A 56,591-nucleotide genomic window follows, 5' to 3' on the forward strand; every position below is an offset into this window, starting at 1 on the left:
CGGCAAGGCCAAGGAGGTGCCGGCCGCCATCGCCAAGGGTGTTGAGGAGGCCAAGAAGCACTTCTTCAAGGTCCCCCGTATCCAGGGCACCATCCCGCACCCGATCCAGGGCGAGAAGGCCGCGGGCGTCGTCCTGCTCAAGCCGGCTTCCCCCGGTACCGGTGTTATCGCCGGTGGCCCGGTGCGTGCCGTGCTCGAGTGCGCCGGCGTTCACGACATCCTGTCGAAGTCGCTCGGCTCCGACAACGCGATCAACATCGTGCACGCGACCGTGGCGGCCCTGAAGGGCCTGCAGCGTCCCGAGGAGATCGCGGCCCGCCGCGGTCTGCCGCTCGAGGACGTCGCCCCCGCGGCTCTGCTTCGTGCGCGTGCGGGAGCGGGTGCGTAATGGCCCGCCTCAAGATCACGCAGACGAAGTCGTACATCGGCAGCAAGCAGAACCACCGCGACACCCTGCGCTCCCTTGGTCTCAAGGGCATCAACACGCAGGTCGTCAAGGAGGACCGCCCCGAGTTCCGCGGCATGGTGCACACCGTCCGCCACCTCGTGACGGTTGAGGAGGTCGACTGATCATGGCGGAGCAGAACCCGCTCAAGATCCACAACCTCCGTCCCGCCCCGGGCGCCAAGACCGCGAAGACCCGTGTCGGTCGTGGTGAGGCGTCGAAGGGTAAGACGGCCGGTCGTGGTACCAAGGGCACCAAGGCCCGCTACCAGGTTCCGGAGCGCTTCGAGGGTGGGCAGATGCCCCTCCACATGCGCCTCCCGAAGCTGAAGGGCTTCAAGAACCCGTTCCGCACCGAGTTCCAGGTCGTGAACCTGGACAAGCTGGCCGCGCTCTACCCGCAGGGTGGCGAGGTCACGGTGGCCGACCTGGTCGCCAAGGGCGCGGTGCGCAAGAACAGCCTCGTCAAGGTCCTTGGCCAGGGCGAGATCTCCGTGGCGCTGCAGGTTTCGGTTGACGCCGTCTCCGGCTCCGCCAAGGAGAAGATCACCGCCGCCGGCGGTACCGTCACCGAGCTCGTCTGAGACGAGCCGATGGCCTGAACGCCCAACCGGGGATGCCTCTCAAATGGGGCATCCCCGGTTGGTCGTTCCAAGGGGGGCACACTCGCCGGTAAGGTGGCGAGCGTTGTTGCTGTTATTTGCCCGGGGGGTGACTCCCGGAACAGGTCGCGAGGGACCCCAGGGCCCCGAGCGGCTTGACTTATACGTATTCGTCGAACCTCAAGACCGTCACCTCTGACGCTTTGCGCGGGGGTCGCAGGAGGCACCGTGCTCACCGCGTTCGCCCGGGCGTTCAAGACGCCCGACCTGCGCAAGAAGCTGCTCTTCACGCTCGGCATCATCGTGCTGTACCGGGTAGGCGCACACATCCCGGTACCCGGCGTCAGCTACGAGAACGTCCAGCAGTGTGTCGACCAGGCGTCGAAGAACAACGGCAGCCTGTTCGGCCTCGTCAACATGTTCAGCGGCGGGGCGCTGCTGCAGATCACGATCTTCGCGCTCGGCATCATGCCGTACATCACGGCGAGCATCATCCTTCAGCTGCTGACCGTGGTCATCCCGCGTCTGGAAGCCCTCAAGAAGGAGGGCCAGTCCGGCACGGCGAAGATCACCCAGTACACGCGGTACCTCACCGTCGCGCTGGCCGTCCTGCAGGGCACCGGTCTGGTGGCCACCGCCCGCAGCGGGGCGCTGTTCTCGGGGTGTCCGGTCGCCAGTGAGATCGTCCCCGATCAATCGATCTTCGTGACCGCCACCATGGTGATCACGATGACCGCCGGCACGGCCGTCGTCATGTGGCTCGGTGAGCTGATCACCGACCGCGGTATCGGCAACGGCATGTCGATCCTGATGTTCATCTCCATCGCGGCCGGTTTCCCGGGCGCGCTGTGGGCCATCAAGGAGAGCGGCAAGCTCGCCAAGGGCTGGATCGAGTTCGGGACGGTCATCCTGATCGGCTTCGTGATGGTCGCCCTCGTGGTCTTCGTCGAGCAGGCTCAGCGCCGTATCCCCGTCCAGTACGCGAAGCGCATGATCGGCCGCAGGTCCTACGGCGGTACGTCCACGTACATCCCGCTGAAGGTGAACCAGGCGGGTGTGATTCCCGTCATCTTCGCGTCGTCGCTGCTCTACATCCCGGCACTCATCGCCCAGTTCTCGAACTCGTCGTCCGGCTGGAAGACCTGGATCGAATCCCACTTCGTCACAGGTGACCACCCGTACTACATCACCGCCTACTTCCTCCTGATCGTTTTCTTCGCGTTCTTCTACGTGGCCATCTCGTTCAACCCCGAGGAAGTCGCGGACAACATGAAGAAGTATGGTGGCTTCATCCCGGGTATCCGGGCTGGTCGACCTACCGCCGAGTATCTGAGCTACGTGCTCAACCGGATCACCTGGCCGGGCTCGCTGTATCTGGGTCTGATCGCTCTTGTGCCGACGATGGCGTTGGCGGGCTTCGGCGGTGCCAACCAGAACTTCCCGTTCGGTGGCACCAGCATCCTCATCATCGTGGGTGTCGGTCTCGAGACCGTGAAGCAGATCGAGAGCCAGCTCCAGCAGCGCAACTACGAAGGGTTCCTCCGCTGATGCGAATCGTCCTCGTCGGACCGCCCGGTGCCGGCAAGGGAACGCAGGCCGCGTTCCTTGCCCGGAACCTGTCGATCCCGCACATCTCCACGGGCGACCTGTTCCGGGCCAACATCAGCCAGGGCACGGAGCTCGGCAGGCAGGCGAAGGCGTACATGGACGCCGGAAACCTGGTGCCCGACGAGGTCACCGTAGGTATGGCGAAGGACCGCATGGAGCAGCCGGACGCCGCGAACGGCTTCCTGCTGGACGGCTTCCCGCGAAACGTCGCGCAGGCCGAGGCCCTGGATGAGATGCTCGAGACCGAGGGCATGAAGCTCGACGCGGTGCTGGACCTGGAGGTCCCCGAGGACGAGGTCGTGAAGCGGATCGCGGGCCGCCGCGTCTGCCGCAACGAGAGCGCCCACGTCTTCCACGTGACGTACAGCCCGCCGAAGCACGAGGGCGTCTGCGACGCCTGCGGCGGCGACCTGTACCAGCGTGACGACGACTCCGAGGAGACGGTCCGCAGGCGGCTGGAGGTCTACCACACCCAGACCGAGCCGATCATCGACTACTACAAGGCCCAGGGCCTCGTGGTCACGATCTCCGCGCTCGGCAAGGTCAACGAGGTCACCGAGCGGGCGATGGAAGCCCTCCAGGGCGACCAGGCCGCGTAGGGCCCCGGCAGACCAGCAGTTTCCCGCGCTTCGGCCGCGGTGCCCCTCGGGGGTACCGCGGCCGTCGTGCTGCGTGACATCCGTACGGCACCGCGGCGCAGCGTGCCCGGCCCACCACGGCCGTATCGTGGTACGAGGCGCTCGCCGCGGATGCGGGGCGCCTCGCCGCGCCGGGCGGTCCCGCCCGTGCCGGCTCCCGAACCGTCGAACCCGGAAAGGCGTCAGCCCTCATGGTGCAGATCAAGACCCCCGAGCAGATCGCGAAGATGCGCGAGGCGGGACTGGTCGTCGCCGCCATCCACGCGGCGACGCGCGAGGCGGCGATCCCGGGCGCCACCACCAGGGATCTGGACGAGGTCGCCCGCAAGGTGATCGCCGACCACGGCGCCAAGTCGAACTTCCTCGGGTACGGCGGCTTCCCCGCCACGATCTGCACGTCCGTGAACGAGGTCGTCGTCCACGGCATCCCCGACGAGAAGACCGTCCTCAAGGACGGCGACATCATCTCCATCGACGCCGGCGCGGTAGTGGACGGCTGGCACGGCGACGCCGCGTACACGGCCTTCGTCGGCGACGGTCACGCCCCGGAGCTGCTGGAGCTTTCCCGGGTGACCGAGGAGTCCATGTGGGCCGGGATCGCCGCGATGAAGAACGGGAACCGGCTGGTCGACATCTCGCGCGCGATCGAGACGTTCATCCGCCGCCAGCCGAAGCCGGGCGGCGGCAAGTACGGGATCATCGAGGAGTACGGCGGCCACGGCATCGGCACCGAGATGCACATGGACCCCCACCTGCTGAACTACGTCTCCCGCAAGCGCGGCAAGGGCCCCAAGCTGGTCCCCGGCTTCTGCCTCGCCATCGAGCCGATGGTCTCGCTGGGCACCCCGCACACCGAGGTCCTGGAGGACGAGTGGACCGTGATCACCCTCGACGGCACCTGGTCCTCGCACTGGGAGCACTCGGTGGCGCTCACGGAGGAGGGCCCGCTGGTCCTCACCGCAGTCGATGGCGGCAAGGCGAAGCTGGCGGAGCTGGGTGTCACGGCGGCGCCGGATCCCCTGGCCTGAGTCGACTCTGACGGACGGAGTCCGGTGCAGCCGCTCGAAGCTTGTGAGGCGCCCCGGGCGCCGAGCCCGCGAGTGCGGCGTCGGGGATGGGTCGGCGGCAAGGCGAAGCCGGCGGAGCTGGGTGTCACGGCGGCGCCGGATCCCCTGGCCTGAGTCGACTCTGACGGACGGAGTCCGGCGCAGCCGCTCGAAGCTTGTGAGGCGCCCCGGATTCCCTGGTCGCCTGACCTTCGGGCGTCCGCCCCCCTGGCGTAACGATCATCCGTGGTGGGCAAACTTCTCGGATTCGTCTTTTCCAGGGGCCTGACGTAGACTGATGCGTCGGCTCTCGTGTACCCGTATGCCCGCTTGCGGTCAGATGGTGATCGGGAGCTGATCAAGGTAGCCGATTCGAAGGGCGAAGCGTGGCCAAGAAGCAAGGTGCCATCGAGATTGAGGGCACCGTGATCGAGTCTCTGCCGAACGCCATGTTCAAGGTGGAGCTCCAGAACGGTCACAAGGTCCTCGCGCACATCTCCGGCAAGATGCGGATGCACTACATCCGTATCCTCCCGGACGACCGGGTCGTCGTGGAGCTCTCTCCGTACGACCTGACGCGTGGCCGGATCGTCTACCGGTACAAGTAGATCTTGCCCTCGCCCCGCTCCCGTGGGGTGCTGGCACTGACCCGGAGAACCTCACATCCCATGAAGGTCAAGCCGAGCGTCAAGAAGATCTGCGACAAGTGCAAGGTGATCCGCCGTCACGGCCGGGTCATGGTCATCTGCGACAACCTGCGCCACAAGCAGCGCCAGGGCTGACGCACGACCTCCTGCACTTCGCAGTTACTTCGCGCGACGCGAGCAAAACATGTAGATACGCAGAGCCCGCCCAGCCCGCAAGGGTCGGCGGCACCTCCGGCGGGGGCCGGAGACCCGGACGTACCACCTCACACATCGGTGGGGTCGGCGGCCGGGGGTGGTTCTGCGGAAGACCCCCGAACACCACAGGAGCCATTGAATGGCACGCGTTTCCGGTGTTGACATCCCGCGCGACAAGCGTGTGGAGGTCGCACTCACCTACGTCTTCGGCATCGGCCGCACCCTGGCGAAGGAGACCCTCGCCGCGACCGGTGTGAACCCGAACACCCGCGTTCGTGACCTGGCCGAAGAGGACCTGGTCAAGATCCGCGAGTACGTGGACGCCAACCTCAAGACCGAGGGTGACCTCCGCCGTGAGGTCCAGGCCGACATCCGCCGCAAGGTGGAGATCGGCTGCTACCAGGGTCTGCGTCACCGCCGCGGTCTGCCGGTCCACGGCCAGCGCACCAGCACGAACGCTCGTACCCGCAAGGGCCCGCGTCGCGCCATCGCCGGTAAGAAGAAGCCGGGCAAGAAGTAGTCCTCAGCAGGACGCTCACCAGCGGTCTTCGCTGTAGGACCGACCACCTCCACGGGAGAAATACATGCCCCCCAAGGGACGCCAGGGCGCTGCCAAGAAGGTGCGCCGCAAGGAAAAGAAGAACGTCGCTCACGGCCACGCGCACATCAAGAGCACGTTCAACAACACGATCGTGTCCATCACGGACCCGACCGGCAACGTGATCTCCTGGGCCTCCGCCGGCCACGTCGGCTTCAAGGGCTCGCGCAAGTCCACCCCCTTCGCCGCGCAGATGGCCGCCGAGTCGGCCGCCCGCCGCGCGCAGGAGCACGGCATGCGCAAGGTCGACGTCTTCGTCAAGGGTCCCGGCTCCGGCCGTGAGACCGCGATCCGCTCCCTCCAGGCCACCGGCCTCGAGGTCGGCTCGATCCAGGACGTCACCCCCACCCCGCACAACGGCTGCCGCCCCCCGAAGCGCCGCCGCGTCTGACCCTGCAAGGGCTTCTTCGGGCGGTACGGCTCTCCGGGGCCGTGCCGCCCGTACCCTTGTCGGTATCCGAGGGCGTCAAATAGCGGGCGCCCACGACTGAAGGAACAAAAGACATGCTGATCGCTCAGCGTCCCTCGCTGACCGAAGAGGTCGTCGACGAGTACCGCTCCCGGTTCGTGATCGAGCCGCTGGAGCCGGGCTTCGGCTACACCCTCGGCAACTCGCTCCGCCGTACGCTCCTCTCCTCGATCCCGGGCGCCGCTGTCACGTCCATCCGGATCGACGGTGTCCTGCACGAGTTCACCACCGTGCCGGGCGTCAAGGAGGACGTCACCGACCTCATCCTGAACATCAAGCAGCTGGTCGTCTCCTCGGAGCACGACGAGCCGGTCGTGATGTACCTGCGCAAGCAGGGCCCGGGTCTGGTCACCGCCGCCGACATCGCGCCCCCGGCCGGTGTCGAGGTCCACAACCCCGACCTCGTCCTGGCCACGCTCAACGGCAAGGGCAAGCTGGAGATGGAGCTGACCGTCGAGCGCGGTCGCGGCTACGTCTCCGCCGTGCAGAACAAGCAGGTGGGCCAGGAGATCGGCCGTATCCCGGTCGACTCCATCTACTCGCCGGTGCTCAAGGTCACGTACAAGGTCGAGGCGACCCGAGTCGAGCAGCGCACCGACTTCGACAAGCTGATCGTCGACGTCGAGACCAAGCAGGCCATGCGTCCGCGCGACGCCATGGCGTCGGCCGGCAAGACCCTGGTCGAGCTGTTCGGTCTGGCCCGCGAGCTCAACATCGACGCCGAGGGCATCGACATGGGCCCGTCCCCGACGGACGCCGCCCTTGCTGCCGACCTGGCGCTGCCGATCGAGGAGCTGGAGCTCACGGTCCGCTCGTACAACTGCCTCAAGCGCGAGGGCATCCACTCCGTGGGTGAGCTCGTCGCCCGCTCCGAGGCCGACCTGCTCGACATCCGCAACTTCGGTGCGAAGTCGATCGACGAGGTCAAGGCGAAGCTGGCCGGCATGGGCCTGGCCCTCAAGGACAGCCCGCCCGGATTCGACCCGACCGCCGCCGCGGACGCCTTCGGCGCCGACGACGACGCGGACGCGGGCTTCGTCGAGACCGAGCAGTACTAAGAGAATTACGGGGGTGCGGGCTCCTTGCCCGCACTTCCCGTACCCCCCTCCCGCGACCGCGGCGAGGGAACTGACACCGGTACCTGACACGGCCGGTGCAGCACTCAAGGAGAAGAACCATGCCGAAGCCCGCCAAGGGTGCCCGTCTGGGCGGCAGCGCCGCGCACGAGAAGCTGCTTCTCGCGAACCTCGCGAAGTCGCTGTTCGAGCACGGCCGCATCACCACGACCGAGGCCAAGGCCCGCCGCCTGCGCCCGGTCGCGGAGCGTCTGATCACGAAGGCGAAGAAGGGCGACATCCACAACCGTCGCCTGGTGCTGCAGACGATCACGGACAAGGGCATCGTCCACACGCTCTTCACCGAGATCGCCCCGCGCTACGCCGAGCGTCCGGGTGGCTACACCCGGATCACGAAGATCGGCAACCGTCGTGGTGACAACGCCCCGATGGCCGTGATCGAGCTCGTCGAGGGCGAGATCGCGAAGAAGGCGACCGTCGCCGAGGCCGAGGCCGCCACCAAGCGTGCGGTCAAGGAGGCCGAGGAGGCCAAGGTCGAGGAGACCAAGGCCGAGGACGCCGCCGAGGCTCCGGCCGCTCCGGCTGAGTCCGCCGAGTCCGCCGAGGATTCGGCCAAGTAGGCACAGCGAAGGACGCCTGAGCGTTCTGAGGCCGTAGAACGGGCCCGTTCCCCTCGTGGGGGCGGGCCCGTTCCGCTTGAGAGGATGTGACACGTGAGCGACGACGTGAAGCCCGGCTGCGTACGGGTGCGACTGGATCTGTCCTACGACGGCAAGGACTTCTCCGGCTGGGCCCGTCAGACCCGCGGACAGCGGACCGTGCAGGGTGAGATCGAGGACGCGATCCGTACGGTGACCCGGTCGTCCGAGACGTACGAGCTGACCGTCGCCGGCCGCACGGACGCCGGTGTGCACGCGCGCGGGCAGGTCGCCCATGTGGATCTGCCCGTCGCGCTGTGGGAGGAGCACCGCGAGAAGCTGCTGAAGCGGCTCGCCGGGCGGCTGCCGAAGGACGTGCGGGTGTGGGCCCTCAGGGAGGCGCCGGCGGGGTTCAACGCCCGGTTCGCCGCCGTGTGGCGGCGCTACGTCTACCGGGTCGGCGATCAGCCCGGGGGCGTGGACCCGCTGTTGCGGGGCCATGTGCTCTGGCACGACTGGGAGTTGGACGTCGCCGCGATGGACGCCGCCGCCAAGTCCCTGGTGGGGGAGCATGACTTCGCGGCGTATGCGAAGAAGCGCGAGGGAGCGACGACGATCCGCGAGATCCTCGACTTCGGGGTGCGCCGGCAGGCCGAAGGCATCGTCGAGATCGAGGTCCGCGCCGACGCCTTCTGCCACAACCAGGTGCGCGCGATGGTCGGTGCGCTGCTGTTCGTGGGCGACGGGCACCGGGGTGTGGAGTGGCCGCGGAAGGTCCTCGACGCCCGTGTGCGTGACAGCGCCGTGCATGTGGTCCGGCCGCACGGGCTGACGCTCGAGGAGGTCGCCTACCCGGCGGACGAGCTGCTGGCGGAGCGGCAGCAGCAGGCCCGGCGGGTGCGGGGGCCGGTGCACTGACAGGGGGCCCGGTGCTCCTCGGCGCCCCGGCGACCCGGTGTCCCGGCGACCTGGCGCTCCGGCTTCGGCAACTCGGGGAGGCCGACGGCGACGGTGCCGGCGGTACTCCTCCAAGGCCAGGTCGTCCGTCAGCCGCCGGTGGCGGGCGCGGTGGCTGCTGCCGACGCCTGCATCTCGCCGCGGGCGACGATCTGGCGGAACGTGAACTCGGCGAGGTCGTCGCCCGGCTGGAACGCCTTGCTGTCGCCCTTGGTGACCGACTTCCCGTCGAGGTGGCCGGTGGTGGTGAAGTAGGCGTACCGGCCGTAGGAGTTGCCGACGAAGCGGCAGACCGGGCCGCCCTTGCAGAAGCCCGCGACGCCGGAGCCGGAGAGCGGGGCGACGCTCCTGACCGTCTGCTTGACGGCGGCCTGGGCCTGGGCCTCGGTGGGGAAGACCGCGACACCGATCGTGACGGCCACGCCGGCGCGGGTGTACGTGGCCCGGATCACCTGGTCGCAGCCGTGGGAGGTGAGGGCGGCGCCGAGTGCCCCCTGGGTGACCGAGGCGCAGCTGGTGGTGCGGGCGGTCGGGCCCTTGGCGTACACCCTGTCGCCCATGGTCAGCTTCTTGCCCGGGAAGAGGGTGTCGGCGCTGAGCGGTGCCTTGTCCTTCTTCTCACTGGAGATGAAGTCCTTGGGGTCGGGCGGGGGCGGCGGCGCTACCGACGAGAAGGACGGCTCGGGCCGGTTCGTCTCGTCCGGCAGGTCGGGGGCGGTCGGCAGCTCACTGGCGTTCTTGCCGGAGGAGTTCGCGTCGTTCGTGAAGACGACGGCGGTGGCCACGATCGCGGCGACCGCGGCGGTCGTGAGCGCTCCCGCGATGATCAGCAGCCACCGCTTGCGGCGCGTCCGCGAGGCCGAGGCGTCGGCGAGCGCGGCCCAGTCGGGCGTCTGCGACGATGATGAGTGCCGTGACTGCTGTCCGTACGGCTCCTGCGGCTCCTGCGGCCACTGCGGTCCCCCAAAACTCATGCCGCGCATCCTAGGCCCTATGAGAGGGCGGCGTGACGGGCGCGGGGGGCCGGGCGCCGGCAGGGGTGTGCTGGGGCGTTTTGACCCGTACGGCAAGGCCCGGGTAAGCTACTGGTTCGTTATGCGTACTGGCTTGCTCGATCTCACGTGAGAGCCGTTACGCCGGTCCACCGGGCCGATGACCAGCGACCAGCACTCGGTTTGCGTCACCGATGTGCGGTCATGGCTGTCGTGATCGTCCGTGGTGGCCTTGTCAGGACCCACTCACGAAAAAGCGAAGGCTACGACCGTGCGTACGTACAGCCCCAAGCCCGGCGATGTAACGCGCCAGTGGCACGTCATCGATGCTCAGGACGTCGTCCTGGGCCGACTGGCGAGCACTGCCGCCACTCTCCTGCGCGGCAAGCACAAGCCGATCTACGCGCCCCACGTGGACGCCGGTGACTTCGTCGTCATCATCAACGCCGACAAGGTGCACCTGTCCGGCAACAAGCGGACCCAGAAGATGGCGTACCGCCACTCCGGCTACCCGGGTGGTCTGCGCTCCGTCCGTTACGACGAGCTCCTCGACAAGAACCCCGAGAAGGCCGTCGAGAAGGCCGTCAAGGGCATGCTCCCCAAGAACACCCTCGGCCGTCAGATGCTCTCGAAGCTGAAGGTCTACGCGGGCGAGAACCACCCGCACGCTGCCCAGCAGCCGGTTCCGTTCGAGATCACCCAGGTCGCGCAGTAAGTCCGGCCACCCCCTAAGACGAAGAGAATCTGAGGAGCATCGTGGCCGAGACCACCACCGAGACCCCGCTCGAGGGCGAAGAGACCTACGCCGAGGTCACCACCTTCGAGTCCGAGACCCCCGTCGAGGGCGAGTACACGAGCGAGTCGCTCGCGTCCCGCTTCGGCGAGCCCCAGCCGGCCGCCGGCCTGGGTCGTCGCAAGAACGCTATCGCCCGCGTCCGGATCGTCCCGGGCACCGGCAAGTGGAAGATCAACGGTCGCACCCTTGAGGACTACTTCCCCAACAAGGTGCACCAGCAGGAAGTCAACGAGCCCTTCAAGGTGCTCGAGCTCGACGGCCGCTACGACGTCATCGCCCGCATCGCGGGTGGCGGTGTCTCCGGCCAGGCCGGCGCCCTGCGCCTCGGCGTGGCCCGCGCGCTGAACGAGGCGGACGTGGACAACAACCGCGGCCCGCTGAAGAAGGCCGGCTTCCTGAGCCGCGACGACCGTGCGGTCGAGCGCAAGAAGGCCGGTCTGAAGAAGGCCCGCAAGGCCCCGCAGTACAGCAAGCGCTAAATCGCCTGCTGTCCTGTCTTCAGGGCATGCGTTCGCCCCGGTGGCACTCCGTGCTGCCGGGGCGTTTCCCTATACCAGGGGATGGTGCCCGGGGCGATCCCCCGGGCGTACAACGGCACGAAGGCCCTCGGGGGCCCCTCGTTTTCGGAGCATTTTCGGAGGACACCAGTGGGACGACTCTTCGGCACGGACGGTGTGCGCGGTGTCGCCAACGCGGATCTGACGGCGGAGCTCGCGCTCGGTCTGTCGGTCGCCGCGGCGCACGTACTCGCCGAGGCGGGCACGTTTGAGGGCCATCGGCCGACGGCGGTGGTCGGGCGTGATCCCCGCGCATCCGGAGAGTTCCTGGAGTCCGCCGTCGTGGCGGGTCTCGCGAGCGCGGGCGTGGACGTCCTGCGCGTCGGTGTGCTGCCCACCCCCGCGGTGGCGTACCTCACCGGCGCGCTGGGCGCCGACCTCGGCGTGATGCTGTCCGCGAGCCACAACGCCATGCCCGACAACGGGATCAAGTTCTTCGCGCGCGGCGGCCACAAGCTCGCGGACGAGCTGGAGGACCGGATCGAGGCCGTCTACGAGGAGCACCGCACCGGCGCGCCCTGGGACCGTCCGACGGGTGCCGGCGTCGGCCGAGTGCACGACTACGACGAGGGCTTCGACAAGTACGTCGCCCATCTGATCGCGGTCCTGCCGAACCGGCTCGACGGGCTCAAGGTCGTCCTCGACGAGGCGCACGGCGCCGCGGCCCGGGTCTCGCCCGAGGCGTTCGCGCGAGCCGGGGCGGAGGTCGTCACGATCGGCGCCGAGCCGGACGGCCTCAACATCAACGACAACTGCGGCTCCACCCACCTGGACCTGCTCAAGGCCGCGGTCGTCGACCACCAGGCCGACTTCGGCATCGCCCACGACGGCGACGCCGACCGCTGCCTCGCCGTGGACGCGGCGGGCAACGAGGTCGACGGCGACCAGATCCTGGCCGTGCTGGCCCTGGCCATGCGCGAGGCGGGCACGCTGCGCGGGGACACGGTCGTGGCGACCGTCATGTCGAACCTCGGCTTCAAGCTGGCCATGGAGCGCGAGGGTGTGGCGCTCGTGCAGACCGCGGTCGGCGACCGGTACGTCCTGGAGTCGATGAAGGAGCACGGCTTCGCGCTGGGCGGCGAGCAGTCCGGCCATGTGATCGTGCTGGACCACGCGACGACGGGTGACGGGACGCTCACCGGTCTGATGCTGGCGGCACGGGTCGTGGCGACGGGACGCTCGCTGGCCGACCTCGCCTCCGTGATGGACCGGCTTCCGCAGGTCCTGATCAACGTCCCCGACGTGGACAGGGCGAGGGTGTCGACGTCGGCGGAGCTGGCGACGGCGGTCGCCGACGCGGAGCAGGAGCTCGGTGCCACGGGCCGGGTGCTGCTGCGCCCGTCCGGTACGGAGCCTCTCGTGCGCGTCATGGTCGAGGCCGCGGACATCGAGCAGGCCCGCTCGGTGGCCGGCCGCCTGGCCGACGCGGTGAAGTCGGCACTGGGCTAGGCGCTGGGCCAGGAAAACCAGGCACCGGGCCGGCAGACCGTCGGCCCTGGGCCGACAAGGGGCTGTTGCCGCCGCCGTCCGAGGGAAGGACGGGTGTCGCGGCGCAGGGCCCGGGCGCACGGCTCCTACGTTCGACCGGTATGACGGACGTATTTGGTGACCGCGCATCCGGGCCCACCCGTCGCTCGGCGCTCGCCGGGCTCGTCGGCGGGGCCGGTGCCGTGCTGGCCGCCGGCTGCACACCGTCGGGGGTGTCGCCGGCGAACGCGCCCACCCCCGCCGGTACGGCGTCGCCCTCCGCCCCGGCGGGCGGTCCCACACCCGGGGTGATGACCCTCTTCAAGGACCCCGGCTTCAACTTCAACGGCCTCCTCGCGCTCGGCGGGTCCGGTCAGGGCTCCGCCGAGGTGGGCGAGGTGCTCACCGCCGTGAACACGATCAACAAGGCCGGCCTCTCCTCGCAGTCGTACGTCGAGACCTTCAAGAAGCTCGGCGACGAGCTGATGGACGCGCCCGAGGGCCCCCGGCCCGACGACCAGACCACGCGCTTCCGTGCGCTGAGGGCCGCCCAGTACTACGGCCAGGCGCTGTTCTTCGTGCTCGGCTCCGACAACCCCGGCAGCGAGGAGCAGCTGTACAAGTCCGGGCGCGGCGCCTGGGACGCGTTCTGCAAGCTGTGCGATCCGGCACCGGTGACGGCGAACGTCGCATACGGCAGGACCCCGATGCCGGTGTGGTTCTTCCGGCCGGAGGAGACCGACCAGCGCCGCCGCACCGTGATCCTCACGAACGGCAGCGACGGACAGAACGTCGACATGTGGACCTACGGTGTCCTGGCGGCCCTGGACCGTGGCTGGAACGCCCTTGTGTACGACGGGCCGGGCCAGGGGCAGCTGCTCTTCGTCGACCAGGTGATCTTCACGCCGCGCTGGGAGAACGTGGTCACCCCGCTCGTCGACTGGCTCTCCACCCGCCCGGACGTGGACACGGGCAAGATCGCCCTGACCGGGCTCAGTATGGCGGGGGACCTCGCCCCCCGGGCCGCGGCCTTCGAGAGCCGGATCGCCGCTCTGGTGGCGATGCCGGGCTGTCTGTCGCCCTGGCTGGGCTTCCCGGCGGAGATCCGGGAGATCCTCACCCCGAGCAAGCAGGAGACCAACAACATCTGGAACAAGGAGGTGGTCCCCGAGCTGCCTCCGGCCGATGCCGCGACGATGAAGAAGCGCTTCGAGCCGTTCTCCGTGCAGGCGATGCTCGACGCCCGCGACGGCAAGATGTTCACCGACTTCTACACCCCCGCCCGGCGCGTCGAGGCGCTGGACATCACCGGCGTCGTGGACCGCATCAAGATGCCGACGCTGGTCCTGGACTACGAGGACGAGCAGTTCTACCCGGGCCAGCCGCGGCAGATGTTCGACAAGCTGACCTCGCCCAAGGACTACGTGAAGCTCACCGCGGCCACCGGCGCGCAGCTGCACTGCTCACCGATGGCGCCGCAGCAGCACTGCGAGGTCGTCTTCGACTGGCTGGACGAGACCCTGTCGGCGGGCTGAGCCGGCGGGCTGAGGTCAGTGGGCTGAGGTCAGTGGGCCGAGTCAGTGGGCCGAGTCAGTGGGCCGACCGGCGCTGCGCCGCGCGCCGCCGCTGGCTCTTCCACAGCCATTTCTGGACGAACAGCGTCAGCGTCCCGGCCAGGATGATGCCGAGCAGATTGAGCAGCAGCTGCTCGCTGGAGCCCCACGCCTGCTGGTACTCGCTGTAGCTGAACGCCACCGCCGCGTTCGCCGCGGCCGGCACCGTCGTCACGGAGATCGCCACGCCGACCAGCGCGCCCGACTTGGCCGAGGTCAGCGACAGGGTGCCGGCGATGCCGGCGAGCACGGCGACGACGAAGGAGAACGCGTCGGGGCGGTAGATGAAGTTGGTGTTGGGCCGCTCCGCCGCCAGCATCGAGCCCTCGAAGAGGCCGATCCCGTTCATGAAGTAGCTGAACGCCACCGTCACCACCATCGCCACCGCGAAGCCCGCGATCAGCGCCACCAGGGAGCGCCACGCCAGCCGCGGCAGCCGCTGCACCACGGCCGTGCTGAAGCCGGCGAGCGGGCCGAACTCGGGGCCGACGGCCATCGCGCCCACGATGAGGATGGCGTTGTCCAGCACCACACCGCATGCGGCGATCATCGTCGCCAGCGTCAGGAACGCCAGATACGTGACGGAGAGCGTCGACTCCTCGTGGGTCGCGTCCGTCAGGTGCTCCCACAGCACCGCGTCCGCGCCCTCGCCCGGGGCGTCCTCCGCCGCCTTGTCGGCGCGGTGGGACAGCGAGAGGTCGATGCTGTCGACGGCGATCGAGCCGTCCCGGTCGAGCCCGAGGTCCCGAAGACGGCCGATCAGCTCGTCGCCGGCCTCGCGGGCCACGTCGCAGAGCACCAGATCGCCCGACGGGTTGCGGGCGGCGCCCGTCATGACGGCGAGATGGGTGGCGCCGACCGTCTTCTCGACGGTCCTGACGACCTCGTCCGTGCGGTCGGGCGGGACGATCAGGCGCAGGTGCAGCACGCGGCGCTCCTCAGAGTTTGCGAAGGGACAGGCGCTGGACCTTGTGGTCGGGGCCCTTGCGCACGACCAGCGTGGCACGGCCCCTGGTGGGTGCGACGTTCTCCAGCAGATTGACCCCGTTGATCGTGCGCCACATGGTGCGCGCGTACTCCAGCGCCTCCTCCTCCGACACCTGGGTGTACTTGCGGAAGTACGAGGACGGGTCCTGGAAGGCGGTCGCGCGCAGCTTGCGGAAGCGGTTGAGGTACCAGCGCTCGATGTCCTCGGACCGCGCGTCGACGTACACGGAGAAGTCGAAGTAGTCGGCGAGCCCGACGCGGGTGCGGCCGTCCTTGCCGGGGAGGGCGGGCTGGAGGACGTTGAGGCCCTCGACGATCAGGATGTCGGGGCGGCGGACGGTGAGCCGCTCGCCGGGCACGATGTCGTAGATGAGGTGCGAGTAGACCGGCGCCGTGACCTCGTCCTTGCCGGCCTTGATGTCGGCGACGAAGCGGGTCAGCGCGCGGCGGTCGTAGGACTCGGGGAAGCCCTTCCGCGACATCAGGCCCCGGTCCTGGAGCTCCTTCATCGGGTGGAGGAAGCCGTCGGTGGTGACGAGCTCCACCCGGGGGTGCTCGGGCCAGCGGGCGAGCAGCGCCTGCAGGAGGCGGGCGACGGTGGACTTGCCGACGGCGACGGAGCCCGCGACGCCTATGACGAAGGGCGTGCCGCGCTGGGTGCCGTGGCCGTTGCCGGCCTCGCCGAGGAAGGTGTTGAGCGCGCCCCGGAGGTTGGCGGTGGCGCCGACGTACAGATTGAGCAGCCGGGAGAGCGGCAGATAGATGTCCCGCACCTCGTCGAGGTCGATGACGTCGCCGAGGCCCCGCAACTGCTCGACCTCGGCGGCGGTGAGGGGCAGCGGGGTCCTGTCGCGGAGCGCGCTCCACTCCTCACGGGTGAGGTCGACGTAGGGGGACGTCTCTGTCCTCTCGGTCCTGCGGCTTCGTGGCGGCGAAGTGATCACATGCTCATTGTCGGTGCTGCCGGCGTGTCGTGGGAGGTGGGGTCGGTCACGCACGCCCGGTGGCTCCGGTCCGGGCCGTCGCGCACGGTACGCCGTAGGCTGCGGCCATGTGCGGAATCGTGGGTTATGTGGGAGCGCAGTCCGCGCTCGATGTCGTCATCACCGGGCTCAAGCGGCTCGAATACCGGGGCTACGACTCGGCAGGTGTGGCCGTACTCGCCGACGGAGGGCTCGCCGCCGCCAAGAAGGCCGGCAAGCTGCTCAATCTGGAGAAGGAGCTCGTCGACCGGCCGCTGCCGAGCGGCTCGACGGGCATCGGGCACACCCGGTGGGCCACCCACGGAGCGCCCAACGACGCCAACGCGCATCCTCATCTGGACAACGCGGGGCGGGTCGCCGTCGTCCACAACGGCATCATCGAGAACTTCGCCGAGCTGCGGGCCGAGCTCGCCGAGCGCGGACACAGCCTCGACTCCGACACGGACACCGAAGTGGTCGCCCATCTGCTGGCCGAGGCCCACTCCTCGTGCGGCGAACTCGCGGAGGCGATGCGGCTGGTGTGCCGGCGCCTCGAAGGCGCGTTCACCCTGGTCGCGGTGCACGCGGACGAGCCGGACGTGGTCGTCGGCGCCCGCCGCAACTCGCCGCTCGTGGTGGGCGTCGGGGACGGGGAGGCGTTCCTGGCCTCGGACGTCGCCGCGTTCATCGCGTACACGCGGTCGGCGATCGAGCTCGGCCAGGACCAGGTCGTCGAACTGCGGCGTGAGAGCGTCACGGTGACCGACTTCGACGGCGCGCCGGCCGAGGTGCGGTCGTACCACGTGGACTGGGATGCCTCCGCCGCCGAGAAGGGCGGCTACGACTACTTCATGCTCAAGGAGATCGCCGAGCAGCCGAAGGCGGTCGGGGACACCCTCCTCGGGCGGATCGACGCGAGCGGATCACTGACCCTGGACGAGCTGCGGATCCCGCACGGGGTGCTCAGGGAGGCGCAGAAGGTCGTGATCGTGGCGTGCGGTACGGCGTTCCACGCCGGGCTCATCGCCAAGTACGCCATCGAGCACTGGACGCGTATCCCCTGCGAGGTGGAGCTGGCCAGCGAGTTCCGCTACCGGGACCCGATCCTGGACCAGCGCACGCTCGTGATCGCGATCTCCCAGTCCGGCGAGACCATGGACACGCTGATGGCGCTGCGGCACGCGCGCGAACAGGGCGCGAAGGTGCTGGCCATCTGCAACACCAACGGCTCGACGATCCCGCGCGAGTCCGACGCGGTGCTCTACACACACGCGGGGCCCGAGGTCGCCGTCGCGTCGACCAAGGCGTTCCTGACCCAGCTGGTCGCCTGCTACCTGGTCGCCCTCTACCTGGGCCAGGTCCGGGGCACCAAGTGGGGCGACGAGATCCGGGCCGTCATCCGCGACCTGTCGCAGATCGCGGGGGAAGTGGACCGGGTCCTGGAGACCATGGAGCCGGTCCGGGAACTGGCCCGCTCGCTGTCCCGCAAGAACACGGTGCTGTTCCTGGGCCGGCACGTCGGCTACCCGGTCGCCCTGGAGGGCGCGCTGAAGCTGAAGGAACTGGCGTACATGCACGCCGAGGGCTTCGCGGCGGGCGAGCTCAAGCACGGCCCGATCGCCCTCATCGAGAACGATCTGCCGGTGGTGATCGTCGTTCCGTCGCCGCGCAGCCGGTCCGTTCTGCACGACAAGATCGTGTCGAACATCCAGGAGATCCGCGCCCGGGGCGCCCGGACCATCGTGATCGCGGAGGAGGGCGACGAGGCGGTCGAGCCGTACGCGGACCACCTCATCCGCATCCCGGCGACGCCGGCGCTGCTGCAACCGCTGGTCGCGACGGTCCCGTTGCAGGTGTTCGCGTGCGAGCTGGCGACGGCGCGGGGCAACGAGGTGGACCAGCCGCGGAACCTGGCGAAGTCGGTCACCGTCGAATGATCATCGGGGTGGGGATCGACGTGGCCGAGATCGACCGGTTCGACGACGCGCTGCGCCGGACGCCGGGCCTCGCGAAGCGTCTCTTCGTCGAGAGCGAACTGCTCCTGCCGAGCGGCGAGCGGCGGGGCGTCGCCTCCCTCGCGGTCCGCTTCGCCGCGAAGGAGGCGGTCGCCAAGGCCCTCGGCGCGCCGTCCGGGCTCCACTGGACGGACTGCGAGGTCTACGTGGAGGACTCGGGCCGGCCGCGGCTGCGCGTGAGCGGGACGGTGGCGGCGGCGGCGGAGGCGCGGGGGGTGCGGTCGTGGCACGTGTCGCTGAGCCATGACGCGGGGGTGGCGTCCGCGGTGGTGATCGCGGAGGGCTGACGCGCCTCCACGGGCCTCCCACGGGCTCTGGCCCCGGGGCAGGACGCCGGGTGCGGGTGTCCCCGTGCCGGGGCCGGGCGCGGTGCGGCTGCCGCCGGGGCGATGGCGGTGGCAGCGCCATCCGGGCACGGCTTCTCGGGCAGGCGGTGGCCTGCCTGGTCGTGCGAGCCCGCGGCGCCGGGCCGTGTCCGACGTGTCCTGCCCGACGCATAGCGCCGGTGAGCGACGTTCAGCGCGTGCTGACTCGTAGCCCTTCGGGCACGGGAGGTGCTTCGACGCCGCGCTGTCGGACCTAGGGCGTGTTGCGAAAGTCCCGTCTGCGCGGCGGCGTCTGGCACGCACGCTCGCGGCGTTGTCGGTCGTCGGCGCAGCCCGCTGCGCTCTCCTTCCTCCGCCTTGCGATCGCACGCACCAGACGCCGCCGCGCCCCGCCCTACGGGCGGACGACGCTACTTTCGCAACACGCCCTAGCCCGGTGCTCGGCTGTGTCCGACGGTTCCGTCGGCGAGCGATGTCCGGCGCGTGCTGACTCGTAGGCCTTGGGGCACGGGAGGTGCTTGCGGTACGTCCGGAGGCGGACGGCGCCATGTGCCGGACACGGCCCGGCCGCCCCGGCCGCCCCGGCCGGATGTCCGGTGCGGGCCGTTTTCGGTCCGAGGGGCCGGACGGCGCCCGACGGGGTGCGCGGGCGGCGGCCTCCGGGGGAGACTGCTGGGCATGCGACTTGGGTACAGCGTCGAGACCGTACGGGCCGCCGAGGGCGAGTTGATGGCCCGGTTGCCGGAGGGCGCGCTCATGCAGCGGGCCGCCGCCGGGCTGGCCGCCGCGGCGGCGGGGCTGCTCGGGCGGGTGTACGGGGCCCGGGTCGTGCTGCTCGTCGGGAGCGGGGACAACGGGGGCGACGCGCTCTACGCCGGGGCCCGGCTCGCGCGCCGCGGTGCCGGGGTGAGCGCCGTGCTGCTCGTGCCCGGAAGCGCCCATGCCGCGGGCCTCGCGGCGCTGCTCAAGGCCGGGGGGCGCATCGCCGACGACCCGTACGAGGTGCTGGCCGCCGCGGACCTGGTCCTGGACGGCATCACGGGCATCGGCGGCCACGGCGGGCTGCGCCCCGACGCCGTACCGGTCGCCCGCGCGGCGCACGGCTCCGGCGCGGTGGTGCTCGCCGTCGACCTGCCGAGCGGCATCGAGGCGGACACGGGCGAGGTCGGCGGCGAGGCGGTGCGGGCGGACGCGACCGTGACCTTCGGCGCGTACAAGCCGGGGCTGCTGGTCGACCCGGGACGGGAGTACGCGGGGGCGGTGCGGCTCGTCGACATCGGCCTCGGACCGCACCTGCCGTCCGTGCCCGAGCTGGAGGCGCTGCAACACGCGGACGTGGCACAGCTGTTGCCGGTGCCGGCCGCGGAGAGCGACAAGTACCGGCGCGGGGTGGTGGGTGTGGTCGCGGGCTCCGCCCGCTACCCGGGCGCCGCCGTGCTCGCCGTGGCGGGGGCGCTGCGCGGCGGCGCGGGGGCCGTGCGGTACGTGGGACCGGGCTCCGACGCCGTCATCGCCCGCTTCCCGGAGGCCCTGGTGCACGGCTGGCCCCCCTCGAAGGCGGGCCGGGTCCAGGCGTGGGTGGTCGGGCCGGGGCTCGGCGACAGCCCGGGCGTGGACGAGGTGCTGGAATCGGACGTACCGGTGCTGGTCGACGCGGACGGGCTCCGCGGTCTCGACCCGGCCGCGGTCCGGGCCCGCAGCGCACCGACCCTGCTGACCCCGCACGCGGGGGAGGCGGCCGCGCTGCTCGGCGTGGCACGCGAGGAGGTGGAGGGGGCGCGGCTGGCCTCCGTACGGGCGCTGGCCGCCAAGTACGGCGCGACGGTACTGCTCAAGGGCTCGACGACGCTCGTCGCCGACCCGGATCCCCGCCGGGCGGTCCGGGTGAACCCGACGGGCACCTCCTGGCTCGCCACCGCCGGGAGCGGCGATGTGCTGTCGGGCCTGACCGGTTCGCTGCTCGCGGCGGGCCTGGCGCCGCTCGACGCCGGGTCGGTGGGCGCGTATCTGCACGGTCTGGCGGCCCGTCTGGTCTCGCGCGACGCCCCGGTGTCGGCCCATGACGTGGCGACGGCGCTCCCGCGGGCGTGGCGCGACACGACGACGCCTTGATGGTCGTACGAATCCACGAAGCGCCGCCCGTCACGCGGGTGACCAGGGCCACTCATGGTCGTTGCCGCACAAACTCTGTCACAGTGCTCTGAGAGACTGACAACGATGACTCAGAACGCACCTTTTCGAGCCCGCGCCGAGATCGACCTCGCCGCGCTGCGCGCCAACGTCCGCGCACTGCGCGCGCGGGCGCCCCGCGCCGCCGTCATGGCCGTGGTGAAGTCGGACGCGTACGGACACGGGATGGTGCCCTGTGCGAAGGCCGCGCTCGACGCGGGCGCCGCATGGCTCGGCACGGCGACGCCCGAGGAGGCGCTCGCGCTGCGGGCGGCCGGGATCCGCAGCCGGGTGCTGTGCTGGCTGTGGACGCCCGGCGGGCCCTGGCGCGAGGCGATCGAGGCAGACCTGGACGTGTCGGTGAGCGACATGTGGGCGCTGCGCGAGGCCACCGACGCGGCGCGCGACGCCGGTCGGCGGGCCCGTGTCCAGCTCAAGGCCGACACGGGCCTCGGGCGCGGCGGCTGCCAGCCCGCCGACTGGGCCGGCCTGGTCGCGGCCGCCCGCGCCGCCGAGGAGGCGGGCACGATCCGGGTCACCGGCCTGTGGTCGCACTTCGCCTGCGCCGACGAGCCGGGGCACCCCTCCATCGCCGCCCAGTTGGCGGTCTTCAGGGATCTGGTGGCGTACGCCGAGAAGGAGGGCATCGAGCCCGAGGTCCGGCACATCGCCAACTCCCCGGCGACGCTGACCCTTCCGGAGAGCCACTTCGACCTGGTGCGCACGGGCATCGCCGTGTACGGGATCTCGCCCAGCCCCGAGCTGGGCGGCTCCGCCGACTTCGGTCTGCGGCCGGTCATGACGCTCAAGGCGGCGGTGGCGCTCGTGAAGCACGTCCCCGCGGGCCACGGGGTGAGCTACGGCCACCACTATGTGACGGACCGTGAGACGACCCTGGGACTGGTCCCGGTCGGCTACGCGGACGGCATTCCGCGGCACGCCTCGGGCCGCGGCCCGGTGCTGGTCGGCGGGGCGTGGCGGCGGGTGGCCGGGCGGGTCGCCATGGACCAGTTCGTGGTCGACCTCGGCCCGCACGGCGCCGAGGAGGTCGGAGCGGGGGCCGAGGCCGTGCTGTTCGGCCCCGGCGACCGGGGCGAGCCGTCCGCCGAGGACTGGGCCGAGGCGGCGGACACGATCGCGTACGAGATCGTGACCCGGATCGGGACGCGGGTCCCGCGCGTCTATATCGACGACGAGCAGTGACAGGACCGGCGAGAGCAGTGGGAGCGGCAGGGTGAGCGAGAGCAGCGCGGGGGACGTGGCGGCGGCGGTGACCGACGCCGCCACGGGCAACTGGCGCCGGGCGGGCTTCGCCGGCGCCGCCATAGGGGTGATCGCCGCCGGTGCGGCGGCGGGTGTCGCGATAGAGCGGATGACCGTGGGCCGCGGGATGCGCCGCAAGGCCCGGCTCGCGCTGGACGCCTCCGGTCCGTACGGGTCGCTGCGCGGTGTCCCCGGCCGGGCCACGGCCGACGACGGCACGGCGCTGTACTACGAGATCGACGAGGTCGACCCCGAGGCGGGCGGCGCGGCGCCGCGCAGGCGCCGGCTCTTCGGCCGCAAGGCGCCCGCGCCGGTCACCGTCGTCTTCAGCCACGGCTACTGCCTGAGCCAGGACTCCTGGCACTTCCAGCGGGCCGCGCTGCGCGGCCTGATCCGTACGGTCCACTGGGACCAGCGCAGCCACGGCCGCTCGGGCCGCGGGGCGGCCCAGTCGGGTCCCGAGGGGGTGCCGGTCTCCATCGACCAGCTCGGCCGGGACCTCAAGGCGGTGATCGACGCGGCGGCGCCCGACGGCCCGCTGGTGCTGGTCGGCCATTCGATGGGCGGCATGACGCTGATGGCGCTGGCGGCCGCCTACCCGGAGCTGATCCGGGAGCGGGTGGTCGGCGTCGCCTTCGTCGGTACGTCGGCGGGCCGGCTCGGCGAGGTGAACTACGGCCTTCCGGTGGCGGGGGTGAACGTGGTGCGGCGGGTGCTTCCCGGTGTGCTGAAGGCGCTCGGTTCGCAGGCGGAGCTGGTCGAGCGGGGCCGCAGGGCCACCGCCGATCTGTTCGCGGGCCTGATCAAGCGCTACTCGTTCAGCTCGAAGGACGTCGATCCGGCGGTGGCCCGGTTCGCCGAGCGGATGATCGAGGGGACCCCGATCGACGTGGTCGCCGAGTTCTACCCGGCCTTCCAGGAGCACGACAAGGCGGAGGTGCTGGACGTCTTCCAGGAGGTCCCGGTGCTGGTCCTGGCCGGGGACAAGGACCTGGTCACGCCGAGCTCGCACAGTGAGGCGATCGCCGATCTGCTGCCGGACTCCGAGCTGGTGATCGTGCCGGACGCCGGGCACCTGGTGATGCTGGAGCATCCGGTGGTGGTCACCGATCGGCTGGCGGACCTGCTGGCCCGGGTCGGCGCGATGCCGGCAGCGGCTAACGTTGGCACGTATGGAAGCAGTACCGCAGAGCCCGGCGGCTGAGGCCGTCCCGCAGGCCCTCACTTCTGGGGCAGTCCGTACCACCCTCACCTCCCCGGACCGGATGCAGGAGCTGGGCCGCAGGCTCGCGAAACTGCTGCGGCCGGGTGATCTGGTCATGCTCAGCGGTGAGCTCGGCGCGGGCAAGACGACACTGGCGCGCGGGCTGGGGGAGGGCCTGGGCGTGCGCGGCGCCGTGACGTCGCCGACCTTCGTGATCGCCCGCGTCCACCCCTCGCTGACCGGTGGCCCGGCGCTGGTGCACGTGGACGCCTACCGGCTGGGCGGCGGGCTGGACGAGATGGAGGACCTGGACCTCGATGTCTCGCTGCCCGAGTCGATCGTGGTCGTCGAGTGGGGCGACGGCAAGGTCGAGGACCTCTCCGACGACCGGCTGCACGTGGTGATCCACCGCGTCGTGGGCAACACGGACGACGAGCGGCGCACGGTGACCGTGACGGGCGTGGGCGCGCGGTGGGCCGACGCGGGGCTCGGCGGACTCACGGCCTGACCCAGGGCGTCGGCCGCGCCCCGTGGCGCGCCCTCTGACCTGCCGCGTGTGTGCGTTCCGACAAGACGTCGGGAAAGTGTTGCATCGGCCGCCGCGCACGTGGTCACATGGATACCGACACCAGGTTAGGTGTACCTAACCACGCCTGCCCCCGGAGCGCCAGGAGGCATCCATGTCGGCGTCCGAGCACGAAGACCGGCCGCGGCAGCGGCCACGACCGCTGTCACCGACGGCCTTCTCGATGCGGGATCTGCTGGCGTCGTGCGCCGCGGCGAGCGCCGTCTCGACCCCGCCGCGCGAGCGGGAAGCCGAGCGCGAGCGGGCCGAGGCGCCCGCCGCCACCAGGGAGCAGGAGAAACGGCGCGAGGCGGCGTAGTCCGTTCGGGTGAACCGGTGGCGGCGCCGGGGAGCGTATGTCTGCGCGACGACGGCCGCGGTGCGGCGCCTGCGGTGCGGCCTGCGGTGCGGCGCCTGGAGGACGACGCATCGAGGGCGACGCCTGCGGGACGACGGTGCCTGCGGGGCGACGGTGCCTGCGGGGCGACGGTGCCTGCGGGACGAGGGTGCCTGCGGGGCGACGGTGCCTGCGGGGCGACGGTGCCTGCGGGGCGACGGTGCCTACGGAACGACGACGATCTTGGAGCCGATCGTCGCGAACGCCCACATCGCGTCTCCGTCCGCGCGCTTCATCCGCACGCCGCCCGTCCTGAGCTGCGGATCCGGCTCCGGCATCGAGCCGTCCATGGCGGAGCTGAAGCCGATGTTCACGTTGTCGACGCTCGTGAACCGCACGACGTGCTCGATCCGCACCCCGTCCGACCCCGTGATCCGGCCGCTGCGCGACGTCACCGAGTACGTCCCGGGCCGCGGGTTCACGCTGCTCGGCATGACCCCGAAGGTCCGCGTGGCCTGCCCCGCCTCGTCCACCAGCCAGACCCGCCGGTCGGTCAGCGCGTAGACGACCCGCAGCCCCGTGCCGGAGCCCCGGGGGACGGCCAGCGGCTCCTTGCGCGCCTGGTCGGCCGCGGCACCGCCGGACGGGGCGGCGGGGGCGGTGGGCACGGCGGCCGGCTCCTTGAGGGCCGCGGGTACGTGCGCCGATGCCTGGTAGGCGAGGAAGGCGACCACGGCCAGCGCCACCGCAGTGAGCCCGGCCACCGCCCCCGAGCTGCTTCTTGCCACCGCGGTGCCCCTTTCGTGCGTACCCGACAGGGTATGTGCCTGCCTGGACGGTGACGGTAGCAGCAGGGCGGGGCCCGTACGGGACGCCGGTGCGGGACACCGCGCCCCGCCGTCGTGGCCGTAGGCTGTTTGCGTGCTCCTGCTCGCCGTTGATACCGCCACCCCCGCCGTCACCGTCGCCCTCCACGACGGCACGTCCGTCGTCGCCGAGGCCACGTCGACCGACGCGCGCCGCCACGGGGAGCTGCTGCTGCCCGCCGTCGACCGCGTGCTCGCCGAAGCGGGACTGAAACTCGGTGCCGTCACGGACCTCGTGGTCGGCGCCGGCCCGGGTCCGTACACCGGGCTCCGCGTCGGCCTGGTGACCGCCTCGACGTTCGGCTCGGCGCTCGGGATCCCGGTCCACGGCCTGTGCACCCTCGACGGGCTCGCGTACGCCTCCGGGCTCGAAGGGCCCTTCGTGGTGGCGACGGACGCGCGCCGCAAGGAGGTCTACTGGGCGCGGTACGACGGCTTCCGCACACGCGTGAGCGAGCCGGCCGTGGACCGGCCGGCCGAGATCGCCGATCAGGTCGCGGGGCTGCCGGCCGTCGGCGCGGGCGCGCTGCTCTACCCGGAGACCTTCCCCGACGCCCGCGGCCCGGAGCACCAGTCGGCCGCCGCCCTCGCCTCGCTCGCCGCCGAGAAGCTGGCCGCCGGCGAGGAACTGCTGCCGCCCCGACCGCTCTACCTGCGCCGCCCGGACGCCCAGGTGCCGAAGAACTACAAGGTGGTCACGCCGACATGACCGCCGGTACGACCACCGCGGTGCTGCGCGAGATGCGCTGGTGGGACCTCGGCCCCGTGCTGGACCTCGAACACGAGCTGTTCCCGGAGGACGCCTGGTCCCCGGGCATGTTCTGGTCCGAGCTGGCGCACGCGCGCGGCCCGAAGGCGACCCGCCGCTACGTGGTGGCCGAGACTTCGGACCAAGGCGGCTCCGCCGCGGGCGCCGAGGGCCGGATCGTCGGCTACGCGGGCCTCGCGGCCGCGGGCGGCCTCGGCGACGTGCAGACCATCGCCGTCGCCCGCGACCAGTGGGGCACCGGGCTCGGCGCCCGGCTGCTGACCGACCTGCTCCAGCACGCCACCGCATTCGAGTGCGACGAGGTGCTCCTCGAAGTACGGGTGGACAACACCCGCGCGCAGAAGCTGTACGAGCGCTTCGGCTTCGAGCCCATCGGCTTCCGCCGCGGCTACTACCAGCCGGGCAACGTCGACGCCCTCGTCATGCGCCTGCACGTACACGACGTACAAGGAACCGATAACCATGGCTGACGAACCTCTCGTCCTCGGCATCGAGACGTCCTGCGACGAGACGGGCGTCGGCATCGTCCGCGGCACCACGCTGCTCGCCGATGCCATCGCCTCCAGCGTCGACGAGCACGCGCGCTTCGGCGGGGTCGTGCCGGAGGTGGCGTCCCGGGCCCACCTGGAGGCGATGGTCCCGACGATCGAGCGCGCCCTGAAGGACGCCGGGGTGAGCGCCCGCGACCTCGACGGCATCGCGGTGACCGCGGGCCCCGGCCTCGCCGGCGCGCTGCTGGTGGGCGTCTCGGCGGCGAAGGCGTACGCGTACGCGCTGGACAAGCCGCTGTACGGGGTGAACCACCTCGCCTCGCACATCTGCGTGGACCAGCTGGAGCACGGTCCGCTGCCCGAGCCGACGATGGCGCTGCTGGTCTCCGGCGGACACTCGTCGCTGCTGCTCGCGCCGGACATCACGAGCGACGTACGGCCCATGGGCGCGACCATCGACGACGCGGCGGGCGAGGCTTTCGACAAGATCGCGCGCGTCCTGAACCTCGGCTTCCCCGGCGGCCCGGTCATCGACCGGCTGGCGAAGGAGGGCGACCCGTCGGCGATCGCGTTCCCGCGCGGGCTGAGCGGCCCGCGCGACCCGGCGTACGACTTCTCCTTCTCCGGGCTCAAGACGGCCGTGGCGCGCTGGATCGAGGCGAAGCGGGCGGCCGGCGAGGAGGTGCCCGTACGGGACGTGGCGGCCTCCTTCCAGGAGGCCGTGGTCGACGTGCTGACCCGCAAGGCCGTGCGGGCCTGCAAGGACGAGGGCGTCGACCACCTGATGATCGGCGGCGGTGTCGCGGCGAACTCGCGGCTGCGCACGCTGGCGGAGGAGCGCTGCGAGCGGGCCGGGATCCGGCTGCGGGTGCCGCGGCCGAAGCTGTGCACGGACAACGGCGCGATGGTCGCGGCGCTCGGCGCCGAGATGGTGGCGCGGAACCGGCCGGCGTCCGACTGGGAGCTGTCGGCCGACTCGTCGCTGCCGGTGACGGACCCGCACGTGCCGGGCGCGCACCACCACGGCCACGACCATGTGCACGACCACGACCATGTGCACGAGGTCAGCAAGGACAACCTCTACTCATGACCGTCGTCACGCTGATGTGGGAGGCGCGGGCGGCCGAGGGGCGCGGCGCGGAGCTGCTGGAGTGGGCGCGGACGCGGGAGCTGCCCCGCAGGCCCTTGCGGAGGGAGACCTTCCGGGCGCCGGGCGAGCGGGTGCTGGTGCTGACCTGGTGGGAGGCCCCGGGGCCCGACACCGAGCAGCCGGAGCGCCCGGAGCACCCGGAGCAGCCGGAGCACTCGGAGCAGCCGGGACAGGCAGCTCCGCAGCCCGAGCTGCCCGAGCTGCCGGAACCGGCCGCGGAGCTGATCATGCGGCCCGTGCACCGCTGGCGTTTCGAGTCGCTCGACTTCACCGCAGGACAGCCCGACGGGCCGTCCTGAGAAAAATTCCGGCGGCCGTGTCGATCGGTGTCCCTCCCGTTCGACGTAGAGGGTGAGAGGCGGGGAACAGCCCCGCCGACCGACCCGAGGAGCCACCATGCCCCGCTATCTGTCGATGATCCGTCTCGACGAGTCCGCGCTGCCCGCCGAGGGCCCCAGCCCGGAGCTCATGGAGCGGATGGGGAAGCTGCTGGAGGAGATGACCAAGGCCGGCGTCATGCTGGACAACGCCGGCCTCCACCCCACCTCCGAGGGCAAGCGCGTCACCTGGTCCGGAGGGAAGTTCTCCGTCACCGACGGCCCGTTCACCGAGGCGAAGGAGATCGTCGGCGGCTACGCGATCGTCCAGGCCAAGGACATGGCCGAGGCGGTCGAGTGGACCAAGCGCTTCCTGGAGATCCACGAGGAGCACTGGAACATCACCTGCGAGGTCCGCGAGATCGCCGCGGGCTGACCCCCACCCCGCGTCCGACGCCTGTTTGCCGCCGCGTCCCACGGGTGCTCTGATGGGTGTCCGTGAGCGACGCACACAACGCCGCCGACTCCGCCGACTCCGCCGCCGGGACGGTCGCGACCGTCTTCCGGATCGAGTCCGCACGGATCATCGCCGCCGTGGCCCGCATCGTCCGGGACATCGGCATCGCCGAGGAACTGGCGCAGGACGCTCTGGTCGCCGCGCTGGAGCAGTGGCCGGAGTCGGGCGTCCCGGACAACCCGGGCGCCTGGCTCATGGCCACCGCCAAGCACCGCGCGATCGACCTCGTGCGCCGTCGCGACACGTACGCGCGCAAGCTCGCCGAGATGGGGCGCGACCTGGAGACGGCGGCAGCGGCGTACGAACCCGACCCCGCGGACCTTGCCTCCGGCCCCGACGACATCGACGACGACCTGCTGCGGCTCGTCTTCACCGCCTGCCACCCCGTGCTCTCCGCCGAGGCGCGCATCGCGCTGACGCTGCGGATGCTCGGCGGCCTCACGACCGAGGAGATCGCCCGCGCGTTCCTCGTCCCGGAGCCGACCGTCGCGCAGCGCATCGTGCGCGCCAAACGGACGCTGGCCAAGGCGAGCGTGCCCTTCGAAGTCCCCTACGGTGCCGGGCGCGCCGAGCGGCTGTCGTCGGTGCTCGACGTCATCTACCTCATCTTCAACGAGGGTTACGCCGCCACCGTCGGCGACGACTGGCTGCGCCCCGGCCTGTGCGAGGACGCGCTGCGCCTCGCCCGCGTGCTCGCGGCCCTCATGCCGAAGGAACCCGAAGTCCACGGCCTCGCCGCCCTGCTGGAGCTCCAGGCGTCCCGTACGGCCGCCCGCACCGGACCCGACGGCGCGCCCGTCCTCCTCGCCGACCAGAACCGCCGCCGCTGGAACCAGCTCCTCGTCCGCCGCGGCTTCGCGGCCCTCGCCCGCGCCCACGCCACGGCCGGCGACGCGCCCGGCCCGTACGCCCTCCAGGCCGCGATCGCCGCGTGCCACGCGCAGGCGGTGACGTACGAGGACACCGACTGGACGACCATCGCGGCCCTCTACGCCCGCCTCGCCGCCGTCGCCCCGTCCCCGGTCGTCGAGGTGAACCGCGCGGTCGCCGTCTCCATGACCGAGGGACCGGCCGCGGCCCTCGCGATCGTCGACGGTGTCGCCGCCGAACCCGCCCTGAAGGACTACCACTTGCTCCCCAGCGTGCGCGGCGATCTGCTCGCGCGGCTGGGCCGCACGGCCGAGGCCCGCGCGGAGTTCGAGCGAGCGGCGTCGCTGGCGCGCAACGCACGGGAACGCGAGTTGCTGCTGGCGAAGGCCGCCGATCTGGGGCGATAGCCTCGCACTCATGCCCCGCCGCACCCCCTTGCCGCCGCCGCCCCCGCCCGTCGAGATACGCACCTGGCCCGACCGCGACGCGATGCTCGCCGACCGGGCGGCGGTCCTGCACGACCTCACACGGCGCACGCTCGGCACACCGAAACTGCTGCTGTTCCTGCTCGCGGTGGCGCTGCTCCAGCTGGGGTGGGGATGCGTGGGCGCCGGGCTGGTCTCGATGGGCCCCGGCGTCGATCCGGTCAGCCTCGTCCTCCTCGCGGTCGGCGGCGCGATCGGCATCGCCATCCTGGTGCCGACCGCGCTCGCCGTCGCCTTCGGCGTACGCCGCGACCGCCGGATGCGCGAACTGCTCTGCCAGTGGGCGGCATTGGCCCGCACCCCGGCCCGCGACGCCGGTCTCCGCAGGCCGGTCCTCAGCATGGCCTGGCTGCTGGTCTCCTTCGCGCTCGGCGCCCTCGGCCTCTGGACCTCCTTCGCGACCTCGGCCACGGCCCGCCCGGGCAGCACCACTTACGGCGAGGTCGCGTACCTCATCGGTGCGGGCACGATCCTGTGGGTGATGGGCCTCATCGGCGTCGTGAAGGCCGTGTCGCACTACCGCTGGGCGATCCGCCTCACCGTGACGAGCGCCCCGCCCGCGAACACGGCGGCCGACGCGCATCGCTGACCCACCGTCATCACTCGGCCCGGGGCTGTGATCCGAGCCGAGCCGGGCCGCCGATCAGCATCGACGGCGCACCCGCGACCCGCGTCAGGAAGACCGTCGCCGCGTTCGGGCCGGTCGGCTTCACCTTGCGGCGGAGTTCTTCCGGTTCGACCGCCGAGCCGCGCTTCTTGACCGTGAGGGTGCCGACTTCGCGTACGCGCAGCAGGGCCTTGAGCTTCTTCAGGTTGAAGGGCAGCTCGTCGGTGATCTCGTAGGCCGTGGCGTACGGCGTCGGGCGCAGCTCGTCCGAGGTGATGTACGCGATCGTCTCGTCGAGGAGGCCGCCGTCGAGCTCCTCGGCCGCCTCGGCGACGAGATGGGCGCGGATGACGGCGCCGTCGGGCTCGTAGAGGAAGCGGCCGGGTTTGCGGACGGCGGGGTTCGGGAGGCCGCGGGCGGTGAGGCCGGTGCCGGAGGGCAGGAGGGTGGCGCGGCGGGCGCCGGGGGCGGTGCCGAACCAGAGGACGGCCTCCTTGACGTCGCCGTGGTCCGAGATCCACTCGGCCTCGGCGTCCTCGGGGACGGCCTCGTGCGGGATGCCGGGGGCGACCTTGAGCGCCGCGTACCGGGCGGTGCGGGCCGCGCCGATCGCCCAGGACAGCGGCGGGGAGTACGCCTCGGGGTCGAAGATCCTGCCCCGGCCGCCCCGGCGGGCCGGGTCGGCGAAGACCGCGTCGTACGGGGACGTGTCGACCTCGGTGACGTCCGCGCAGCGGACCTCGATCAGCCCGGCCAGGCCGAGGGCCTCGGCGTTGGCGCGTGCGGTCTCGGCGGTGAGCGGGTCGCGGTCCACGGCCAGGACGGAGATCCCGGCGCGGGCGAGCGCGATCGCGTCGCCGCCGATGCCTGAGCACAGGTCCGCCACCGTACGGACGCCGAGGGCGGCGAGCCGTCCGGCGCGGTGGGCGGCGACCGACGCGCGCGTGGCCTGTTCGACGCCGTTCGGCGTGAAGTACATCCGGTAGGCGTCGTCCGGGCCGAACTTCGCCGCCGCCCGCTGCCGCAGCCGTGCCTGCCCCAGCGCCGCCGAGACCAGCTCGGCCGGGTGGTCGCGGCGCAGCCGGGTCGCGAGGGCCAGCTCCTCGGCCGGGTCGTGGTCGCGCAGCGAGGCGAGCAGGGCCTGCCCTTCGGCGCCGAGCAGCGGGCCGAGGAGCGGGCCGGGGCCGGGGGAGCCGGGGCGGGGGGAGGAGGCGTCGTTCACCCCGCCATTGTCGGCCAGTCGGGGGACGGTGCCGCGCGGGGCGGCGGTGCCTGCCCGTCGCGAGGGTGTGGCGCTGACAGGATGCGGCGCCATGCAGCTTGTACGACAAAAGGAAAAAATGAGAAATGGTTGGCGGGTGCGCGGTGCGGTGCTCTCCGTGCTCCTCGTCGCCGCGGCCGGATCGGGCTGTGCCACCGAACCGGCCGCGACCCCGGGCAGCGACGGCGCCCGTCCCCCCAGACCCGCCCCGGGCCAGCCGCGGGCCGGCGGCCAGGGCGCCGGCCCCGCCGGTGCGCTCGCCGCCTACGCCGAACGGACGAGAAAGGCCCACGCCGCCCGCGTCGCGGCGGCCAGGCGGTGGAAGCTCAGGAAGACCCCGCTCGCCGCGCCCGCCCCGCCCGCCGAGAAGCCCGACGTCACCACCCGGAAGGGCTTCGAGGTCACCGGCGGCAAGGGCCTGCCGCCGGTCTTCACCGCCGTCCCGACCAAGGAGAAGGTCGTCTTCCTGACGATCGACGACGGGGTCGACAAGGATCCGAAGCTGCTGCGGATGATGACCGAGCTCTCCATCCCGTACAGCGCCTTCCTCACCGACTACGTCGTGCGCGACGACTACGACTTCTTCGAGGAGATGCAGGACCGCGGCGTCACCCTGCACAACCACACCCTCAGCCACCGCTACATGCCCGCGCTTTCGTACAAGGAGCAGAAGGCGGAGATCTGCGGGCAGCAGCGGAAGATGGAGAAACGATTCGGGAGCCGGCCCCGGCTCTTCCGCCCGCCGTACGGCAACTACGACCGGAACACGCTGCGGGCGGCCAAGTCGTGCGGTGTGAAGGGTGTGCCGCTGTGGGCCGCGGAGGCGTTCCCCGACCACATGGAGTGGCGGGAGTGGGACCGGAAGCTGCATCCCGGCGACATCATCCTCACGCACTTCCGCGGCAAGGCGGAGTGGAAGGCGAGCATGGCCGACCTGATCCGCAACGTCATGAACGTCGTCACGGCACAGGGTTACGCGGTGGCGCGGCTGGAGGACTACGTCTGACCCTGGGGGTCCGGCCGGCGCCCCTCAGTCGCCGGCGCAGCCGTGACAGCTCCCGCCGGCGCTGTGGCAGACGCACCGGTGCCCGGTGGGCCGGGGCGCCGGCCCCGGGTGGTTGCGGGCCTCCTGGGCGACGGAGGCGAGGAGCCCGAGACACAGCACCGCGGCCACCAGGACCTGGGCCGCCGCCGTGATCCGGTGGCGGCTGCGGACGAAGGCGTACGCGCTCAGGCCGACGAGCAGGGCGACGCCGCCGACGTACCACTCCGATTCCACAGGAGGTGACCCGGCGGTCCCCGTCGGATCCCGCCGACCGACGGCGAACGCCCACAGCGCGGCGGCCGCGAGGGCGATCGCGTCCACGAACACGACGAACAGCGCGAGCGCGGCGTCGCCCCAGAGCGAGGCGGGGCCGCGCTCGGGCACGCGCCGCGGGGGGAGGGGCGGGGGCACGCCCGCATGGTCGTACGGAACGCGGGGCCGCGCGTGGTCGTTGCCGTATCGAGGCCGAACCGTCGTCTCCGTCGTCTCCGTCGGAGCCGGTCCCGAGCCCGGTCCGGAGACCCGCCCGGAGCCCCGCCGGACCCCGGCTCGCCGCGCCGAGCGGGTCGCTCATTGGCACTCCGCTTGACCGAGTGCTAATCGCGGTCATAGTCTCGGCTCTGGCACTCCCCACCGGAGAGTGCCAACACAGCGACGGGCAGGTCCGGCACCCGCGACGACGGATCCACCTGGTCGCCACCTCAGACAGATGAACCCCGTGAGATCTCCGAAGGGGGAGGTCGGATCGTGACGACCACCAGCTCCAAGGTTGCCATCAAGCCGCTCGAGGACCGCATTGTGGTCCAGCCGCTCGACGCCGAGCAGACCACGGCCTCTGGCCTGGTCATTCCGGACACGGCCAAGGAGAAGCCCCAGGAGGGCGTCGTCCTGGCCGTTGGCCCGGGCCGTTTCGAGAACGGCGAGCGGCTGCCGCTCGACGTCAAGACCGGCGATGTCGTGCTCTACAGCAAGTACGGCGGCACCGAGGTGAAGTACAACGGCGAGGAGTACCTCGTCCTCTCGGCCCGCGACGTGCTCGCGATCGTCGAGAAGTAGTTCACCGGCAGATTTGCATTGAGCCGCGCCCCTGGCCCCCGCGTCGTAAGAAGCCGGGCGGTCCGGGGCGCGGTTCGTTTTGAGAGGACTTGAGAAGCTCCATGGCGAAGATCCTGAAGTTCGACGAGGACGCCCGTCGCGCCCTTGAGCGCGGCGTCAACAAGCTCGCCGACACGGTCAAGGTGACGATCGGCCCCAAGGGCCGCAACGTCGTGATCGACAAGAAGTTCGGCGCCCCCACCATCACCAACGACGGTGTCACGATCGCCCGCGAGGTCGAGATCGATGACCCGTACGAGAACCTCGGCGCCCAGCTGGTGAAGGAGGTGGCGACCAAGACCAACGACATCGCGGGTGACGGCACCACCACCGCCACCGTGCTCGCCCAGGCCCTGGTCCGCGAGGGTCTGCGCAACGTCGCCGCCGGTGCCTCCCCGGCCTCCCTGAAGAAGGGCATCGACGCCGCGGTGAAGGCCGTCTCCGACGAGCTGATCGCCACCGCGCGTCCGATCGAGGAGAAGTCCGACATCGCCGCCGTCGCCGCGCTGTCCGCCCAGGACCAGCAGGTCGGCGAGCTCATCGCCGAGGCGATGGACAAGGTCGGCAAGGACGGTGTCATCACCGTCGAGGAGTCCAACACCTTCGGCCTGGAGCTGGACTTCACCGAGGGCATGGCCTTCGACAAGGGCTACCTGTCGCCGTACATGGTGACCGACCAGGAGCGTATGGAGGCCGTCCTCGACGACCCGTACATCCTGATCAACCAGGGCAAGATCTCCTCCATCCAGGACCTGCTGCCGCTGCTGGAGAAGGTCATCCAGGCCGGTGGCTCCAAGCCGCTGCTGATCATCGCCGAGGACGTCGAGGGCGAGGCGCTCTCCACCCTCGTCGTCAACAAGATCCGCGGCACCTTCAACGCGGTCGCGGTCAAGGCCCCCGGCTTCGGTGACCGCCGCAAGGCGATGCTCCAGGACATGGCCACCCTCACCGGTGCCACCGTCATCGCCGAGGAGGTCGGCCTCAAGCTCGACCAGGCCGGTCTGGACGTGCTGGGCTCCGCCCGCCGCGTCACCGTCACCAAGGACGACACGACGATCGTCGACGGCGGCGGCCAGAGCGGGGACGTGGCCGGCCGCATCGCGCAGATCAAGGCCGAGATCGAGACCACGGACTCCGACTGGGACCGCGAGAAGCTCCAGGAGCGCCTCGCGAAGCTGGCCGGCGGCGTGTGCGTGATCAAGGTCGGCGCCGCCACCGAGGTGGAGCTGAAGGAGAAGAAGCACCGTCTGGAGGACGCCATCTCCGCGACCCGCGCCGCGGTCGAGGAGGGCATCGTCTCCGGTGGTGGCTCCGCGCTGGTCCACGCCGTCAAGGTGCTGGACGGCAACCTCGGCAAGGACGGCGACGAGGCCACCGGTGTCGCGGTCGTCCGCCGCGCCGCCGTCGAGCCGCTGCGCTGGATCGCCGAGAACGCCGGCCTCGAGGGCTACGTCATCACCGCGAAGGTGGCGGAGCTGGAGAAGGGCAACGGCTTCAACGCCGCGACCGGCGAGTACGGCGACCTGGTGAAGGCCGGCGTCATCGACCCGGTCAAGGTCACGCGCTCCGCGCTGGAGAACGCCGCGTCGATCGCCTCCCTGCTGCTCACCACCGAGACCCTCGTGGTGGAGAAGAAGGAAGAGGAGCCGGCGGAGGCGGGCCACGGCCACGGCCACGGTCACGCCCACTGACGACCCGCCGAGGGTCCGAGCGTCGGGGCCCCCGTTCCCGGAGAGGGAACGGGGGCCTTTCGCGTACGCCTCCCGTGCGCCCGCGCCCCTGCGCCTCCCGCGCCCGTACGCCTGCAACGCGCGCCTGCGTTCGCCTACGCGCGCCTACGCCTGCTCCGTACGCCTGCTCCGTACGCCTACATCTCCAGCACGCCCAGCCGTCCCATCAGGCCGAGCCGGTCGTACTGCCACCAGCCCTCGCAGATCAGGCCCTCGCGGCACCGGTGCACGGTCGTCCCCGTCATGGCCACCTGCCTGCCGGTCGGCGTGACGCCCAGGAACTCGCCCTTGTGCAGGCCGTTCCAGGTCCAGCGCGTGCAGACCCGCTCGCCGTCGGCGATCTGGTCCTCGACCGTGAAGGTGAAGTCGAACCCGGCCCGCCACGCGGCGACTTCCCGCAGGAACGCCTCGACGCCGACGACGTCCCGGGGGTTGGCCGGATCGTGGTCGCGGTAGTCCGCGGTGAGCAGTTCGCCGAAGACTCCGGCGTCACCCCCGGGCATCGCCTCCGTGAAGAACCTGCGGCAGGCGGCCTCGTTGAGCTGCTCGTCCCGCAGCACCTCCAGGTCGGTGAAGGTCGGCATCGTGTCGCAGAGCGCCACCACCTCCTGGAAGATCCGGTCGGTCTCGGGCAGGTTCGAGTTCTTCATCGCCTCTTCGTACGACGGGAACTCGACGATCTCGATGACATGGGTCGAGTCCGAGCGATCCGTGCCGACCATGCTGTGCGTGGCGGTGCGCCTGCCCTTGGTCTGCTCGATCCAGCTGTCCATGAGCCGATTGAGCTCGTCCACGCGATCCGTCTTGCAGTCGATCACTTGTACGAATGTCATGGCGTCTCCCGGAAGTCGCTGGGACAGGCCCATTTTAGTGTTCCGAAAGTGAACGGGTGATCGATCGAAAGCCCGCTTTCGCCAAGAGTCGGCCGTGGGAGCCGAGCGCGTCAGCGCCTCCCGGCCGCCCCGCACGACTCCCGTACGTTCAGCCGCGGCAGCAGCGTCAGATGGCGCCGCGGCTCGTCCTCGCCCCGCCGCTCCGTGAGCCGCTCCATCAGCAACTCCGTGGCGTGCCGCCCCACATGGCGCTTCGGCGGCGCGACCGCCGTCAGCGGTGTGTCGGCGAGCGCCGCGACCTCGTCGTCGTACGCGATCAGCGCCAGGTCCTCCGGCACCCGCACCCCCAGCTCGCCCAGGCGCTGCATCAGCTGGATCGCGTCGACGTCGTTGTGCGCGAGCGCCGCCGTCGCCGTGCCCGCCGCGACCGCCGCCCGCACCGCCTGCGCCGCCGCCTCGAACCCCTCGGGGTCCTCCTCGGCCGGCACCGATGCGATCACCGGCCCCGGCGCGGCAAGGCCGAGCACGCGCAGCGCCTCCGCGTACCCGGAGCGCACCGCGAGCGCGGTCGGGCTGTCCGCGCGCGCCACCAGCAGCGGCGTCCGGTGCCCGAGGTCCATCAGGTGGCGCACGGCGAGCAGCACCCCGTGCCCGTGGTCCGACGAGACCCGGTCCAGTGCGTCGAGCGCGCTGCCCGGGGCCGGGCGGCGCTCCAGCAGCACGGTGGGTACGGGCAGCCGTGTGATCCAGGCGCTGTGCTCGGCCGGGTCGTCGGCGCTGCGCCACCCCGGCGCGATCAGCAGCCCCTCGACGCCCGCTGCGAGCAGCCCTTCGGTGCGCGCACGGTCCTCCGCGGGACGGTAGTCGGAGATCCGCAGCACGATCCGTGCGCCGTCCCGCTCGGCGGCCTCGCTCGCCCCGCGGATCACCTCGGCGAAGTAGTACGTCGCCGAGGGCGCGAGCATGCCGATCACCAGTCCGCCGCCGCCGGCCCGCTGCTGCGGGAGGCCGTGCCCCTCCGGCCACGACACGGATCCGTGCACGCGGTCCAGGAGTCCGCGCCCCGCCAGCGCCTCGACGTCACGGCGCACGGTGACGGAGGAGACCCCGAGCTGGCCCGCCAGTTCGGAGACGCGGGCGGTGCCGCGGCGGCGCACCAGGTTCAGCAGTCTGTCGTGACGTTCGGCGGCACTCTCGCGCACGCGGCGGTCCCCCTCGCGGTGTGTGGTGGCCTTCGGCCAGACCCTAATGCACGGTGATCGAATGACAAGTGATTCGATCAATCGCTCGAAGGTCATTGACCTTTTAACGATTCATGCCATGATCGGTCCCATGCCCGAGCACGCGCCCGAGCCTGCGCCCGCGCCGCCCGAGGACCGTGAGCTCAGCCCGTACACGGGCTGGACCCGCGACCACTGGGAAGCCACGGCGGACCGGCTCCTGCTGGCCGTCCGCCCGTACACCTCGCGCCACCACGGACTGATCAACCTCCCCGGCCCGCGCCCCAGTTCGTCCGGAGTCCGCTCGGACGGACTCGAAGGCTACGCCCGTACGCTCCTCCTCGCCGCCTTCCGGGTCGCCGGGGCCGGCGGCGCCGATCCGTACGGCCATCTCGACCGGTACGCCGAAGGGCTCGCCTCCGGAACGGCCCCCGGCCGCCACCGCGCCGCCGACGCCTGGCCCCAGATGGCCGACACGCCCCAGGCGATCGTCGAATCCGCGTCCGTCGCGATCTCGCTGCGCCTGACCCGCCCCTGGCTCTGGGACGCCCTCGACGACGCCACCCGGCAGCGCACCGCCGACTGGCTGATGTCCGCCCTCGGCCCGTCCCCGGTCGACAACAACTGGTGGTTCTTCGGCCTCACCGTCGCCGGCTTCCTCCAGGACGCCGGCATCGAGACCGACCGCGCCCGGCGCACCATCGAGCGCTCACTCGCCCGCGTCGAGGACTGGTACCTGGGCGACGGCTGGTACAGCGACGGGGCCGGGCGGGCCTTCGACCACTACAACGCCTGGGCCCTGCACTTCTACCCCGTCCTGCACGCCCATCTCGCCGGCGACAAGGCCATGCTCGACCGGTACGGCCCCCGCCTGCGCACCCATCTCGACGCCTACGGGCGCCTGTTCGGCGCCGACGGTTCGCCCATGCCGTTCGGGCGCTCCCTGACCTATCGCTTCGCCGCCGCGGCCGCCCCCTGGCTCGGCGCCCTCACCGGCCACACCCCGCTCACCCCCGGCGCCACCCGCCGCCTCGCCTCCGGCGCCCTGCGCCACTTCCTCGACCGGGGCGCCACCGACGAGCGAGGACTGCTCACGCTCGGCTGGCACGGCCCGTACGAACCCGTCCTCCAGTCCTACTCGGGACCGGGCTCCCCCTACTGGGCCTCCAAGGGCTTCGCCGGGCTCCTCCTGCCGCCCGGCCACCCCGCCTGGACCGCCCGCGAGGAGCCGCTGCCCGCCGAGACCGCGGACGCCGTCACCCCGCTCGCCGGGCCGGGGCTGCTCGTCCAGTCCACCGCCGCCGACGGGCTCGTACGCCTCCACAACCACGGCTCCAGCCAGCGCGCCATGGACGACGACCCCTGCTACGCCCGCTTCGCCTACTCCACCCGCACCGGCCCCGCCGCCGACGACAACCACTTCGCCCTGGTCGTCGCCGGCCGGCCCACCCGGCGCGGGGCCCCCGAGCCCGAAGGGTCAGGACCCGACTGGGCCGCCTCGTCCCACACCCCGCACCCCGGCATCCGCGTCCACTCCCTGACGCTCGCCCATGGCCGCGCCGAGGTCCGCGCCCATCTCGTCACCGGAGCCCCCGAAGGCACCCCGGCGCGCCAGACCGGCTGGGCCACCACCCCCGACGGGCCGACCGCCCAGCTCCAGCCGGTGCACGGCTACACCGTGCGCAGCACCTCCGACACCGGCCCCACCCTCCAGGGCCCGCTCAGCCGCACCGCCGCACTCCACGGCACGACCGGCGACGGACCCGCGACGCTCTTCGTCGCCCTCGCCTCGCTCACCGACGAGCCCGACCCCGCGCCCGTCACCGCGCTGGCCGACGTCGAGGTCACCGACCGCACGCTCACGGTGACCTGGCAGGACGGGACTACCGCGGTCCGTACTTGCGGCCCGCCCTGGAGCTGACCCCGCCCAGCAGACCGCGCGGCGCCAGCTTCACGACGCCCATCAGCGCCTTGTAGCGCGGGTCCGGGATCGACAGCGACTTCCCGCGAGCCAGATCGGCGAGCGCCGCCGACACCAGCTTGTCGGCGTCCAGCCACATCCAGCCCGGGATGCTGTCCGTGCCCATCCCCGCCCGCTGGTGGAACTCGGTCCGTACGAAGCCGGGGCACAGCGCCATCAGCCGCACCCCCGTGCCCGCCAGATCGCGCGCCGCGCCCTGCGTGAACTGCACGCCCCACGCCTTGGACGCCCCGTACGTCCCGCGCGGCAGGAACGCCGCCACCGACGCGACGTTCACCACCCCGCCCCGGCCCCGCTCCCGCATCGACCCCGCGGCCGCCGACGTCAGCCGCAGCACGGCCTCGCAGTGCACCTTCAGCATCCGCAGCTCATCGGCCATGGACACCTCCAGATACCGCCCCTTGTTGCCGAATCCGGCGTTGTTCACGAGCAGGTCGACCGGGCGGCGGCGGTCGGCGAGCCGCGCCTCCACCGAGGCGATCCCGGCCTCCTCGGCCAGGTCCGCGCTCAGCACCTCCGCCTCGATGCCGTGCCGGTCGTGGAGCTCGGTCGCCTGCTCCTGGAGCCGCTTGGTGTCCCGCGCCACCAGGACCAGATCGTGCCCGTCGGCCGCGAGGCGCCGCGCGAAGGCGGCGCCGATGCCGGCGGTCGCGCCGGTAATCAGTGCTGTCGTCATACGCGGCACGTTAGTGCCCCGCGTGCGTGTACGACGCGTCAGGCCGGTGCCGCAACGGCCGCTACGGCGCCCCGTACTTGGCTACGTACTCCCGCGCGTCCCTCAGCTGCTCCGGATGGAGTGCCTCGCCCGCCGCGAGCACCTGCGGCAGCAGCTCCCGCTCGGTGGTGCCGGCCCGGAAGGACAGCGAGACGGTGACGTCGTGGTCGGGGCGGTGCACGATCTCGACCGGATCGCCCGCGCTGATCCAGCCGGGCTCGATCACCCTCAGATAGGCGCCGGGGGCGGCCTGCGCCGTGAAGCGCCGCACCCAGCCCCGCTCGCCGAGCCAACTGGCGAACGTACGGCAGGGGATGCGCCCGCAGACGACCTCGAGCACCAGGTCGGGGCCGATGCGCCAGCGCTCGCCGACCTTCGCGCCGTTCACGTCGAGCCCGGTGGTCGTGAGGTTCTCGCCGAAGCAGCCGTTGGCGAGCGGGCGCCCCAGCTCGCGCTCCCAGAAATCCAGGTCCTCGCGCGCGAAGGCGTACACCGCCTGGTCGTTGCCGCCGTGATGGCGCAGCTCGCACACCACGTCCCCGTCGAGGCCGCTGCCCCCCGTCCCCTTGGGTCCGGGAGCCGAGACCCGGACCGGCCCGTCCGCGGGGCGCTTGTCGATCCCGGTGGCGCCGATGTCGGCGTAGTCGACGGCCTTGCGGTGCCCCAGATTCACGCTCAACAGCTTCATGGCCCCACGCTAGATGCTCCCCGTCAAAGTGTCGACGCAGTATTTCCCGCCTTCCCCAAGTACGCCTTATGCTTGAGCGGTGATCGAGGCCCGTCATCTCCGTGTCCTGCGCGCCGTCGCCGCCACCGGCTCCTTCTCGGCCGCGGCGCGCGAACTGGGCTGCACCCAGCCCGCCGTCAGCCAGCAGATGAAGGCGCTCGAATCGTCCGCGGGCACACCGCTGCTGGTCCGTACGGGCCGCGAGATGCGCCTCACCCAGGCGGGTGAGGCCCTGGTGCGCCACGCCGCCGGAATCCTCGCCGGGCTGACCGCCGCCGAGGAGGAGGTCGCGGCGATCGCCGGACTGCGGGCCGGCCGGGTCCGCCTCGTCTCGTTCCCGAGCGGCAGCTCGACCCTGGTGCCGACGGCGCTCGCCGCCCTGCGCGCGGCACACCCCGGCACCCGGGTCTCGCTCGTCGAGGCGGAGCCGCCCCGCTCGGAGGAGATGCTGCGCGACGGCGACTGCGATGTGGCGCTGGCCTTCCGTTACGGGTCCGCCGGCGCGGAGTGGGCGGACCTGGTCGTACGGCCGCTGCTCAGCGACCGGCTGGTCGGTCTGGTCCCCGAGGGGCACCGGCTCGCGGACGCCGGGTCGGTCTCGATCGGCGAGCTGGCCGACGAACCCTGGATCGCGGGCTGCCCGCGCTGCCGCGGCCAACTCGTCGCGGTCTGCGAGGAGTCCGGCTTCACTCCCAGGATCGACTTCGCCACGGACGACTACCCGTCCGTGGTCGGACTCGTCGGCGCGGGACTCGGCGTGGCGGTGCTGCCGGGTCTTGCGCTGGAGTCGGTGCTGCCCAAGGGCGCGCGGACGGTCGCGCTGGAGCCGTCCGTCCACCGCGAGATCGTCGCTCTGACCCTCCCCGATCTGGCTCATGTGCCCACGGTCGCGGCCACCCTGGACCAGCTGGCCCTGGCCGCCGCACGCTGAACTCCCCTACGCCCGGCCGCCGATGGGTCGGCCGATCGGTGCAGGAACGTTTCTTCGAAGGTGTGTCAAGTGTCCGCGTCAACCGTGTCCGGTGACGCCGCCGGCGCTCGACGCCGGGATCAGACGGTTCCGTGCCCGCCCCATGAGCTCCTCACGCTCGTCCTCCGTCAGTCCGCCCCATACCCCGTAGGGCTCCCGCACTGCCAGCGCGTGGGCCGCGCACTCCGCGCGCACCGGGCACCTCATGCAGACCTCTTTCGCCGAGTTCTCGCGCGCACTCCTTGCCGCGCCGCGTTCCCCCTCGGGATGGAAGAAGAGAGAGCTGTCTACCCCACGGCACGCCGCGAGCAGCTGCCAGTCCCACAGATCGGCGTTCGGTCCGGGAAGGCGGGAGAAATCTGCCATAGCGCATGTCCCCTTGTAGCCGTGCTGAGTGGATGCCTGAGCTCCGACCGTACATCTACGGTGTTAGTAGATGTAAATATGACTCATTGCGAATCTAGCCACAGACACTGACAAAAGGGAAGAAAAGCCGCTAAATGGGGGCACAGGGCCCGGACAAGGCCCTGGTGGGCCGTGTTGCGCGTCTCCGTGCGCGAGTCCTCACGTAGAGTGCCGAAGGTGCCCGTCGTACCCGTAACTCTTTCGAGTGACCGTCGTTGAGAGTGCGGAGCGGTTGAGAGAACAAGCACTCGGGCAGAAGTTCCGGGAGCGTCAACCGCACAGGTGACGATACGTAACCAGCCTGGAGGCTCAAGGTGACGCGCATCAGCTGCGGAGGGCGGCCATGACATCCGTCCTCGTCTGCGACGACTCCCCGCTCGCCCGAGAGGCGCTCCGCCGCGCGGTGGCAACCGTGCCCGGCGTAGAGCGCGTGACGACCGCGGCCAACGGCGAGGAAGTCCTCCGCCGCTGGGGCGCCGACCGCTCGGACCTGATTCTGATGGACGTACGCATGCCCGGACTGGGCGGCGTCGAGACGGTCCGCCGGCTGCTCTCCGCCGACCCCGGCGCCCGGATCATCATGCTCACCGTCGCCGAGGACCTCGACGGCGTCGCGCTCGCCGTGGCCGCCGGCGCCCGTGGCTATCTGCACAAGGACGCCTCGCGTGCCGAGCTGCGGGCCACGGTCACCCAGGCGCTCGCCGACCCGACCTGGCGGCTCGCCCCGCGCCGGCTGCGCTCGGCGGAGATGGGCGCCGCGCCCACGCTCACCGCGCGCGAGATCCAGGTGCTGGAGGGCATGAGCCACGGCAGGTCCAACGCCGAGATCGGGCGCGAGCTGTTCCTCTCCGAGGACACGGTGAAGACGCACGCCAGGCGGCTGTTCAAGAAGCTGGGCGCCTCGGACCGGGCGCACGCGGTCGCGCTCGGATTCCGCTGGGGCCTGGTCCGCTGAGCGGTGCCCGGCCCGCCCGGGGCGACCCGGCCGCCACTCGGCGGACCGGGTGCGCGCCCACCCCGCCTGCCTGCCGGCGGGCGGGGCGACCGCGGTCCGTACACATCCGTACGCGTCCGCGCGCACACGTTTCCCGCGGAATGCCGCATCCTTGAGATGTGGAGTTCCTCGGGGACGAGTATGTCGAGCGCAAGGGGAGGGCGCAGGAGATGACTTCCGGCGCACCTGCTCATAACGCTTCGGTGCACAACCACGGACCTGGTGCCGCGGACCAGCGGCAGCCAAGGCACCATGGACCGATGCGCAACGACGAGGCGGCGAATGCCCACGGGGCCATCGGTGCTCTCGTCCTTCGTGCCGTCGACGGCGACGAGCAGGCCACGCACGACCTGCTGGCCCATGTGCACCCGCTCGCCCTGCGGTACTGCCGCACCCGGCTGAACCGGCTGCCAGGTGATGCCCGCCACTTCGTGGAGGACCTCGCGCAGGAAGTCTGCGTCGCGGTCCTCATGGCGCTCCCGCGCTACAAGGACACCGGACGCCCGTTCGAGGCGTTCGTCTTCGCCATCGCCTCGCACAAGGTCGCCGACCTCCAGCGGGCCGCGATGCGGCACCCCGGCTCCACGGCCGTGCCCTCCGACGAGATGCCCGAGCGCCCCGACGACTCGCTCGGCCCCGAGGAGCGGGCGCTCCTCAGCGACGACGCCGAGTGGGCCAAGCGGCTCCTCGCCAATCTTCCCGAGAACCAGCGCGAGCTGCTGGTGCTGCGGGTCGCCGTCGGGCTGACCGCCGAGGAGACCGGACAGATGCTGGGGATGTCGCCGGGTGCGGTGCGGGTGGCACAGCACCGGGCGCTGAGCAGGCTGCGGGCGCTGGCGGAGCAGTAGCCGACCGTCCGCGACCAACCGTCCGCGACCGACCGTCCGGGTCCACCCGTCCGGATACTCGTTCGCGACCACCGTCCGCGTCCGTACACGTACGTTTGCGGCGTCCGTGTGAACGTACAAAGCTTCCGGGTGATCTTGATCGTGGAATGAGACACCCCGGGTTCCCGTTAGCATGGACATCCGCACCGATCAAGGCCATTTGGGGAAGGTGTCATGACTGCCAACGTCGACGGAGTGCCCGAGAAATTCGCGACACTCGGGCTGACCTACGACGACGTGCTGCTGCTGCCCGGCGCGTCCGACATGGCGCCCGACCAGATCGACACCTCCTCGTTCATCTCCAGGAACGTCCGGGTGAACATCCCGCTGCTGTCCGCCGCCATGGACAAGGTGACCGAGTCCCGGATGGCCATCGCGATGGCCCGCCAGGGCGGCGTCGGCGTGCTGCACCGCAATCTCTCCATCGCCGACCAGGCCAACCAGGTCGACCTGGTGAAGCGCTCCGAGTCCGGCATGGTCACCGACCCGATCACGGTGCACCCCGACGCGACGCTCGCCCAGGCCGACGCGATCTGCGCCAAGTTCCGCATCAGCGGCGTCCCCGTCACGGACCCCGCGGGCAAGCTGCTCGGCATCGTCACCAACCGCGACATGGCCTTCGAGTCGGACCGCAGCCGCCAGGTGCGCGAGGTCATGACCCCGATGCCGCTGGTCACGGGCAAGGTCGGCATCTCCGGCGTGGACGCCATGGAGCTGCTGCGCCGCCACAAGATCGAGAAGCTTCCGCTCGTCGACGACCAGGGCGTCCTCAAGGGCCTGATCACCGTCAAGGACTTCGTCAAGGCGGAGAAGTACCCGAACGCGGCGAAGGACAAGGAAGGCCGGCTGCTCGTCGGTGCCGCCGTCGGTGTCGCGGGTGACGCGTTCGAGCGCGCCCAGGCCCTGATCGAGGCCGGTGTCGACTTCATCGTCGTGGACACGGCACACGGCCACTCCAAGCTGGTCGGCGACATGATCGCCAAGATCAAGTCGAACGCCTCCGTGGATGTCATCGGCGGCAACGTCGCCACCCGCGACGGCGCCCAGGCGCTCGTCGACGCGGGCGTGGACGGCATCAAGGTCGGCGTCGGCCCCGGCTCGATCTGTACGACCCGCGTGGTCGCCGGCATCGGCGTCCCCCAGGTCACGGCGATCTACGAGGCGTCGCTGGCCGCCAAGGCGGCGGGCATCCCGGTCATCGGCGACGGCGGTCTGCAGTACTCCGGAGACATCGCCAAGGCGCTCGTCGCCGGTGCCGACACGGTGATGCTGGGCTCGCTCCTCGCGGGCTGCGAGGAGTCCCCGGGCGAGCTGCTGTTCATCAACGGCAAGCAGTTCAAGTCGTACCGCGGCATGGGCTCGCTGGGTGCCATGCAGTCCCGTGGCGAGCAGCGCTCCTTCTCCAAGGACCGGTACTTCCAGGAGGGCGTCGCCTCCGACGAGAAGCTCGTGCCCGAGGGCATCGAGGGCCAGGTGGCCTACCGCGGTCCGCTCTCCGCGGTCGTCCACCAGCTGGTCGGCGGTCTGCGCCAGTCCATGTTCTATGTCGGCGGCCGGACGGTGCCGGAGCTGCAGGACCGCGGCAGGTTCGTACGGATCACGTCGGCGGGGCTCAAGGAGAGCCACCCGCACGACATCCAGATGACCGTCGAGGCGCCGAACTACAGCAGGAAGTAGCGCGAGCGTTTCGTGAGGGGCGGTTCCGGGGATTCCCGGGACCGCCCCTCACGTGTGTGTCGGGGATACTGGTAGGCGCAGACGTAGAGGGAAAGGCCACACATCGTGACTGAGATCGAGATCGGGCGCGGCAAGCGCGGCCGCAGGGCGTACGCGTTCGACGACATCGCCGTCGTACCGAGCCGGCGCACCCGGGACCCGAAGGAGGTCTCGATCGCGTGGCAGATCGACGCCTACCGCTTCGAGCTGCCCTTCCTGGCCGCTCCCATGGACTCCGTCGTCTCCCCGCAGACCGCGATCCGCATCGGTGAGCTGGGCGGCCTCGGCGTGCTGAACCTCGAGGGCCTGTGGACCCGCTACGAGGACCCGCAGCCGCTGCTCGACGAGATCGCGGAGCTGCCCGCGGAGTCCGCGACCCGCCGCCTCCAGGAGATCTACGCCGCGCCGATCAAGGAGGAGCTGATCGCGCAGCGCCTGAAGGAGGTCCGCGACGCGGGCGTCGTCACGGCCGCCGCGCTCTCGCCGCAGCGCACCGCCCAGTTCTCCAAGACCGTCGTCGACGCGGGCGTGGACCTCTTCGTCATCCGCGGCACGACCGTCTCGGCCGAGCACGTCTCGGGCGCCGCTGAGCCGCTGAACCTGAAGCAGTTCATCTACGAGCTCGACGTCCCGGTCATCGTCGGCGGCTGCGCCACGTACACCGCCGCCCTGCACCTGATGCGCACCGGCGCGGCCGGTGTCCTCGTCGGCTTCGGCGGCGGCGCCGCGCACACCACGCGCAACGTGCTGGGCATCCAGGTCCCGATGGCCACGGCGGTCGCCGATGTCGCCGCCGCCCGCCGCGACTACATGGACGAGTCCGGCGGCCGGTACGTCCACGTCATCGCCGACGGCGGTGTCGGCTGGTCCGGCGACCTGCCGAAGGCGATCGCCTGCGGCGCGGACGCCGTGATGATCGGCTCCCCGCTGGCCCGGGCCACCGACGCGCCCGGCCGCGGGCACCACTGGGGCATGGAGGCCGTCCACGAGGACGTGCCGCGCGGCAAGCTGGTCGACCTCGGCATCGTCGGCACGACGGAGGAGATCCTCACCGGCCCGTCACACACCCCGGACGGCTCGATGAACTTCTTCGGCGCCCTGCGGCGCGCCATGGCGACCACGGGCTACAGCGAGCTCAAGGAGTTCCAGCGCGTCGAGGTGACGGTCGCGGACTCGCAGCACAAGCGCTGACGCCCGGTTCGCGTCGTACGCAGTTCGCGTCGTACGCGACGAGCGGCACGAGCGGGTACGACCGGGGCCCGGCACCGTCATGGTGCCGGGCCCCGGTCGTGCATCGGAGGTCACTCCGCGGCGGTGGCCTTCTTGGCGCCGGCGAACGCGGCGACGGCGGCCAGGGCGAAGAAGACGAAGGTCATGAAGTCCTTGCCCTCGTTCCACGCCTGGGTCAGCAGCGAGAAGTTGTCGAAGAACATCTCGGTCGCGGAGACCTTGAGCTCCTTGGCGGCGAAAATCGCGATGGCGAGGAGCTGCCCGGCGTAGACGGCTCCCAGGGAGAGCGCAGCGCTCACGACGGGCAGGAGCGGGTTGCGGCCGCCCAGCTTGGCGGCGGCGAAGCCGACCAGGAAGCCGACACCGATGGCGGCCCAGCCGATCTCGCGCTCGATCGCCCCGGCGACACCGCCGTAGACGCCGCCGCCGACGAGCGCGGCGACCAGGGCCGCGACGAGGCCGAGAGGCAGGTTGTTGCGGGCCGGAGCGGGCGCGGGAGCCGGCGCGGACTCCGTGTCGGACGCGTCGGGTGTGCCGGGTGTGCCGGGTGCGTCGGAGGTGGCGCCGTCGGCGAACGGGTTGCCGGACGGCGGTACGGACTGAGACATGCGGAATCCCCCCACGGGACAAGGAAGCGCACGGATGTGCGACAAGTGGCGCTGGAGGCTAGCACCCCGGCCCGACAGCGCACGCCCGGGCTGCCTGAACTGCCTGAACTGCCTGAACGCCCGCCGTGGCCGCCGCTGTGGCCGCGTGTGGGCGCCTACAGCCGGTGCGCCGCGCCCGCAGGAGACGCGCCCCGGGTGTCCAGCAGTACCTGGGCCTTCACGGCCAGGCCCTGGAGGTCGTAGGTGCGGTGGTGCTGGAGCAGGATCGTGAGATCCGCGTTGGCCGCGGCTTCGTAGAGGGAGTCCGCGCGGGGGACGGGCCGGTCGCGGACCCGCCAGTCGAGGACGTACGGGTCGTGGTAGCTGACGGAGGCGCCCAGTTCCAACAGGCGCTGGGCGATCTCGGGCGCGGGGGAGCCCTGGAGGTCGGCGAGGTCCGGCTTGTACGTGATGCCGAGCAGCAGCACGCGTGCGCCGCGCGCGGACTTGCCGTGCTCGTTGAGGAGCGTGGCGCAGCGCTGGATGACGTACTGCGGCATGCGCTCGTTGATGTGGCCCGCCAGTTCGACCAGCCGCAGCGGACGGTGCGGGCCGATCGTGTCGAGGGGCACCCCGTGGCCGCCGACGCCGGGCCCCGGGCGGAAGGCGTGGAAGCCGAACGGCTTGGTCTCGGCGCAGCGGATGACGTCCCAGAGGTCGACCCCGAGCTCGTTGCAGAGCACCGCCATCTCGTTGACCAGGGCGATGTTGACGTGCCGGAAGTTGGTTTCCAGAAGCTTGACGGTCTCGGCCTCGCGCAGTCCGCGTGCGCGGACCACCTTGTCGGTGACGCGCCCGTAGAACGCCGCGGCCGATTCGGTGCAGGCGGGCGTGAGCCCGCCGATCACCTTCGGGGTGTTGGCGCAGGTGTGGCTGCGGTTGCCCGGGTCGAGCCGGCTGGGGGAGTACGCGAGGTGGAAGTCGCGGCCCGCGCGCAGCCCGGAGCCCTCCTCCAGGATCGGCCTGAGATAACTCTCCGTAGTGCCCGGAGCGACCGCGGACTCCAGCAGCACGGTCATGTGCGGGCGCAGCCGCGCGGCCAGCGCGCGGGCGGCGTCGCCGACGGCGGTCAGATCCGGCGCCCGGTCCGCGCCGGGCGGGGTGGGCGCGCAGATGACGGCGGTGCGGACCCGGCCCAGCTCGGCCGGGTCGGTGGTCGGCCGGAAGCCCCCCGAGAGCATCCGGCGGATCTCGGAGGCGCTGAGCGAACCGTCCACCGGCGGGCGTCCCGCGGCGAGTTCGGCGACGGCTCCGGGGTCGGTGTCGTAGCCGACGGCGTTGATGCCGGCGGCCACGGCGGCCTGGGCGAGCGGCAGTCCGAGGTGGCCGAGTCCGATGACGGCGAGATCTGCGGGCATGGCGGTGAACCGTCCTTCCCGGTAGCCGAAGCTCCCAGTAGCCGAAGGGGACATGGCCCGCAAGTCCTGTGGACGGAACGAGTCGGGACCAGCAGGGCACCATGTCACACTAGGCGTAAATATGACCGAAATACGGCATTGCGAGTGTCTGGCAGCCCGAGTGTTGTCCACAGGCGGTGGCTGAAGTCGGTGAGTGCGGACAGAATCGAGGTTGTGAGCGTGGGCTTTCCGGGCCCGGGCTCGATGAGTCCGACCTACGGGGGCGACGGGAGGCAGTCGTGAGGACAGCGACACTGGGGCCTGCTCAGCGGGCCGAGGCGCTTGCCGCGATGGCGGAGCGTGAGCTGGACGTGCTGGTCGTCGGCGCCGGCGTGGTCGGTGCCGGCACGGCACTGGACGCAGCGACACGAGGACTCTCGACGGGCCTGGTCGAGGCCCGGGACTGGGCGTCGGGCACCTCCAGCAGATCGAGCAAGCTCATCCACGGCGGGCTGCGCTATCTGGAGATGCTGGACTTCGCGCTGGTCCGGGAGGCCCTCAAGGAGCGCGGACTGCTGCTGGAGCGGCTCGCCCCCCATCTCGTCAAGCCCGTGCCGTTCCTCTATCCCCTCCAGCACAAGGGCTGGGAGCGCCTCTACGCGGGCTCGGGCGTCGCGCTGTACGACGCGATGTCGATCTCCTCGGGCCACGGCCGCGGGCTGCCCACCCACCGCCACCTGTCCCGCAAGCACGCCCTCCAGGTCGCACCCTGCCTGAAGAGGGACGCCCTCGTCGGCGCCCTGCAGTACTACGACGCCCAGATGGACGACGCCCGCTATGTCGCGACCCTGGTGCGCACGGCCGCGAGCTACGGCGCCCATGTCGCAAGCCGCGCACGGGTCATCGGCTTTCTGCGGGAGGGCGAGCGGGTCGTCGGCGCCCGTGTGCAGGACGTGGAGGCCGGCGGGGAGTACGAGGTCCGGGCGAAGCAGATCGTCAACGCCACGGGGGTGTGGACGGACGACACCCAGGCCCTGATCGGCGAGCGCGGCCAGTTCCACGTCAGGGCGTCCAAGGGCATCCATCTGGTCGTGCCCAAGGACCGGATCCACTCGACCACCGGGCTCATCCTGCGCACCGAGAAGTCCGTGCTCTTCGTCATCCCCTGGGGCCGCCACTGGATCGTGGGCACGACGGACACCGACTGGGACCTCGACAAGGCCCATCCGGCCGCCTCCAGCGCGGACATCGACTATCTGCTGGAGCACGTCAACTCGGTGCTCGCGGTGCCGCTCAGCCGCGACGACGTGCAGGGGGTGTACGCGGGGCTGCGGCCGCTCCTCGCCGGCGAGTCGGACGCGACCAGCAAGCTCAGCCGCGAGCACACGGTGGCCCATCCGGTCCCGGGGCTGGTCGTCGTCGCCGGCGGGAAGTACACGACGTACCGGGTGATGGCGAAGGACGCCGTGGACGCTGCGGTCCACGGCCTGGACCAGCGCGTGGCCGCCTGCGTCACGGAGGACGTGCCGCTGCTCGGGGCCGAGGGCTACCGGGCGCTGTGGAACGCGCGGGCGAGGATCGCGGCGCGCACGGGCATCCATGTCGCCCGGGTGGAGCATCTGCTCAACCGGTACGGCTCGATGACCGAGGAGCTCCTCGAACTCGTCGCGGCCGACCCGCAGCTCGGTGAGCCGCTCACCGGCGCGGATGACTATCTGCGCGCGGAGGTCGTCTATGCCGCGTCGCACGAAGGGGCCCGTCATCTGGACGACGTCCTCACACGCCGGACACGGATCTCGATCGAGACCTTCGACCGGGGCACGCGCTGTGCGCGCGAGTGCGCGGAGCTGATGGCGCCGGTGCTGGGGTGGGACAAGGAGCACATCGAGAAGGAGGTCGAGCACTACGAGAAGCGGGTCGAGGCGGAGCGCGAGTCCCAGCGCCAGCCGGACGACCTGACGGCGGACGCGGCCCGCCTGGGCGCACCGGACATCGTCCCGATCTGATAGCCGCGGTCCGCCTCACCGCGGTCCGGCCCGACTGCGGTGCGGGCCCACGGCGGTCCGGCTCACGGCGGTCCGGCCCGACCGCGGTGCGGGCTCGCCTCGGTCTGGCCCACCGCGGTCCGGCCCGACCGCGGTGCGGGCTCGCCTCGGTCTGGCCCACCGCGGTCCGGCTCGTCGCGGTGCGGGTTCGCCTCGGTCTGGCCCACGGCGGTCCGGCTCGTCGCGGTCCGGCTCACCTCGGTCCGGCTCACCGCGGTCCGGCTCGTCCCGATCCGACTCGTCCCGATTCCGGTGGTGCACGCCGGGCCGAATCCCCTTCCACAGGCCCGACCTGACACACGGTGGACCCGGGAGACTCACCGGTCCCGGAGTGAGAGAGAATGGGGGCTCTTCCAGGGCGGGTTACCGCATCGCGCGGAAGCGGCAGGCGCGGGCGAGGATCAGGGATCGCAGAGGGGACGCATGTCGGAGGCGAAGCAGTCGCGGGACACGGCACCGGAGCCCCTGCGGGACACTGACCGGGACGCTGAGCGCCCCACGGCCAAGGGCTCTGACGAGGGCTCGGAGAAGCGCACGGAAGCGAACACGGGCACGGCCGCGGACACCAACAAGACCGCGGACACCGCCAAGGCCACCGGCACCGGCACGGGCGGGAGGGCGGGCGCGGGCGCGGTCCGGGGTGCGGTGAAGACCGGGGCGGAGGGCCGGCTGCTGGCCGGGCGGTACCGGCTGGGCGGCGTGCTCGGCCGCGGCGGCATGGGCACCGTATGGCGGGCCGTCGACGAGACGCTCGGCCGTACCGTCGCCGTGAAGGAACTGCGGTTCCCCAACAGCATTGACGAGGACGAGAAGCGACGCCTCATCACGCGCACGCTGCGCGAGGCGAAGGCCATCGCCCGGATCCGCAACAACGGCGCCGTGACGGTCTACGACGTCGTCGACGAGGACGACCGGCCATGGATCGTCATGGAGCTCATCGAGGGCAAGTCCCTCGCCGAAGCCGTGCGCGAGGACGGCGTCCTGACGCCCCGCCGGGCCGCCGAGGTCGGCCTCGCCATCCTCGACGTGCTGCGCTCCGCGCACCGCGAGGGCATCCTGCACCGCGATGTGAAGCCGTCCAACGTGCTGATCGCGGAGGACGGCCGGGTCGTGCTCACCGACTTCGGCATCGCCCAGGTCGAGGGCGACCCCTCCATCACCTCCACCGGCATGCTCGTCGGCGCGCCCTCCTACATCTCGCCGGAGCGCGCCCGCGGCCACCGGCCCGGACCCGCGGCCGATCTGTGGTCGCTGGGCGGCCTGTTGTACGCGAGCGTCGAGGGCTGCCCCCCGTACGACAAGGGCTCCGCCATCGCGACGCTGACCGCCGTGATGACCGAGCCGCTCGACCCGCCGAAGAACGCGGGTCCGCTGGAGGAGGTCATCTACGGCCTCCTGGCGAAGGATCCGGCGCAGCGGCTCGACGACGCGGGCGCGCGAGCACTGCTCATGGACGTCGTCCACGCCCCGGAGCGGGCGGCCGAGCCGGAGCCGTCGGCCGAGGCGACCAGGGTGGTCCCGCTGCCGCCCGTTCCGCCGGAGCCCACTGCTCCGGCGGAACCGGCCGCCCCCGCCAAGGACGCGGCGTCCGAGCGTCTGCGCGGCGCCCTGCGCTCCGTGCGCAACGCGGCCGCCGCGGCCGCCACCACATCCGCCGCGAAGTCCGGACAGAGGTCCGGGCGGGGGTCCTCCGGGCAGAAGGCTGTCGCCGCTCCCGGGCGGCCGGCGTCGCCGCAGGGCACGGCCACACGGCCTGCTCCCGTACGGGCGCCGCTCACCGACGTGGTGCCCCGGCGCACGCTCGTGATCATCGCCGTCGTCGCGGCGCTCGCCGTCCTCGCCACCGTGCTCGTCTTCGTCCTGGACGGCGACGGGACCGGCGGCAACCAGGGCAGGACCACGGGTGGTACGACCGCCTCGGCCGGGACCGGCTCTGATGGTGGGACTGCCGGCAGCGGCAAGGACAAGGGTGACGAGGCCCAGGGCGGCGACCCCGCGAGCGGCGACGCGCAGGGCAGCGGCAGCGGCTCCGGAGGCGCGCAGCCGTCCGACGACCCGAAGACCAGTGACCCGGCGACCGGAGGCGGCCTCCCGGCCGGCTACGAGCAGGTGAAGAACGACCAGTTCCACTTCACCATGGCGATGCCGGAGAACTTCAGGCTCACCCGCATCGCGGGCCAGAACTCGGGCGGGATCTTCAGCGCGAACGGCGGCTTCCCGCGCGTGCAGGTCGACTTCACGGGCAGCCCGGGGGACGATGCGGCGGCGGCCTGGTCGGCCGCGGTCCTCGCCGTCAAGAGCAGCAGCAACGGCTACAAGCACCTCGGCATCAAGCCCGTCGAGTACAACGGCTACCCGACCGTCGCCGACTGGAGCTTCGAGCGCACCCAGAGCGGCCAGCGGGTGCGCGTCCTCAACCGAGGCTTCAAGGTCGACGCCAGGCGCGGCTACTCGATCATGGTCAGCTGCAAGGCGAGCGAGTGGAACGGCGAGGAGTGCAGGACGCTGCGCGATACGGCGTTCGCCACGTTCGCTCCCAAGGACTGAACAGGCCACGTATCGTGAGATGTCGCGGACCGTACGCAGCCGCAAGAGGCCGGTGAACGACCGGAATTGACGGTTTCGTACGGTCTTCGGGGCGCCCAGGTGTCCCGGGGGTGGCGAGTGAACCGAAGGGGCCTGGGCGCCCCGGAGGTGGACCGAGCCGAAGATCAGCGCGCTGCTGGGGAGGCGTCGTGGACGACTACGCGGGAAGGGTGCTCGCCGACCGCTACCGCCTGCCGCTGCCCCCGTCCGATGCGTACGAACTCATCGAGACACGGGCCTTCGACACCTACAGCGGCCAGGAAGTCCTCGTCAGGCAGGTGCCGTTGCCGGAGGTCGTGGACGCGGAAGTGCTCGACGCCGACGGTGGTGTCCGCGGGGTCCCCGCGCCCCGGCGGGCGCCCGGACGGGCCACGCGCCGGCCCTCGGACCCGGCGGTCCTGCGGGCCGTCGAGGCGGCCCAGGCGGCGGCCCAGATCCCTGACCACCCCCGGCTCGACCAGGTCTTCGACGTGTTCGCGGAGGACGGTTCGCTCTGGATAGTGAGCGAACTCGTCGCCGCACGCCCGCTCGCCGCGCTGCTCGCCGAGAAGCCGCTCGACCCCTACCGGGCCGCGGAGATCGCCTCCGACGTTCTCACCGCGCTCCGCGCCCTCCATGTCCATGGCTGGACCCACCGGAACATCACGGTCCGCACGGTCCTGGTCTGCGACGACGGCCGTGTCGTCCTGACGGGCCTCGCGGCGGGCGCGGCGGAAGAGGCCCTGTGCGGGTACGCGCCGGTGCCGGACCCCGCGGACGAGGTGGTCGAGGCCGACCCGGTGGAGGCACCGGACCCGTACACGCCTCCGGCGTACGGATACGGCTTCGGCCAGGCAGCCGCCCCTGTGGACACATCCCTGGACACGTCCGTGGACACGCGAGCGGTCCGCGCGGGCGCGATCGCCGCGTACCGGGCGGGAGCGGCACGCGCCGGGGCCCGTCTGAGCGAGGACCGCCGGCAGATCGAGTCCCGCGGCACAGGCGGCACGGGTGGCACAGGCGGACAGGAGGGCTCGCACGGCGTCGAGCGACTGCACCACCCGGGTGTGGGGGACGAGCCACGGTGGTGGTCCCGGCCCACCGACGACAACGCCGACGACAACGCCGACGCCGATGCGGACGCCGCCGTGTACGAGGGCGAGGTGGACCCTGACGACCCCGCCCCGTACCGCGCCGAGCTGGCCGGCACCTGGCGCGACGGCCCCGTCCCGGACGGCCCCGCGTCCCTCCCGGCGGGCGGTGGCCCTTCCCCGTACGGCAGGGACTCCTCCGTGGGTGCCGACGCCCTGCGCGCCGATGCCCGGCGGGCAGGGACCGGCGGCGAGGCCGGCAGGCCGGAGGTCCGAGGCCGCGGCGGGCACGGGCCCGTGCAGCTGCCCGCGCAGAGTGGTGGCCGCGGCCGGTGGGACGAGGCAGCGAGTGGCGGCAGTGGCGGTGCCGCGACCGGTACCGGCGCCGGGTACCGGGGGCCCGCCACGCCGCTCGCCGCCGAGCGGGCCCGGCAGGCGCGGATCGCCGTCGTCGGAGCGGTCACCGAGCGGTGGGCGCCCGAGCAGGCGGGACCCGTGCACGGGACCTGGCAGTTGGCGCCGCCCGTCGGCCCCGCCACCGACCTGTGGGCGCTCGGGGCGCTGCTCTACCGCGCGGTGCAGGGCCACGCCCCGTACCCGGAGGAGAGCGCCGTCGAGCTGGTCCAGCTCGTCTGCGCCGAGCCGCCCGCGTTCGCCGAGGAGTGCGGTCCACTGCGCCCCGTCGTCGAGTCCCTGCTGCGCCAGGACCCCACCGAGCGCCCGGACTTCGAGGAGCTCCGCGGCTGGCTCCGCTCCCTCGTCAGGTCCGCGCCCGAGCCCGACGCGGGCGCCGCGGTCGTGGCGTTGCCGTCCGTCGACGCCGGCAGGCTGCCCGTGGTGCGCCGTCGCGGTGAGCTCGTCCGCAGGCGCCGGGGCGGCACGGCGGCCACCGCGCACGGCCGCCACCGGCACAGGAAGTCCCGTGAGCAGCCTCGTGCGCCGCGCGAGGCCCGCCGGCCCGTCGAGTCCGGTGAGAGGAGCCCGCGCGGCGGCCCGCGCTCGCTCGGCCGTACGCTCCTCGTGCTGATCCTGCTGGCACTTGCCGCGGCGATCGCCTACGCCGTGCTGTTCATGCCCAAGGCCGGAGAGGCCGCCTCCGGGACCGGCGGCGACGGCACCGCCCCGGCCGGACGGCCGAGTGCCCCCGCCGAGGGCGCGTCCTCCGGCGGCCAGCAGCCGCAGACCTCCGCGCCCGCCGTCGACCTCGCCGACGGCTATGTGGCCCGGATCGACCCGGAGGGCTTCCGTATCGGCGTCGACAAGACGTGGCAGCGGCGGCCGGTCAACGACAGTGGCCAGGTCCGCTACATCGGCGGCGACTTCACCCTCATCGTCGTCCCGGGCCGCGACTCAGTGCGGGACCACGGTGCCGACCCGATGGCGTACCAGCGCGACAAGGAGCGCGAGCTGCAGCCCTTCCGGGACTCCTCCTGGGCGTCGTCCACGGGACTGCGCCGCATAGACGTCGGCAAACAGGCCATGGCGGAGGGCCAGTTCACCTGGCAGGACAGCAGCGGACGCGAGGTGTACGTGCGCAACCTCGCCCTGATCGTCGCCGACCGCTACCACGTGATCCAGGTGATCGGCCCCGAGGCCGAGCGGGACAAGGTCACCGAGATCTACCAGCAGGCGACGGCGGCGTACCAGGCGGCCCGCTGACCACAACGGCACCGCGCCGGTCGCAGCGGCACCGCGCCGGTCGCAGCGGCACCGCGCCGATCGCAGCGGCGCCCGGTCGGTCGCAGTTGGCACCGCGGCGACCGCAACGGCGCCCGGTCGACCGCTCCCCGCAACGACCGGGTCACGGTGCGAGTTGATGAGTGGCCCTGTGTTCCCCGTACGTACCTCCTCTCC

The 56,591-nt window shown here is 71.7% G+C and carries 56 protein-coding genes (1 of these 56 running past the window's edge); 43 read left to right on the plus strand and 13 right to left on the minus strand.

The genetic code is table 11. The features are described from left to right. The 13 genes from rpsE to truA form a co-directional block, all read left to right on the plus strand. Nucleotides 1-388: the 3' portion of a 30S ribosomal protein S5 gene (gene rpsE / locus KK483_RS21530; RefSeq protein ID WP_005313527.1), read on the plus strand. 218 nt of this gene lie to the left of the window's left edge; 388 of the gene's 606 nt are visible here — the last part of the coding sequence; the start codon falls outside the window, past its left edge; the stop codon is at nt 386-388. Then, on the plus strand, nt 388-570 hold the full coding sequence (gene rpmD / locus KK483_RS21535) for a 50S ribosomal protein L30 (protein WP_010473936.1): 183 nt from the start codon (nt 388-390) through the stop codon (nt 568-570). Before rpsE ends, rpmD begins: the two co-directional genes overlap by 1 nt. A 2-nt stretch (nt 571-572) precedes the next feature. Beyond that, nucleotides 573-1,028, plus strand: coding sequence for a 50S ribosomal protein L15 (rplO, locus tag KK483_RS21540; RefSeq protein WP_242329303.1), 456 nt, complete (start codon nt 573-575; stop codon nt 1,026-1,028). Nucleotides 1,029-1,274: 246 nt separating this feature from the next. Next, nucleotides 1,275-2,594 (plus strand): preprotein translocase subunit SecY, encoded by a 1,320-nt coding sequence (gene secY / locus KK483_RS21545; protein WP_262006834.1) that lies wholly within the window; start codon nt 1,275-1,277, stop codon nt 2,592-2,594. Further along, a complete protein-coding gene (locus KK483_RS21550; protein WP_262006835.1) occupies nt 2,594-3,253 on the plus strand; it encodes an adenylate kinase in 660 nt (219 codons plus the stop codon). The genes secY and KK483_RS21550 overlap by 1 nt, the downstream gene beginning before the upstream one ends. Before the next feature lie 230 nt (nt 3,254-3,483). Further along, on the plus strand, nt 3,484-4,320 hold the full coding sequence (gene map, locus KK483_RS21555; protein WP_262006836.1) for a type I methionyl aminopeptidase: 837 nt from the start codon (nt 3,484-3,486) through the stop codon (nt 4,318-4,320). 404 nt (nt 4,321-4,724) lie between these two features. Beyond that, complete coding sequence (gene infA / locus KK483_RS21560) at nt 4,725-4,946, plus strand: translation initiation factor IF-1 (protein ID WP_003956442.1); 222 nt, start codon at nt 4,725-4,727, stop codon at nt 4,944-4,946. A gap of 60 nt (nt 4,947-5,006) precedes the next feature. Continuing rightward, nucleotides 5,007-5,120: a 50S ribosomal protein L36 gene (gene rpmJ, locus KK483_RS21565; RefSeq protein ID WP_003956441.1), complete on the plus strand. Its 114-nt coding sequence runs from the start codon at nt 5,007-5,009 to the stop codon at nt 5,118-5,120. 199 nt (nt 5,121-5,319) lie between these two features. Beyond that, complete coding sequence (gene rpsM / locus KK483_RS21570; protein ID WP_242329307.1) at nt 5,320-5,700, plus strand: 30S ribosomal protein S13; 381 nt, start codon at nt 5,320-5,322, stop codon at nt 5,698-5,700. A gap of 64 nt (nt 5,701-5,764) precedes the next feature. Further along, nucleotides 5,765-6,169, plus strand: coding sequence for a 30S ribosomal protein S11 (gene rpsK, locus KK483_RS21575; RefSeq protein WP_003948617.1), 405 nt, complete (start codon nt 5,765-5,767; stop codon nt 6,167-6,169). 113 nt (nt 6,170-6,282) lie between these two features. Further along, nucleotides 6,283-7,305, plus strand: coding sequence for a DNA-directed RNA polymerase subunit alpha (locus KK483_RS21580; RefSeq protein ID WP_003956430.1), 1,023 nt, complete (start codon nt 6,283-6,285; stop codon nt 7,303-7,305). A gap of 119 nt (nt 7,306-7,424) precedes the next feature. Continuing rightward, nucleotides 7,425-7,943 carry a 50S ribosomal protein L17 gene (gene rplQ, locus KK483_RS21585; RefSeq protein WP_262006837.1) on the plus strand — a complete coding sequence of 173 codons (519 nt, stop codon included), beginning with the start codon at nt 7,425-7,427 and terminating at the stop codon, nt 7,941-7,943. A gap of 93 nt (nt 7,944-8,036) precedes the next feature. Then, nucleotides 8,037-8,879, plus strand: coding sequence for a tRNA pseudouridine(38-40) synthase TruA (gene truA / locus KK483_RS21590; RefSeq protein ID WP_262006838.1), 843 nt, complete (start codon nt 8,037-8,039; stop codon nt 8,877-8,879). A 128-nt stretch (nt 8,880-9,007) separates the two neighbouring features. Here the strand turns inward: truA and KK483_RS21595 are convergent, their stop codons facing one another. Next, nucleotides 9,008-9,892 (minus strand): hypothetical protein, encoded by an 885-nt coding sequence (locus KK483_RS21595; RefSeq protein WP_262006839.1) that lies wholly within the window; start codon nt 9,890-9,892, stop codon nt 9,008-9,010. 289 nt (nt 9,893-10,181) lie between these two features. Here KK483_RS21595 and rplM point away from each other — a divergent pair, with 289 nt between their 5' ends. From rplM to KK483_RS21615, 4 genes are all read left to right on the plus strand, one after another. Continuing rightward, on the plus strand, nt 10,182-10,625 hold the full coding sequence (gene rplM / locus KK483_RS21600; protein ID WP_262006840.1) for a 50S ribosomal protein L13: 444 nt from the start codon (nt 10,182-10,184) through the stop codon (nt 10,623-10,625). Nucleotides 10,626-10,666: 41 nt separating this feature from the next. Then, on the plus strand, nt 10,667-11,185 hold the full coding sequence (gene rpsI, locus KK483_RS21605; RefSeq protein ID WP_242329312.1) for a 30S ribosomal protein S9: 519 nt from the start codon (nt 10,667-10,669) through the stop codon (nt 11,183-11,185). 168 nt (nt 11,186-11,353) lie between these two features. Then, nucleotides 11,354-12,712, plus strand: coding sequence for a phosphoglucosamine mutase (glmM, locus tag KK483_RS21610; RefSeq protein ID WP_262006841.1), 1,359 nt, complete (start codon nt 11,354-11,356; stop codon nt 12,710-12,712). A gap of 140 nt (nt 12,713-12,852) precedes the next feature. After that, complete coding sequence (locus tag KK483_RS21615; RefSeq protein WP_262006842.1) at nt 12,853-14,265, plus strand: S9 family peptidase; 1,413 nt, start codon at nt 12,853-12,855, stop codon at nt 14,263-14,265. 55 nt (nt 14,266-14,320) lie between these two features. Here the strand turns inward: KK483_RS21615 and KK483_RS21620 are convergent, their stop codons facing one another. Together KK483_RS21620 and coaA are read right to left on the minus strand one after the other, a co-directional pair. Further along, entirely contained in the window at nt 14,321-15,271 is a 951-nt protein-coding gene (locus KK483_RS21620; protein ID WP_262006843.1) for a DUF389 domain-containing protein, read from the minus strand. A 10-nt stretch (nt 15,272-15,281) separates the two neighbouring features. Beyond that, nucleotides 15,282-16,274 carry a type I pantothenate kinase gene (gene coaA, locus KK483_RS21625; RefSeq protein ID WP_262006844.1) on the minus strand — a complete coding sequence of 331 codons (993 nt, stop codon included), beginning with the start codon at nt 16,272-16,274 and terminating at the stop codon, nt 15,282-15,284. 107 nt (nt 16,275-16,381) lie between these two features. Between coaA and glmS the strand changes: the two genes are divergently transcribed. The 7 genes from glmS to KK483_RS21660 all read left to right on the plus strand — a co-directional run bounded on the left by glmS (nt 16,382) and on the right by KK483_RS21660 (nt 24,153). After that, nucleotides 16,382-18,229 (plus strand): glutamine--fructose-6-phosphate transaminase (isomerizing), encoded by a 1,848-nt coding sequence (gene glmS / locus KK483_RS21630; protein ID WP_262006845.1) that lies wholly within the window; start codon nt 16,382-16,384, stop codon nt 18,227-18,229. Continuing rightward, nucleotides 18,226-18,594, plus strand: coding sequence for a holo-ACP synthase (locus tag KK483_RS21635; RefSeq protein ID WP_242329318.1), 369 nt, complete (start codon nt 18,226-18,228; stop codon nt 18,592-18,594). Before glmS ends, KK483_RS21635 begins: the two co-directional genes overlap by 4 nt. Before the next feature lie 717 nt (nt 18,595-19,311). Further along, a complete protein-coding gene (locus KK483_RS21640) occupies nt 19,312-20,745 on the plus strand; it encodes an NAD(P)H-hydrate dehydratase (protein WP_262006846.1) in 1,434 nt (477 codons plus the stop codon). Nucleotides 20,746-20,850: 105 nt separating this feature from the next. Continuing rightward, nucleotides 20,851-22,005, plus strand: coding sequence for an alanine racemase (alr, locus tag KK483_RS21645; RefSeq protein ID WP_262006847.1), 1,155 nt, complete (start codon nt 20,851-20,853; stop codon nt 22,003-22,005). 31 nt (nt 22,006-22,036) lie between these two features. After that, complete coding sequence (locus KK483_RS21650; protein ID WP_262006848.1) at nt 22,037-23,269, plus strand: alpha/beta fold hydrolase; 1,233 nt, start codon at nt 22,037-22,039, stop codon at nt 23,267-23,269. Then, a complete protein-coding gene (gene tsaE / locus KK483_RS21655) occupies nt 23,238-23,777 on the plus strand; it encodes a tRNA (adenosine(37)-N6)-threonylcarbamoyltransferase complex ATPase subunit type 1 TsaE (protein ID WP_262006849.1) in 540 nt (179 codons plus the stop codon). Before KK483_RS21650 ends, tsaE begins: the two co-directional genes overlap by 32 nt. 172 nt (nt 23,778-23,949) lie before the next feature. Continuing rightward, nucleotides 23,950-24,153 (plus strand): hypothetical protein, encoded by a 204-nt coding sequence (locus KK483_RS21660; protein WP_262006850.1) that lies wholly within the window; start codon nt 23,950-23,952, stop codon nt 24,151-24,153. 242 nt (nt 24,154-24,395) lie between these two features. Here KK483_RS21660 and KK483_RS21665 read toward each other — a convergent pair whose 3' ends face one another. Beyond that, on the minus strand, nt 24,396-24,959 hold the full coding sequence (locus tag KK483_RS21665) for a hypothetical protein (RefSeq protein WP_262006851.1): 564 nt from the start codon (nt 24,957-24,959) through the stop codon (nt 24,396-24,398). Between the two features lie 133 nt (nt 24,960-25,092). On the opposite strand from KK483_RS21665, the gene tsaB reads away from it, so the two are divergent. The 7 genes from tsaB to KK483_RS21700 all read left to right on the plus strand — a co-directional run bounded on the left by tsaB (nt 25,093) and on the right by KK483_RS21700 (nt 30,225). Continuing rightward, on the plus strand, nt 25,093-25,746 hold the full coding sequence (gene tsaB / locus KK483_RS21670) for a tRNA (adenosine(37)-N6)-threonylcarbamoyltransferase complex dimerization subunit type 1 TsaB (protein WP_262006852.1): 654 nt from the start codon (nt 25,093-25,095) through the stop codon (nt 25,744-25,746). After that, the gene (gene rimI, locus KK483_RS21675; RefSeq protein WP_262006853.1) at nt 25,743-26,276 is read left to right on the plus strand and encodes a ribosomal protein S18-alanine N-acetyltransferase; all 534 of its coding nucleotides are present in this window, start codon (nt 25,743-25,745) and stop codon (nt 26,274-26,276) included. Before tsaB ends, rimI begins: the two co-directional genes overlap by 4 nt. Then, nucleotides 26,269-27,387, plus strand: a complete 1,119-nt coding sequence (gene tsaD, locus KK483_RS21680; protein ID WP_262006854.1) for a tRNA (adenosine(37)-N6)-threonylcarbamoyltransferase complex transferase subunit TsaD — start codon at nt 26,269-26,271, stop codon at nt 27,385-27,387. The genes rimI and tsaD overlap by 8 nt, the downstream gene beginning before the upstream one ends. Further along, nucleotides 27,384-27,746, plus strand: a complete 363-nt coding sequence (locus KK483_RS21685) for a hypothetical protein (RefSeq protein WP_262006855.1) — start codon at nt 27,384-27,386, stop codon at nt 27,744-27,746. The genes tsaD and KK483_RS21685 overlap by 4 nt, the downstream gene beginning before the upstream one ends. A 97-nt stretch (nt 27,747-27,843) precedes the next feature. Further along, nucleotides 27,844-28,200 carry a YciI family protein gene (locus KK483_RS21690; protein ID WP_262006856.1) on the plus strand — a complete coding sequence of 119 codons (357 nt, stop codon included), beginning with the start codon at nt 27,844-27,846 and terminating at the stop codon, nt 28,198-28,200. 62 nt (nt 28,201-28,262) lie between these two features. Then, a complete protein-coding gene (locus tag KK483_RS21695) occupies nt 28,263-29,558 on the plus strand; it encodes an RNA polymerase sigma factor (RefSeq protein ID WP_262006857.1) in 1,296 nt (431 codons plus the stop codon). A 10-nt stretch (nt 29,559-29,568) separates the two neighbouring features. Then, nucleotides 29,569-30,225 (plus strand): hypothetical protein, encoded by a 657-nt coding sequence (locus KK483_RS21700; protein WP_262006858.1) that lies wholly within the window; start codon nt 29,569-29,571, stop codon nt 30,223-30,225. A gap of 10 nt (nt 30,226-30,235) precedes the next feature. Here the strand turns inward: KK483_RS21700 and KK483_RS21705 are convergent, their stop codons facing one another. Then, nucleotides 30,236-31,558: a class I SAM-dependent methyltransferase gene (locus KK483_RS21705; RefSeq protein WP_262006859.1), complete on the minus strand. Its 1,323-nt coding sequence runs from the start codon at nt 31,556-31,558 to the stop codon at nt 30,236-30,238. Between KK483_RS21705 and KK483_RS21710 the strand changes: the two genes are divergently transcribed. Continuing rightward, nucleotides 31,557-32,510, plus strand: a complete 954-nt coding sequence (locus KK483_RS21710) for a polysaccharide deacetylase family protein (protein WP_262006860.1) — start codon at nt 31,557-31,559, stop codon at nt 32,508-32,510. The genes KK483_RS21705 and KK483_RS21710 overlap by 2 nt on opposite strands. A gap of 24 nt (nt 32,511-32,534) precedes the next feature. Here KK483_RS21710 and KK483_RS21715 read toward each other — a convergent pair whose 3' ends face one another. Continuing rightward, a complete protein-coding gene (locus KK483_RS21715) occupies nt 32,535-32,960 on the minus strand; it encodes a DUF6234 family protein (protein ID WP_262006861.1) in 426 nt (141 codons plus the stop codon). A 336-nt stretch (nt 32,961-33,296) separates the two neighbouring features. Between KK483_RS21715 and groES the strand changes: the two genes are divergently transcribed. Continuing rightward, nucleotides 33,297-33,605: a co-chaperone GroES gene (gene groES / locus KK483_RS21720; protein WP_015035628.1), complete on the plus strand. Its 309-nt coding sequence runs from the start codon at nt 33,297-33,299 to the stop codon at nt 33,603-33,605. A gap of 101 nt (nt 33,606-33,706) precedes the next feature. Continuing rightward, on the plus strand, nt 33,707-35,335 hold the full coding sequence (gene groL, locus KK483_RS21725; RefSeq protein WP_262006862.1) for a chaperonin GroEL: 1,629 nt from the start codon (nt 33,707-33,709) through the stop codon (nt 35,333-35,335). 176 nt (nt 35,336-35,511) lie between these two features. Here the strand turns inward: groL and KK483_RS21730 are convergent, their stop codons facing one another. Both KK483_RS21730 and KK483_RS21735 read right to left on the minus strand, forming a co-directional pair. Then, nucleotides 35,512-36,207, minus strand: coding sequence for an ester cyclase (locus KK483_RS21730; protein WP_262006863.1), 696 nt, complete (start codon nt 36,205-36,207; stop codon nt 35,512-35,514). 110 nt (nt 36,208-36,317) lie between these two features. Further along, entirely contained in the window at nt 36,318-37,409 is a 1,092-nt protein-coding gene (locus tag KK483_RS21735; RefSeq protein ID WP_262006864.1) for a substrate-binding domain-containing protein, read from the minus strand. Nucleotides 37,410-37,539: 130 nt separating this feature from the next. On the opposite strand from KK483_RS21735, the gene KK483_RS21740 reads away from it, so the two are divergent. Beyond that, nucleotides 37,540-39,348, plus strand: coding sequence for a DUF2264 domain-containing protein (locus KK483_RS21740; RefSeq protein ID WP_262009629.1), 1,809 nt, complete (start codon nt 37,540-37,542; stop codon nt 39,346-39,348). Here the strand turns inward: KK483_RS21740 and KK483_RS21745 are convergent. Together KK483_RS21745 and KK483_RS21750 are read right to left on the minus strand one after the other, a co-directional pair. Further along, nucleotides 39,311-40,084, minus strand: coding sequence for an SDR family oxidoreductase (locus tag KK483_RS21745; RefSeq protein ID WP_262006865.1), 774 nt, complete (start codon nt 40,082-40,084; stop codon nt 39,311-39,313). The genes KK483_RS21740 and KK483_RS21745 overlap by 38 nt on opposite strands. Before the next feature lie 61 nt (nt 40,085-40,145). Further along, entirely contained in the window at nt 40,146-40,811 is a 666-nt protein-coding gene (locus tag KK483_RS21750) for an MOSC domain-containing protein (RefSeq protein WP_262006866.1), read from the minus strand. Between the two features lie 79 nt (nt 40,812-40,890). Here KK483_RS21750 and KK483_RS21755 point away from each other — a divergent pair, with 79 nt between their 5' ends. Beyond that, nucleotides 40,891-41,781: a LysR family transcriptional regulator gene (locus KK483_RS21755; RefSeq protein WP_262006868.1), complete on the plus strand. Its 891-nt coding sequence runs from the start codon at nt 40,891-40,893 to the stop codon at nt 41,779-41,781. 78 nt (nt 41,782-41,859) lie between these two features. On the opposite strand, the gene KK483_RS21760 is transcribed toward KK483_RS21755, so the two are convergent. Next, nucleotides 41,860-42,186, minus strand: coding sequence for a WhiB family transcriptional regulator (locus tag KK483_RS21760; protein ID WP_262006870.1), 327 nt, complete (start codon nt 42,184-42,186; stop codon nt 41,860-41,862). Nucleotides 42,187-42,568: 382 nt separating this feature from the next. Here KK483_RS21760 and KK483_RS21765 point away from each other — a divergent pair, with 382 nt between their 5' ends. From KK483_RS21765 to KK483_RS21780, 4 genes are all read left to right on the plus strand, one after another. Next, nucleotides 42,569-43,180, plus strand: coding sequence for a response regulator transcription factor (locus KK483_RS21765; RefSeq protein WP_003948568.1), 612 nt, complete (start codon nt 42,569-42,571; stop codon nt 43,178-43,180). A gap of 299 nt (nt 43,181-43,479) precedes the next feature. Beyond that, on the plus strand, nt 43,480-44,067 hold the full coding sequence (locus KK483_RS21770) for a sigma-70 family RNA polymerase sigma factor (RefSeq protein ID WP_262006871.1): 588 nt from the start codon (nt 43,480-43,482) through the stop codon (nt 44,065-44,067). 213 nt (nt 44,068-44,280) lie between these two features. Further along, entirely contained in the window at nt 44,281-45,783 is a 1,503-nt protein-coding gene (gene guaB / locus KK483_RS21775; protein ID WP_262006873.1) for an IMP dehydrogenase, read from the plus strand. 105 nt (nt 45,784-45,888) lie between these two features. Further along, nucleotides 45,889-47,013, plus strand: a complete 1,125-nt coding sequence (locus KK483_RS21780) for a GuaB3 family IMP dehydrogenase-related protein (protein WP_262006874.1) — start codon at nt 45,889-45,891, stop codon at nt 47,011-47,013. A 110-nt stretch (nt 47,014-47,123) separates the two neighbouring features. On the opposite strand, the gene KK483_RS21785 is transcribed toward KK483_RS21780, so the two are convergent. Next, nucleotides 47,124-47,660: a hypothetical protein gene (locus KK483_RS21785; RefSeq protein WP_262006875.1), complete on the minus strand. Its 537-nt coding sequence runs from the start codon at nt 47,658-47,660 to the stop codon at nt 47,124-47,126. A 155-nt stretch (nt 47,661-47,815) separates the two neighbouring features. Then, nucleotides 47,816-49,057 carry a nucleotide sugar dehydrogenase gene (locus KK483_RS21790; RefSeq protein WP_262006876.1) on the minus strand — a complete coding sequence of 414 codons (1,242 nt, stop codon included), beginning with the start codon at nt 49,055-49,057 and terminating at the stop codon, nt 47,816-47,818. Nucleotides 49,058-49,335: 278 nt separating this feature from the next. Between KK483_RS21790 and KK483_RS21795 the strand changes: the two genes are divergently transcribed. From KK483_RS21795 to KK483_RS21805, 3 genes are all read left to right on the plus strand, one after another. Then, on the plus strand, nt 49,336-51,042 hold the full coding sequence (locus KK483_RS21795) for a glycerol-3-phosphate dehydrogenase/oxidase (protein WP_262006877.1): 1,707 nt from the start codon (nt 49,336-49,338) through the stop codon (nt 51,040-51,042). 462 nt (nt 51,043-51,504) lie between these two features. After that, nucleotides 51,505-53,628 (plus strand): serine/threonine-protein kinase, encoded by a 2,124-nt coding sequence (locus KK483_RS21800; protein WP_262006878.1) that lies wholly within the window; start codon nt 51,505-51,507, stop codon nt 53,626-53,628. A 188-nt stretch (nt 53,629-53,816) separates the two neighbouring features. Beyond that, nucleotides 53,817-56,396: a protein kinase gene (locus KK483_RS21805; protein ID WP_262006879.1), complete on the plus strand. Its 2,580-nt coding sequence runs from the start codon at nt 53,817-53,819 to the stop codon at nt 56,394-56,396. The last annotated feature ends 195 nt before the right edge of the window (nt 56,397-56,591 follow it).

Origin of the sequence: Streptomyces sp. FIT100 (assembly GCF_024584805.1) — a bacterium.
GTDB lineage: Bacteria > Actinomycetota > Actinomycetes > Streptomycetales > Streptomycetaceae > Streptomyces.

Excerpts from the sequence above, each read along its gene's own strand:
- rpmD (WP_010473936.1), top strand. The coding sequence starts at position 388 with ATGGCCCGCCTCAAGATCACGCAGACGAAGTCGTACATCGGCAGCAAG.
- rplO (WP_242329303.1), top strand. The coding sequence starts at position 573 with ATGGCGGAGCAGAACCCGCTCAAGATCCACAACCTCCGTCCCGCCCCG.
- KK483_RS21550 (WP_262006835.1), top strand. The coding sequence starts at position 2,594 with ATGCGAATCGTCCTCGTCGGACCGCCCGGTGCCGGCAAGGGAACGCAG.
- map (WP_262006836.1), top strand. The coding sequence starts at position 3,484 with ATGGTGCAGATCAAGACCCCCGAGCAGATCGCGAAGATGCGCGAGGCG.
- rpmJ (WP_003956441.1), top strand. The coding sequence starts at position 5,007 with ATGAAGGTCAAGCCGAGCGTCAAGAAGATCTGCGACAAGTGCAAGGTG.
- rpsM (WP_242329307.1), top strand. The coding sequence starts at position 5,320 with ATGGCACGCGTTTCCGGTGTTGACATCCCGCGCGACAAGCGTGTGGAG.
- rpsK (WP_003948617.1), top strand. The coding sequence starts at position 5,765 with ATGCCCCCCAAGGGACGCCAGGGCGCTGCCAAGAAGGTGCGCCGCAAG.
- KK483_RS21580 (WP_003956430.1), top strand. The coding sequence starts at position 6,283 with ATGCTGATCGCTCAGCGTCCCTCGCTGACCGAAGAGGTCGTCGACGAG.
- rplQ (WP_262006837.1), top strand. The coding sequence starts at position 7,425 with ATGCCGAAGCCCGCCAAGGGTGCCCGTCTGGGCGGCAGCGCCGCGCAC.
- KK483_RS21595 (WP_262006839.1), bottom strand. The coding sequence starts at position 9,892 with ATGAGTTTTGGGGGACCGCAGTGGCCGCAGGAGCCGCAGGAGCCGTAC.
- KK483_RS21615 (WP_262006842.1), top strand. The coding sequence starts at position 12,853 with ATGACGGACGTATTTGGTGACCGCGCATCCGGGCCCACCCGTCGCTCG.
- glmS (WP_262006845.1), top strand. The coding sequence starts at position 16,382 with ATGTGCGGAATCGTGGGTTATGTGGGAGCGCAGTCCGCGCTCGATGTC.
- KK483_RS21635 (WP_242329318.1), top strand. The coding sequence starts at position 18,226 with ATGATCATCGGGGTGGGGATCGACGTGGCCGAGATCGACCGGTTCGAC.
- KK483_RS21640 (WP_262006846.1), top strand. The coding sequence starts at position 19,312 with ATGCGACTTGGGTACAGCGTCGAGACCGTACGGGCCGCCGAGGGCGAG.
- alr (WP_262006847.1), top strand. The coding sequence starts at position 20,851 with ATGACTCAGAACGCACCTTTTCGAGCCCGCGCCGAGATCGACCTCGCC.
- tsaE (WP_262006849.1), top strand. The coding sequence starts at position 23,238 with ATGGAAGCAGTACCGCAGAGCCCGGCGGCTGAGGCCGTCCCGCAGGCC.
- KK483_RS21660 (WP_262006850.1), top strand. The coding sequence starts at position 23,950 with ATGTCGGCGTCCGAGCACGAAGACCGGCCGCGGCAGCGGCCACGACCG.
- rimI (WP_262006853.1), top strand. The coding sequence starts at position 25,743 with ATGACCGCCGGTACGACCACCGCGGTGCTGCGCGAGATGCGCTGGTGG.
- tsaD (WP_262006854.1), top strand. The coding sequence starts at position 26,269 with ATGGCTGACGAACCTCTCGTCCTCGGCATCGAGACGTCCTGCGACGAG.
- KK483_RS21685 (WP_262006855.1), top strand. The coding sequence starts at position 27,384 with ATGACCGTCGTCACGCTGATGTGGGAGGCGCGGGCGGCCGAGGGGCGC.
- KK483_RS21690 (WP_262006856.1), top strand. The coding sequence starts at position 27,844 with ATGCCCCGCTATCTGTCGATGATCCGTCTCGACGAGTCCGCGCTGCCC.
- KK483_RS21700 (WP_262006858.1), top strand. The coding sequence starts at position 29,569 with ATGCCCCGCCGCACCCCCTTGCCGCCGCCGCCCCCGCCCGTCGAGATA.
- KK483_RS21710 (WP_262006860.1), top strand. The coding sequence starts at position 31,557 with ATGCAGCTTGTACGACAAAAGGAAAAAATGAGAAATGGTTGGCGGGTG.
- KK483_RS21705 (WP_262006859.1), bottom strand. The coding sequence starts at position 31,558 with ATGGCGCCGCATCCTGTCAGCGCCACACCCTCGCGACGGGCAGGCACC.
- groL (WP_262006862.1), top strand. The coding sequence starts at position 33,707 with ATGGCGAAGATCCTGAAGTTCGACGAGGACGCCCGTCGCGCCCTTGAG.
- KK483_RS21730 (WP_262006863.1), bottom strand. The coding sequence starts at position 36,207 with ATGACATTCGTACAAGTGATCGACTGCAAGACGGATCGCGTGGACGAG.
- KK483_RS21740 (WP_262009629.1), top strand. The coding sequence starts at position 37,540 with ATGCCCGAGCACGCGCCCGAGCCTGCGCCCGCGCCGCCCGAGGACCGT.
- KK483_RS21745 (WP_262006865.1), bottom strand. The coding sequence starts at position 40,084 with ATGACGACAGCACTGATTACCGGCGCGACCGCCGGCATCGGCGCCGCC.
- KK483_RS21750 (WP_262006866.1), bottom strand. The coding sequence starts at position 40,811 with ATGAAGCTGTTGAGCGTGAATCTGGGGCACCGCAAGGCCGTCGACTAC.
- KK483_RS21760 (WP_262006870.1), bottom strand. The coding sequence starts at position 42,186 with ATGGCAGATTTCTCCCGCCTTCCCGGACCGAACGCCGATCTGTGGGAC.
- KK483_RS21765 (WP_003948568.1), top strand. The coding sequence starts at position 42,569 with ATGACATCCGTCCTCGTCTGCGACGACTCCCCGCTCGCCCGAGAGGCG.
- KK483_RS21770 (WP_262006871.1), top strand. The coding sequence starts at position 43,480 with ATGCGCAACGACGAGGCGGCGAATGCCCACGGGGCCATCGGTGCTCTC.
- guaB (WP_262006873.1), top strand. The coding sequence starts at position 44,281 with ATGACTGCCAACGTCGACGGAGTGCCCGAGAAATTCGCGACACTCGGG.
- KK483_RS21785 (WP_262006875.1), bottom strand. The coding sequence starts at position 47,660 with ATGTCTCAGTCCGTACCGCCGTCCGGCAACCCGTTCGCCGACGGCGCC.
- KK483_RS21790 (WP_262006876.1), bottom strand. The coding sequence starts at position 49,057 with ATGCCCGCAGATCTCGCCGTCATCGGACTCGGCCACCTCGGACTGCCG.
- KK483_RS21800 (WP_262006878.1), top strand. The coding sequence starts at position 51,505 with ATGTCGGAGGCGAAGCAGTCGCGGGACACGGCACCGGAGCCCCTGCGG.